General features: G+C 38.2%; 51 protein-coding genes, 1 other RNA gene and 1 pseudogene. 25 read left to right on the forward strand and 28 right to left on the reverse strand.

Annotation, left to right across the window (positions count from 1 at the left end; translation table 11 throughout):
- The 5 genes and pseudogenes from PN497_RS07515 to PN497_RS07535 all read right to left on the reverse strand — a co-directional run.
- Nucleotides 1-178: pseudogene (locus PN497_RS07515) on the reverse strand (IS701 family transposase); the annotation flags it as partial.
- A 531-nt stretch (nucleotides 179-709) separates the two neighbouring features.
- A complete protein-coding gene (locus tag PN497_RS07520; RefSeq protein ID WP_096565151.1) occupies nucleotides 710-1111 on the reverse strand; it encodes a salt stress protein, Slr1339 family in 402 nt (133 codons plus the stop codon).
- Between the two features lie 40 nt (nucleotides 1112-1151).
- Nucleotides 1152-1757 carry a vWA domain-containing protein gene (locus PN497_RS07525; RefSeq protein ID WP_096572533.1) on the reverse strand — a complete coding sequence of 202 codons (606 nt, stop codon included), beginning with the start codon at nucleotides 1755-1757 and terminating at the stop codon, nucleotides 1152-1154.
- A gap of 55 nt (nucleotides 1758-1812) precedes the next feature.
- On the reverse strand, nucleotides 1813-2424 hold the full coding sequence (locus PN497_RS07530) for a vWA domain-containing protein (RefSeq protein ID WP_096565153.1): 612 nt from the start codon (nucleotides 2422-2424) through the stop codon (nucleotides 1813-1815).
- A 247-nt stretch (nucleotides 2425-2671) separates the two neighbouring features.
- Nucleotides 2672-3277 (reverse strand): vWA domain-containing protein, encoded by a 606-nt coding sequence (locus PN497_RS07535; RefSeq protein ID WP_096565155.1) that lies wholly within the window; start codon nucleotides 3275-3277, stop codon nucleotides 2672-2674.
- A gap of 205 nt (nucleotides 3278-3482) precedes the next feature.
- Between PN497_RS07535 and trxA the strand changes: the two genes are divergently transcribed.
- The 8 genes from trxA to PN497_RS07575 all read left to right on the forward strand — a co-directional run bounded on the left by trxA (nucleotide 3483) and on the right by PN497_RS07575 (nucleotide 11594).
- Nucleotides 3483-3809, forward strand: a complete 327-nt coding sequence (gene trxA / locus PN497_RS07540; protein WP_096565157.1) for a thioredoxin — start codon at nucleotides 3483-3485, stop codon at nucleotides 3807-3809.
- Nucleotides 3810-4243: 434 nt separating this feature from the next.
- Complete coding sequence (gene tmk / locus PN497_RS07545; RefSeq protein WP_096565161.1) at nucleotides 4244-4882, forward strand: dTMP kinase; 639 nt, start codon at nucleotides 4244-4246, stop codon at nucleotides 4880-4882.
- 345 nt (nucleotides 4883-5227) lie between these two features.
- The gene (gene holB, locus PN497_RS07550) at nucleotides 5228-6172 is read left to right on the forward strand and encodes a DNA polymerase III subunit delta' (protein ID WP_096565163.1); all 945 of its coding nucleotides are present in this window, start codon (nucleotides 5228-5230) and stop codon (nucleotides 6170-6172) included.
- 708 nt (nucleotides 6173-6880) lie between these two features.
- The gene (locus PN497_RS07555; RefSeq protein WP_096565165.1) at nucleotides 6881-7381 is read left to right on the forward strand and encodes a DUF2231 domain-containing protein; all 501 of its coding nucleotides are present in this window, start codon (nucleotides 6881-6883) and stop codon (nucleotides 7379-7381) included.
- A complete protein-coding gene (locus tag PN497_RS07560) occupies nucleotides 7378-7986 on the forward strand; it encodes a DUF2231 domain-containing protein (protein ID WP_096565167.1) in 609 nt (202 codons plus the stop codon). The genes PN497_RS07555 and PN497_RS07560 overlap by 4 nt, the downstream gene beginning before the upstream one ends.
- 118 nt (nucleotides 7987-8104) lie before the next feature.
- Nucleotides 8105-9031 carry a cytochrome c oxidase subunit II gene (locus tag PN497_RS07565; RefSeq protein ID WP_096572534.1) on the forward strand — a complete coding sequence of 309 codons (927 nt, stop codon included), beginning with the start codon at nucleotides 8105-8107 and terminating at the stop codon, nucleotides 9029-9031.
- Nucleotides 9032-9188: 157 nt separating this feature from the next.
- A complete protein-coding gene (gene ctaD, locus PN497_RS07570) occupies nucleotides 9189-10862 on the forward strand; it encodes a cytochrome c oxidase subunit I (RefSeq protein WP_096565169.1) in 1674 nt (557 codons plus the stop codon).
- Nucleotides 10863-10991: 129 nt separating this feature from the next.
- Entirely contained in the window at nucleotides 10992-11594 is a 603-nt protein-coding gene (locus PN497_RS07575) for a cytochrome c oxidase subunit 3 (RefSeq protein WP_096565171.1), read from the forward strand.
- A 91-nt stretch (nucleotides 11595-11685) separates the two neighbouring features.
- Here the strand turns inward: PN497_RS07575 and PN497_RS07580 are convergent, their stop codons facing one another.
- Both PN497_RS07580 and PN497_RS07585 read right to left on the reverse strand, forming a co-directional pair.
- Nucleotides 11686-11958 carry a type II toxin-antitoxin system RelE family toxin gene (locus tag PN497_RS07580; protein WP_096565173.1) on the reverse strand — a complete coding sequence of 91 codons (273 nt, stop codon included), beginning with the start codon at nucleotides 11956-11958 and terminating at the stop codon, nucleotides 11686-11688.
- A complete protein-coding gene (locus PN497_RS07585) occupies nucleotides 11955-12158 on the reverse strand; it encodes a hypothetical protein (RefSeq protein WP_096565175.1) in 204 nt (67 codons plus the stop codon). The genes PN497_RS07580 and PN497_RS07585 overlap by 4 nt, the downstream gene beginning before the upstream one ends.
- Before the next feature lie 623 nt (nucleotides 12159-12781).
- Here PN497_RS07585 and PN497_RS07590 point away from each other — a divergent pair.
- Nucleotides 12782-14842 carry an NAD(P)/FAD-dependent oxidoreductase gene (locus PN497_RS07590; protein ID WP_096565177.1) on the forward strand — a complete coding sequence of 687 codons (2061 nt, stop codon included), beginning with the start codon at nucleotides 12782-12784 and terminating at the stop codon, nucleotides 14840-14842.
- A gap of 23 nt (nucleotides 14843-14865) precedes the next feature.
- On the opposite strand, the gene PN497_RS07595 is transcribed toward PN497_RS07590, so the two are convergent.
- The 5 genes from PN497_RS07595 to PN497_RS07615 form a co-directional block, all read right to left on the reverse strand.
- Nucleotides 14866-16500 carry a hypothetical protein gene (locus PN497_RS07595; RefSeq protein ID WP_096565179.1) on the reverse strand — a complete coding sequence of 545 codons (1635 nt, stop codon included), beginning with the start codon at nucleotides 16498-16500 and terminating at the stop codon, nucleotides 14866-14868.
- A gap of 446 nt (nucleotides 16501-16946) precedes the next feature.
- Nucleotides 16947-18446 carry an Ig-like domain-containing domain gene (locus PN497_RS07600; RefSeq protein WP_096565181.1) on the reverse strand — a complete coding sequence of 500 codons (1500 nt, stop codon included), beginning with the start codon at nucleotides 18444-18446 and terminating at the stop codon, nucleotides 16947-16949.
- Nucleotides 18447-18663: 217 nt separating this feature from the next.
- Complete coding sequence (locus tag PN497_RS07605) at nucleotides 18664-19440, reverse strand: TIGR03943 family putative permease subunit (protein ID WP_096565184.1); 777 nt, start codon at nucleotides 19438-19440, stop codon at nucleotides 18664-18666.
- Between the two features lie 73 nt (nucleotides 19441-19513).
- Nucleotides 19514-20572: a permease gene (locus PN497_RS07610; protein ID WP_096572535.1), complete on the reverse strand. Its 1059-nt coding sequence runs from the start codon at nucleotides 20570-20572 to the stop codon at nucleotides 19514-19516.
- 215 nt (nucleotides 20573-20787) lie between these two features.
- Nucleotides 20788-22293, reverse strand: a complete 1506-nt coding sequence (locus PN497_RS07615; RefSeq protein WP_096565186.1) for a glycosyl hydrolase family 57 — start codon at nucleotides 22291-22293, stop codon at nucleotides 20788-20790.
- 54 nt (nucleotides 22294-22347) lie between these two features.
- On the opposite strand from PN497_RS07615, the gene PN497_RS07620 reads away from it, so the two are divergent.
- Nucleotides 22348-22926, forward strand: a complete 579-nt coding sequence (locus PN497_RS07620; RefSeq protein ID WP_096565188.1) for a hypothetical protein — start codon at nucleotides 22348-22350, stop codon at nucleotides 22924-22926.
- A 368-nt stretch (nucleotides 22927-23294) separates the two neighbouring features.
- On the opposite strand, the gene PN497_RS07625 is transcribed toward PN497_RS07620, so the two are convergent.
- The gene (locus PN497_RS07625; RefSeq protein WP_096565190.1) at nucleotides 23295-24167 is read right to left on the reverse strand and encodes an SDR family NAD(P)-dependent oxidoreductase; all 873 of its coding nucleotides are present in this window, start codon (nucleotides 24165-24167) and stop codon (nucleotides 23295-23297) included.
- Between the two features lie 62 nt (nucleotides 24168-24229).
- Between PN497_RS07625 and PN497_RS07630 the strand changes: the two genes are divergently transcribed.
- Nucleotides 24230-24430, forward strand: a complete 201-nt coding sequence (locus PN497_RS07630) for a hypothetical protein (protein ID WP_137667044.1) — start codon at nucleotides 24230-24232, stop codon at nucleotides 24428-24430.
- Nucleotides 24431-24745: 315 nt separating this feature from the next.
- On the opposite strand, the gene PN497_RS07635 is transcribed toward PN497_RS07630, so the two are convergent.
- The 3 genes from PN497_RS07635 to PN497_RS07645 form a co-directional block, all read right to left on the reverse strand.
- Nucleotides 24746-25153, reverse strand: a complete 408-nt coding sequence (locus PN497_RS07635; protein ID WP_096565192.1) for a hypothetical protein — start codon at nucleotides 25151-25153, stop codon at nucleotides 24746-24748.
- Nucleotides 25154-25176: 23 nt separating this feature from the next.
- The gene (locus tag PN497_RS07640; protein ID WP_096565194.1) at nucleotides 25177-26064 is read right to left on the reverse strand and encodes a hypothetical protein; all 888 of its coding nucleotides are present in this window, start codon (nucleotides 26062-26064) and stop codon (nucleotides 25177-25179) included.
- A gap of 63 nt (nucleotides 26065-26127) precedes the next feature.
- Nucleotides 26128-26625 (reverse strand): deaminase domain-containing protein, encoded by a 498-nt coding sequence (locus PN497_RS07645; protein WP_096565196.1) that lies wholly within the window; start codon nucleotides 26623-26625, stop codon nucleotides 26128-26130.
- Between the two features lie 95 nt (nucleotides 26626-26720).
- Here PN497_RS07645 and PN497_RS07650 point away from each other — a divergent pair, with 95 nt between their 5' ends.
- On the forward strand, nucleotides 26721-28628 hold the full coding sequence (locus PN497_RS07650) for a GTPase family protein (RefSeq protein ID WP_096565198.1): 1908 nt from the start codon (nucleotides 26721-26723) through the stop codon (nucleotides 28626-28628).
- Nucleotides 28629-28849: 221 nt separating this feature from the next.
- On the opposite strand, the gene PN497_RS07655 is transcribed toward PN497_RS07650, so the two are convergent.
- Nucleotides 28850-29269 carry a DUF29 family protein gene (locus tag PN497_RS07655; protein WP_096565200.1) on the reverse strand — a complete coding sequence of 140 codons (420 nt, stop codon included), beginning with the start codon at nucleotides 29267-29269 and terminating at the stop codon, nucleotides 28850-28852.
- A 211-nt stretch (nucleotides 29270-29480) separates the two neighbouring features.
- Complete coding sequence (locus PN497_RS07660; RefSeq protein WP_187039902.1) at nucleotides 29481-29804, reverse strand: slr1957 family protein; 324 nt, start codon at nucleotides 29802-29804, stop codon at nucleotides 29481-29483.
- 435 nt (nucleotides 29805-30239) lie between these two features.
- Here PN497_RS07660 and PN497_RS07665 point away from each other — a divergent pair, with 435 nt between their 5' ends.
- From PN497_RS07665 to ssrS, 3 genes are all read left to right on the forward strand, one after another.
- Nucleotides 30240-30731, forward strand: a complete 492-nt coding sequence (locus tag PN497_RS07665) for a pentapeptide repeat-containing protein (protein WP_096565202.1) — start codon at nucleotides 30240-30242, stop codon at nucleotides 30729-30731.
- Complete coding sequence (locus PN497_RS07670) at nucleotides 30722-31882, forward strand: 5-(carboxyamino)imidazole ribonucleotide synthase (RefSeq protein WP_272109875.1); 1161 nt, start codon at nucleotides 30722-30724, stop codon at nucleotides 31880-31882. The genes PN497_RS07665 and PN497_RS07670 overlap by 10 nt, the downstream gene beginning before the upstream one ends.
- Nucleotides 31883-32037: 155 nt before the next feature.
- Nucleotides 32038-32221: non-coding RNA, 6S RNA (ssrS, locus tag PN497_RS07675), on the forward strand.
- 130 nt (nucleotides 32222-32351) lie between these two features.
- On the opposite strand, the gene rsmH is transcribed toward ssrS, so the two are convergent.
- The 4 genes from rsmH to PN497_RS07695 all read right to left on the reverse strand — a co-directional run bounded on the left by rsmH (nucleotide 32352) and on the right by PN497_RS07695 (nucleotide 35348).
- The gene (gene rsmH / locus PN497_RS07680; RefSeq protein WP_096565204.1) at nucleotides 32352-33263 is read right to left on the reverse strand and encodes a 16S rRNA (cytosine(1402)-N(4))-methyltransferase RsmH; all 912 of its coding nucleotides are present in this window, start codon (nucleotides 33261-33263) and stop codon (nucleotides 32352-32354) included.
- A 71-nt stretch (nucleotides 33264-33334) separates the two neighbouring features.
- Nucleotides 33335-33565, reverse strand: a complete 231-nt coding sequence (locus PN497_RS07685) for a hypothetical protein (protein ID WP_096565206.1) — start codon at nucleotides 33563-33565, stop codon at nucleotides 33335-33337.
- 246 nt (nucleotides 33566-33811) lie between these two features.
- Nucleotides 33812-34555, reverse strand: coding sequence for an Rpn family recombination-promoting nuclease/putative transposase (locus tag PN497_RS07690; RefSeq protein WP_096565208.1), 744 nt, complete (start codon nucleotides 34553-34555; stop codon nucleotides 33812-33814).
- On the reverse strand, nucleotides 34548-35348 hold the full coding sequence (locus tag PN497_RS07695) for a hypothetical protein (RefSeq protein WP_272109876.1): 801 nt from the start codon (nucleotides 35346-35348) through the stop codon (nucleotides 34548-34550). Before PN497_RS07695 ends, PN497_RS07690 begins: the two co-directional genes overlap by 8 nt.
- Before the next feature lie 380 nt (nucleotides 35349-35728).
- On the opposite strand from PN497_RS07695, the gene PN497_RS07700 reads away from it, so the two are divergent.
- From PN497_RS07700 to PN497_RS07710, 3 genes are all read left to right on the forward strand, one after another.
- Nucleotides 35729-36913, forward strand: coding sequence for an NAD(P)H-quinone oxidoreductase subunit H (locus PN497_RS07700; protein ID WP_096565210.1), 1185 nt, complete (start codon nucleotides 35729-35731; stop codon nucleotides 36911-36913).
- A 357-nt stretch (nucleotides 36914-37270) separates the two neighbouring features.
- Nucleotides 37271-37825: a GAF domain-containing protein gene (locus PN497_RS07705; protein WP_096565212.1), complete on the forward strand. Its 555-nt coding sequence runs from the start codon at nucleotides 37271-37273 to the stop codon at nucleotides 37823-37825.
- A gap of 24 nt (nucleotides 37826-37849) precedes the next feature.
- A complete protein-coding gene (locus PN497_RS07710; protein WP_096565214.1) occupies nucleotides 37850-39103 on the forward strand; it encodes a class I SAM-dependent methyltransferase in 1254 nt (417 codons plus the stop codon).
- Between the two features lie 265 nt (nucleotides 39104-39368).
- Here the strand turns inward: PN497_RS07710 and PN497_RS07715 are convergent, their stop codons facing one another.
- Nucleotides 39369-39533 (reverse strand): hypothetical protein, encoded by a 165-nt coding sequence (locus PN497_RS07715; RefSeq protein WP_272109877.1) that lies wholly within the window; start codon nucleotides 39531-39533, stop codon nucleotides 39369-39371.
- A gap of 102 nt (nucleotides 39534-39635) precedes the next feature.
- Here PN497_RS07715 and PN497_RS07720 point away from each other — a divergent pair, with 102 nt between their 5' ends.
- Nucleotides 39636-40514 carry an NAD(P)-dependent oxidoreductase gene (locus PN497_RS07720; protein ID WP_096565215.1) on the forward strand — a complete coding sequence of 293 codons (879 nt, stop codon included), beginning with the start codon at nucleotides 39636-39638 and terminating at the stop codon, nucleotides 40512-40514.
- Between the two features lie 95 nt (nucleotides 40515-40609).
- Here the strand turns inward: PN497_RS07720 and PN497_RS07725 are convergent, their stop codons facing one another.
- Nucleotides 40610-41122: a single-stranded DNA-binding protein gene (locus PN497_RS07725; RefSeq protein ID WP_096565217.1), complete on the reverse strand. Its 513-nt coding sequence runs from the start codon at nucleotides 41120-41122 to the stop codon at nucleotides 40610-40612.
- 128 nt (nucleotides 41123-41250) lie between these two features.
- Here PN497_RS07725 and PN497_RS07730 point away from each other — a divergent pair, with 128 nt between their 5' ends.
- A complete protein-coding gene (locus PN497_RS07730) occupies nucleotides 41251-41415 on the forward strand; it encodes a pentapeptide repeat-containing protein (protein ID WP_096565219.1) in 165 nt (54 codons plus the stop codon).
- A gap of 151 nt (nucleotides 41416-41566) precedes the next feature.
- Here PN497_RS07730 and PN497_RS07735 read toward each other — a convergent pair whose 3' ends face one another.
- Both PN497_RS07735 and PN497_RS07740 read right to left on the reverse strand, forming a co-directional pair.
- A complete protein-coding gene (locus PN497_RS07735) occupies nucleotides 41567-42907 on the reverse strand; it encodes a TldD/PmbA family protein (RefSeq protein WP_096565221.1) in 1341 nt (446 codons plus the stop codon).
- A gap of 108 nt (nucleotides 42908-43015) precedes the next feature.
- On the reverse strand, nucleotides 43016-44488 hold the full coding sequence (locus PN497_RS07740) for a TldD/PmbA family protein (RefSeq protein WP_096565223.1): 1473 nt from the start codon (nucleotides 44486-44488) through the stop codon (nucleotides 43016-43018).
- Nucleotides 44489-45023: 535 nt separating this feature from the next.
- On the opposite strand from PN497_RS07740, the gene PN497_RS07745 reads away from it, so the two are divergent.
- Nucleotides 45024-45533, forward strand: coding sequence for a DUF29 family protein (locus tag PN497_RS07745; protein ID WP_096565224.1), 510 nt, complete (start codon nucleotides 45024-45026; stop codon nucleotides 45531-45533).
- Nucleotides 45534-45933: 400 nt separating this feature from the next.
- On the opposite strand, the gene cimA is transcribed toward PN497_RS07745, so the two are convergent.
- The gene (gene cimA / locus PN497_RS07750; RefSeq protein WP_096572538.1) at nucleotides 45934-47592 is read right to left on the reverse strand and encodes a citramalate synthase; all 1659 of its coding nucleotides are present in this window, start codon (nucleotides 47590-47592) and stop codon (nucleotides 45934-45936) included.
- A gap of 134 nt (nucleotides 47593-47726) precedes the next feature.
- Here cimA and PN497_RS07755 point away from each other — a divergent pair, with 134 nt between their 5' ends.
- From PN497_RS07755 to PN497_RS07770, 4 genes are all read left to right on the forward strand, one after another.
- Entirely contained in the window at nucleotides 47727-48065 is a 339-nt protein-coding gene (locus PN497_RS07755) for a 2Fe-2S iron-sulfur cluster-binding protein (RefSeq protein ID WP_096565226.1), read from the forward strand.
- 17 nt (nucleotides 48066-48082) lie between these two features.
- The gene (locus tag PN497_RS07760) at nucleotides 48083-48502 is read left to right on the forward strand and encodes a hypothetical protein (protein ID WP_096565228.1); all 420 of its coding nucleotides are present in this window, start codon (nucleotides 48083-48085) and stop codon (nucleotides 48500-48502) included.
- A gap of 162 nt (nucleotides 48503-48664) precedes the next feature.
- Nucleotides 48665-50665, forward strand: a complete 2001-nt coding sequence (gene thiO, locus PN497_RS07765; RefSeq protein WP_096565230.1) for a glycine oxidase ThiO — start codon at nucleotides 48665-48667, stop codon at nucleotides 50663-50665.
- Between the two features lie 388 nt (nucleotides 50666-51053).
- The gene (locus PN497_RS07770; RefSeq protein ID WP_096565232.1) at nucleotides 51054-53015 is read left to right on the forward strand and encodes a bifunctional aldolase/short-chain dehydrogenase; all 1962 of its coding nucleotides are present in this window, start codon (nucleotides 51054-51056) and stop codon (nucleotides 53013-53015) included.
- 271 nt (nucleotides 53016-53286) lie between these two features.
- Here PN497_RS07770 and PN497_RS07775 read toward each other — a convergent pair whose 3' ends face one another.
- Nucleotides 53287-54645 (reverse strand): NAD(P)/FAD-dependent oxidoreductase, encoded by a 1359-nt coding sequence (locus tag PN497_RS07775; RefSeq protein WP_096565234.1) that lies wholly within the window; start codon nucleotides 54643-54645, stop codon nucleotides 53287-53289.
- Nucleotides 54646-54808 lie beyond the last annotated feature (163 nt).

Here is a 54808-nt window from a genome sequence, read left to right on the forward strand (position 1 = left end):
TAACCCGGAATAGCTTCACTTTTTTCTCAGAGGGGAATGCTTTTATCTTGATAATTTTACCACATTCTAACTCATCTTCACTCCATGACAATGATTCAATATTTTTATATTTTTCTTTGCCAAAACTATCATCAACCAAACGATTAATCTTTAAAGGACAATAATAAACTTTATCTAGACTATTACAGGACTTACGCAAAAGGGAACGAAAGTAGGGGTAATTCATGAATTACCCCTACGCAAGAATAAGGTTTTCAGTCACATCTTGCGTAAGTCCTAAAAATATTTCGCATAGCATCATCAAGATTTCGTCTTCATAAAGATACTTATGAAAAAGTAATATTGACGATTTGTGGATTAGTGAGGTTACGAATTGATTCTCTAGTTTTATCAAATTTATGATATGTGTTAAAAGTATGCAGATCATGAAATAACCATCGGCATTTTTTCCGGGCTATACTAACAGTAACTATCTCTAGCCCTCATGATTACGTCAAGTCTGGCTGAAATGAGAACATCCTCAAAGCCATACACAGACTGCCTTTTTAATTTTCGGACAGGTCTATTGCAGATCAATCAGGTAAAAATTTTGATCAAAAAGCCTTGCACCAAAAGGGTTTTACTGCTGACCGCTGACCGCTGACCAATGAAAGCTGCTGTAAATAAAATACTCAACTTCTGTGAAAAGTCGAGTATCTGGATATTGCTACTAATTGTTTTGTAAATATTCAATGGCAGCATCTAATTTTGATGGGTATGCTTCCGCAAACCTTTCAAACCAAAGTCCTTCAGATGAGAAGGGATCTAATTTAGATAACCATGCTTGAGCTTGCTTCTGCAAATTCTCAAGTTGTTGAGCTTTAAGTTGTACTTGACGAATTTTTTCCTGTTCTAATTCTTGCTGTTTTCTCAATTCTTCAGCCGCATCTTGTTCAGCAAAATCAGCTTTGACATCTGCTAATAAGTTATCTATTAAAGCATCGGACTTAGAAGCAGAATTCATCAAGGGTTTGGCTGTAGTTACTGTTGGCTTTTGTGGCTGCTGTGGTTGAGGTTTTTCCCCTTTGTATTCAGCCTGAATTTCCGCTAATAACTGATCAATGGAGTCCATTGTAAACACTCCTCATTATGAGTTTAGCTAGTGAGTTTAGCTAGTCAGTGATGGCATTAAGTAGCACTTCTGATAAACTCAGATCTTCCATATCTTCCATTGTTACTGTATCACAAATATCAAATTTTGCCCCAGCACTTTGCAGTTCATCATCTAAAACTTTCAAAAAGCGAGTAGCCTGGGCATCAGTACCAACTTGAATAAAGGAAATTGCTAATTCTTCATCTCGATCAAGTCGGCGCGATGCTTCGATAATAACTTTCATTACCGCCTTACGATCATCAGGTTCACCATCAGTTACAACTAAAATTGTCTCGCCATTTTCTTTCGTTTGCCCGCTAGATTTACGCTGAAAATAATCATCAGTAGCGTGTTTCAATACACCTGCTAAATCAGTTGTCCCGGCTGGATCATTTTCCCGAAAAATTTGTGCTACTTTACTAGAGGTAACATTATCATAACGTTTGAATCTACCGGAAAATAAATAAACAGTTATGCCATCAGGGTCAAATTGTTCGCATTTACTAGCTAATGCAAAAGTAGATTCTTGTGCTGCTACCCATCTGGTTCGTCCACCTTTTTGATCTGGGGTGGCCATGCTACCGCTTTTGTCTATAATTAAAGTGTAATCACGATTGTCTAACATTTTTCCATTCTCCATTTATCATTAGTCAATTCAGCCAGCCTAAGACACTAAATATTTAGTCACCTATGGCATTGATTAAAACATCCGTGAGGCTCATTTCTCCTAAATCTTCCAAGGTGATAGTATCGCAAATATCAAATTTAGCCCCAACAGTTGTTAATTCATCATCTATAGCTTTGAGAAATTTTGTAGCTTGAGAATTTTCACCTACTTGAATCATGGAAATTCCTAATTCTTTCTCTTGTTCCATTTGGTAAGTAGCTTTGATGATGATTTCAAATATTGCTTGTCTATTGCCTGGTATCCCATCAGTTATCACTAAGATTGTTTCCCCATTAGGCTTAGTTTTACCAGTTGCTTTACGTTGAAAGTAGTTATTAAGGGCATCTTGAAGTACACCTACTAAATTAGTTGTATCCGCAGGTTGATTTTCTGCAAAAATTTGGGCTACTTTCTCAGCGGTAACATTATCAAAGCGTTGAAATTTGCGGGCAAATAAATAAATGGTGATACCATCTGAATCAAATTCTTCACACTTGCGAGCAAGAGCAAAAGTTGATTCTTGTAAAGCTAACCATTTGGTTTTGTTGGTGTACCCTAATCCCAATGGCTTTCCCATACTGGCACTATTGTCTATCAGCAGTGTGTAATCACGATTTTCTAACATTGATAATTCTCCAGTGATCCAGCTATTAAAGTAGCTCTTAAAGTTGAGTTGATGGTTTTGAGTCAGGAGTCGGGAGGTAGGAGGCAGCTATGCTGGAGTTTTTTTATTTTGGATTTTGGATTTTGGATTTTGGATTGTTTTTGTCAACTCCAATCTAAAATCTAAAATCTAAAATCTAAAATTTTTCTCCCTATTCCCTATTCCCTATTCCCTAGCTTCACGACAAGACTTTTTCACTAAACCCTAATTAGTCAGTGATGGCATTCATCAACACATCTGCCAAACTCATGTCTTCTAAGTCATCTAAAGTCACGGTGTCACAAATATCAAATTTAGCGCCTACACCTTGCAACTGATCATCTAGTGCTTTGAGAAATTTTGTCGCTTGAGCATCTGAGCCGACTTGAATCATGGAAATTCCTAATTCTTCATCTCGCTCCATTTGCCTAGTGGCGCTAATGATGACTTCAAATACGGCTTTGCGATCATCAGGTTCACCATCAGTTACCACTAAAATTGTTTCTCCATTGGGTTTAGTTTGCCCTGAAGCTTTACGCTGAAAATAATTATTGAGGGCATCTTGTAATACACCTGCTAAGTTGGTTGTACCCGCAGGGTCATTTTCTTGAAATATTTGAGCAACTTTGGCGGAAGTGACATTTTCATAACGTTTAAATCGCCCAGAAAAGACATAAACTGTAATCCCATCGGGATCAAATTGTTCTGCTTTTCTAGCTAAAGCGAGGGTAGACTCTTGGGCAATCTCCCATCTACTTCTACCACCAACTTGGTCAGGAGTTGACATACTGCCACTTTTATCAATGATTAGGGTATAGTCGCGATCGCTCATCATAAATACCTCTAATGATTTTTCGGTTTCTATTTTAACTCTTAGGTCAGACGATGATATCTAGATGTAGAGGTATTGTAATAATCATTTAAACTATTCTCATCTATAAACAACCGTTTTCTGCGGTAAAATCCCTAAATAAGTCAATATTGCAGCATAGGTAAATGTCGAGCTTTCAAGTTAATTCGCTCAGATCAGGAGAACAACTATGACTATTACCAATGTCACAGAAGCAACATTCAAACAGGAAGTGTTGGATAGTGAGACTCCGGTTTTAGTGGATTTTTGGGCCCCTTGGTGTGGACCTTGTAGAATGTTGTCTCCTGTTGTTGAAGAAGTAGCCGCTGAATATGAAGGACAGGTGAAAGTGGTGAAAGTGAACACAGATCAAAATCCCACAGTTGCTAGTCATTATGGTATTCGTAGCATCCCCACTATCATGGTATTTAAGGGGGGTAGGCAAGTTGATACAGTGGTCGGTGCGGTTCCCAAAACTACTTTAACTAAAACTCTAGCACAGTATATTACCGTATAGTCATTACCTTTGATCAGTTATAGCAAAAGTCAGGAGAATGGCTAACGCCACGCTTACTTCGACTGCGCTCAGTACAAGTCGCTATCAAGAAGTCAGGAACAGGTAAAAGATGTGATTAGGACTAAAGATGATGCCAAGATTGCGATCGCTGTCTTGGTAAATATAGGTTATGCGTAAGTATTCAGCTATAGGAATCTTGCATACCCAGATCCCCGACTTCTTTAAGAAATTGGGGATCTTTTTGAAAGTAAAGTCATGTTTGATCATTGTTTCTGGACAGACAATACCCAATACCTCCAGATTCGATTTAATCATATCTGTAATAATTACACAATTGAGTGGTACAACTGATAACCACGAGATTAAATATCTAATTGCGGCATAGCGAGCGATAATAAGGTTAAAAAAAATCGGTAATAGGAAATTTTCAAAATATGAGCGGTAAATTAATTGTATTTGAAGGTGTGGAAGGTTCTGGTAAAACTACTCAGATGCAACTGTGTAGTCAGTGGCTAGAAACTCTAAGTGTATTAGTTATTCTGACTCGTGAACCAGGGGGAACAAAGTTAGGGAAACATTTACGACAGCTATTGCTGGAAAAATCAGAGGATAAACCTGTGGGTGAGGTTACGGAATTATTATTATACGCTGCTGATCGGGCGCAACACATCGAGCAGGAAATTAAGCCAAATTTAGCAGCAGGAAAATATATTTTATGCGATCGCTATACTGACTCTACTATTGCCTACCAAGGTTATGGTAGGGGTTTAAGTATGAGTTTAATTAATCAATTAAATTATATTGCTACAGGTGGTTTACAAAGTGATGTAACTATCTGGTTAGATGTGGATGTGGAATTAGGACTTTCTCGTAAACGTGGTCAAAGTAAATTAGATAGAATTGAACAGGAAACAATAGATTTTCATCTTCGTGTACAGCAAGGATATACTGAATTAGCTACTAATTATCCTTCTCGAATTTTTCGAGTTGATGGTAGTTTAAATCAAGAATTGGTGCATGAAAATATCAAGGAAATTTTAATTCGTAATTCTGTGATATCCGAAACTCCCTGAAAATAATTAGTGAAGATTTTTTGTATCGAACCTCAGAGACACACAAGACGCAGAGGAATGAGATTTTTTCTGGGTTTTATGATCATTGCTTTTGATTATTATTAATTAATGATTTTTTATTTCTCTGTTATCCTGACTCTTCTACGGGCGTTCGCGAAGCGTGCTGGAAGCATCAGCATTCGGACAACCAATTATCAATTTTTGTCCCAGGTTATTTTCCTGTAAGGGCGAAGCATTCGGCCGAACAATTATCAATTTTTATCACAGGCTATTTTCCGAATGCTTCGCCCCTACTTCGCCCCTACTTCGCCTCTACGACTCCTGACTCATGACTCCTTATAAATAATGTTTGAAGAACTAATTGGACAACAACAAGCAATAGATTTATTAACATCTTCTGTTAAACAAAACAGAGTCGCACCAGCTTATTTATTTGTTGGTGCTGATGGTGTGGGTCGAAGTTTAGCCGCTAAATGTTTTATTGAATTATTATTTTCTAGTTCTGTAAAACCTGAACAATTATCTATTTTAAAAAATCGTATTCGTCAAGGAAACCACCCCGCTTTATTTTGGGTAGAACCAACTTATCAATATCAAGGACAAAGGTTAACAGCAGCAGAAGCAGCAGAAAAAGGAGTAAAACGCAAAGCACCTCCAGTTATTCGTTTAGAACAAATTAGAGAAATTACCCAATTTTTATCCCGTCCACCTTTGGAAGCGCCCAGAAATGTCGTAGTTTTAGAACAAGCAGAAACAATGGCTGAATCTGCTGCTAATGCTTTACTGAAAACTTTAGAAGAACCAGGACAAGCGACTTTAATTTTAATCGCTCCTTCTCCTGATGCAATTTTACCAACTTTGGTTTCTCGCTGTCAAAAAATCCCTTTTTATAGATTAGATACTGCTGCTGTTGCTCAAGTTTTAACACAAACAGGAAATGGGGGGATTTTACAACATCCAGAAATTTTAAGTATAGCTGCTGGTAGTCCAGGAAGTGCAATTTTAGCTTACCAACAACTACAAACAATTAATAGTGAATTACTCCAAGAAGTAAAAAAAACACCTAAATCTTATCGTCATGCGTTAGAACTAGCGAAGAAAATTGATAAAGAATTAGACACAGAAGCACAATTATGGTTAATAGATTATCTGCAACAATTTTACTGGCAACAAATACATAAACCTGGCATTATTGAACAATTAGAAAAAACTCGCAAGAATTTATTATCCTATGCCCAACCCCGGTTAGTTTGGGAATGTACATTTTTAGCAATATTGCAAATTCGGTAATGGGTAATGGGTAATGAGTAATATCTAATTTAGAATAATTCTTAATTACAGCCAATTAACCATACAGACTGTTTGTTGACATACCATAAATTACATAAAATTCTGTTATTAAAAAAACAAAGTAATAATTATTAAATGTACACTACTAGACATCAAAATCTTTTCTTTGTATTTCATAATATCTACAGAAAGCAAGGATATTCAGATTATCATATTCCCCTTCTTGCTCTCTACCTTTGCTCTCTACTCATTCTAAAAGTTTAACTTTTAGTTTTTTTTGACAATTAATAAAAATTTACGTAACCTAAACCAATAGGTCTAGAGTATCGAACTTGTAGGGGCGAAGCATTCGGGTGATAACCTATCGCTGAAACCAGTTCATATTCCGTCCGAATGCTTCGCCCTTACGATTAATGAATCGGTGTTCTAGTAAATCAAAGCCTGAACAGCAACTTAACAGCAATTGAATTTAGCTACATCAAAAATTGCTGTTACAGACTGTTTTTATGAGTATATGAATTGACTTCACATCCTTTGCTAAAAATTGCTGACAAATTAGCTGTTAATCAATACAAAAATGACACCATATTAACAGAATAATATCACAGAAATATTCTAAAAAATATGAGTAGTCGTGATTAATAGTAGTAACTTTGATGAATTATTGAAGTTTGTCCAAGGAGTATTCTATAAATCTAGGAGAAGTTGATGATTGAGTATTTAACGTCGTTGAACGACCACAATTTACCATATCCAGATCCACTGCATCCCATCGTGGTTCACTTTGTAATTGCCATGATCTTATTTGCAGTTTTCTGTGATTTAATTGGCTTTTTAACTGGCAAAACTCGGTTTTATGAAGTGGGTTGGTGGAATTTATTTGTAGCTACCGTATCCATATTTATAGCCATTATTTTTGGACAATACGAAGCTGGTTTAGCCAAACCTTACAACATCGTCAAATCAGTATTAAATTACCATACCTTAATCGGTTGGTCACTATCAGGAATTTTAGCAGCCATCACAGCTTGGCGTTATGTACTTCGCAGTCGTGATCCCCAAAGATTGCCAATTCATTATTTAGCAGTTTGTTTACTTTTAACCATACTTGTTGGTTTTCAAGTATATCTTGGTGATGAATTAGTGTGGGTTTATGGAATACATACAGTACCCGTTGTGGAAGCCGTAAAGGATGGAATATTACCATGAATTCAGAATTAATTGATCAAGTCAGCGCCCAGATGGGGGCAAATGGACTACCTTACGCAATTCCTATTCATCCTAACCTAGTTCACCTCACATTAGGATTGTTCATTATTGGGGTAATTTTTGATTTAGTTGCTGTACTTTTCCCCATAGAACAATGGTTATTTAAATCATTGGGTTTAGCTGTAGAACGCGTCCAATTATTTGAAGTTGGTTGGTACAACATGGTAGCTGCTTCTGTGATTACATTTTTCACAGTTGCTGCTGGTTTTTATGAAATGTTGTTAGCAACTCCACCAGTACATTTAAAAAGTTCCTGGGGTTTGCAAGCAATGTCCACGATGATGTGGCATGGTGTGGGCGGTGTTTTCCTCCTAGCTTTAATGGTAGGAATGACATTTTGGCGGGGATGGCAACGTTACATTACCTGTAAAGATTCCGATATGCAAGTGCGTTGGAGTTATATTTTTGCCGGAGTTTTCATCATGGCCTTAATGTATCTTCACGGCACATTAGGAGCGCAGTTAGCAGCCGAATTTGGTGTACATAACACTGCGGATAACTTGTTAAGAATGGGACAAGACATTAATCAGGTACTAGGTAATTAATTCGTAATTCGTAATTTGTAATTCGTAATTTTCAGATGCCAATTAATTACCAATTACCAATTACTAATTACCAATTATCAATCACCAATTACCAATTACCAATTACCAACAAATGACCATGAACACTCGGTTGATTTTAAATATTTTCCTAGTGATGGCGGGGGGTTTTGTCATCACAATTGCCAGTATTTTCATCGGTAAACAAGCCTATTCTTGGCTTCCCCCCCAAGCTGCGGCTGAATCACATTTGATTGATGACTTGTTCAGCTTTTTAGTGACAATTGGGGCTTTTATTTTCTTAGGTGTCACTGCCGCTATTTTGTATTCTGTTCTTTTTCATCGTGCCAAAAGTTATGACTTTAGTGATGGTCCACATATTGAAGGAAATATCACTTTAGAAGTTGTCTGGACTGCTATTCCCATCATGTTGGTATTGTGGATAGCAAGTTACAGTTATGAAGTGTATGAAAACATGGGGATTCAAGGACCTTCCCAATTATTACATTTACATAACCCCTTACCTGTGCAAATTGCCCATGCAGAAGTGCAAGAAACACCAGGAGAAACTGTTAGCGAACCCTTAGAAAAAATTGACGTAATTGCTAAACAATGGGCGTGGGTGTTCAGTTATCCTGAACAGGGAATTACAAGTACAGAATTACATTTACCGAGCGATCGCCGTGTACGTTTAGCCCTACAATCAGAAGACGTACTCCACGGTTTTTATATTCCCGCATTTCGCGTTAAACAAGACATCGTTCCCGGTAAAACCATCGACTTTGAATTTACCCCCATTCGCCCCGGTAAATATAGCCTCACCGACTCCCAATATAGCGGTACATACTTTGCCACCATGCAAGCAAACGTGATAGTAGAAAACCCAGAAGAATATCACGATTGGTTGAAAAAAGCCGCCAGTCATAATCCCACAGTTGCACCAAACCAAGCCGCTACCGAATACGCCCAAAATCACAATCAAAATGTACAAAACGGTTGGGAAACTGTTAAACCTGCTGCACCTCCAGTAGTTAATTTTGCAGGTTAATTAATTCTTTCTTCCTTTGCGCCTTTGCTTCTTTCTTCACTTTGCGCGAAACCTTCTTTTTGTCTGAATCAGGATGTCCAGGATTTAAGGATTAACAGGATTGTGATGAAATCCAAAATCCAAAATCTAAAATCTAAAATCTAAAATCCAAAATCCCATGACAAACATATCACTTAATCTTGGTGGTGAATCACATCATCACTCAACGCCAACTCACTGGAAAACCTATTTCACTTTCAGCACAGACCACAAAGTAATCGGTATTCAATACCTCGTTACCTCTTTTATTTTCTTCCTTGTTGGTGGCATTTTTGCGATGATTTTACGGGGCGAACTTGTCACCCCTGAATCTGATTTAATTGATCGTACAGTTTATAACGGAATGTTCACAATGCACGGGACAGTAATGCTGTTTCTGTGGACATTTCCCTCCCTTGTTGGTTTAGCAAACTATCTCGTACCCATCATGATCGGGGCGCGAGATATGGCATTTCCTCGCCTCAATGCTGCCGCTTTTTGGATGGTCCCAGTAGTGGGAATTTTACTCATGTCCAGCTTTTTTGTCCCTGGTGGACCAGCCCAAGCTGGTTGGTGGGCTTATCCTCCCGTGAGTTTACAAAACCCCACAGGACATTTAATAAATGGTCAAGTTCTCTGGTTATTAGCGGTAGCTGTTTCCGGTGTTTCTTCTATTATGGGTGCGGTGAATTTTGTCACCACCATTGTGAAAATGCGTGCGCCAGGAATGGGCTTTTTTAAAATGCCCTTGTTTGTCTGGGCAGTATTTAGCGCCCAAATTATTCAATTATTTGGACTTCCTGCTTTAACTGCTGGTGCGGTAATGTTGCTGTTTGACTTAACAATGGGAACAGCATTTTTTGACCCCAGCAAAGGTGGAAACCCGGTAATGTTTCAACATTATTTCTGGTTTTATTCCCACCCTGCGGTTTATGTAATTATTCTGCCAATCTTCGGAATTTTCTCAGAAATTTTCCCTGTTTATTCCCGTAAACCATTATTTGGTTATAAAGTAGTTGCCATTTCTTCGATGTTAATTGCTGTGGTCAGTGCCATTGTGTGGGTACACCATATGTATGTGAGTGGAACACCTGGTTGGATGCGGTTACTATTCATGGTTACGACCATGTTTGTATCTGTTCCCACAGGAATTAAAGTATTTGCTTGGGTGGCGACAATTTGGGGTGGAAAAATCAAATTAAATACACCAATGTTATTTGCATTAGGTGGTTTAATTATGTTCGTTTTTGCTGGAATTACAGGAATTATGCTTTCCTCTGTACCAGTAGACGTTCACGTTAATAACACCTATTTTGTAGTTGGACATTTCCATTATGTTCTGTACGGAACAGTAACAATGGGAATGTATGCAGCCCTCTATCATTGGTTTCCCAAAATGACCGGCAGAATGTATAACGAAGGTTGGGGAAAAATACATTTTTGGTTAGCATTTATCGGTACAAACTTAAACTTTTTACCCATGCACCCATTAGGTTTGCAAGGGATGTTACGCCGAGTTGCTTCCTACGCACCAGAATATACATTTTGGAATGTTCTCGCTAGTTTAGGCGCGTTCCTATTAGGAATGTCCACCTTACCCTTCATTTTCAACATCTTAGTTTCTTGGTTACAAGGTGAAAAAGCACCTGATAACCCTTGGCGGGCAATTGGTTTAGAATGGCTCATTTCTTCACCTCCATCTGTAGAGAACTTTGAAGAAATTCCCATCATTATTAGTGAACCCTACGGTTACGGAAAATCAGAACCATTAACAGCCAACCTAGAACCCCAAACCATAAAAACAGCAGAATAAAAACAATACAGTTCAGTTAAGTATTAAACAATTTTTTCTCTTACTTCTGCGTTCTCTGCGCCTCTGCGTGAGATAAAAAAATCAAACTTAACTGAACAGTATTGCCAAAACAAAAGGAGAACATTACCAATGGATAGTTCAATCAAAACGCCACAAATACATCATGCAGCCCATGAACATGGACACGACGAAGAAGGCAGTAAAATGTTTGGTTTTATTGTCTTTCTTCTATCAGAAAGTGTCATCTTTTTAAGTTTCTTTGCTGGTTATATCATCTACAAAACCACCAGTTCTAATTGGCTTCCTGCTGGTGTTGAAGGATTAGAAATAGTCGCCCCAACAATTAACACTATTATCCTAGTTTCTAGCAGCTTTGTAATTTACTTTGCTGAGAGATGTTTACAACAACATAACCTAGCAGGATTTCGCATCTATTTGTTAGCTACAATGGCAATGGGTAGCTACTTTTTATATGGTCAATATGTGGAATGGAGTCAATTAGAATTTGGCTTTACTTCCGGTACTTATGGCGGGATGTTTTACCTATTAACTGGGTTTCACGGTTTGCACGTTTTCACCGGGATTTTGTTACAGTCTATGATTTTGATTCGTTCTTTTATTCCCGGTAACTACGATAATGGTCACTTTGGTGTTAATTCAACTTCGTTGTTTTGGCACTTTGTTGATGTTATCTGGATTATTTTGTTTATCCTTATTTACGTTTGGCAGTAGGGATTTTAAGACGCATAAAGCAATAAATTTTGTAGGGGTTTAGCAATACTAAACCCCTACCCATATATTTGTATTATGATTCCGAAATCATCTATTTGGGAAAATAGCAATAAATATCTTTCCGATGTAAAACTCTTTCAAAAATTAATATTTCACCATCAAAAATAACACCCAGACGATAATCACCTATACGAATCCGATAAGCATTATCATATCCCTGAAGTTTTTTAATATTTGTGATTTCTTCAAAACTCGATATTTCCATTATTTCTTCAAAAGCAAACTTCTTGATAGACTCATAGTAAGGTGTACTTTTTAGTGCTTTTAAATCTTTAATAAAACTGGGTAGATACTGGATATTCACTCTTGTTCCAATTCCGCTAAAGCTTCATCTAAATTTAATGGTGTCTCATTTTCTACTTCTTTCATAGCTAGAATCAGTCCTTCATCTTCGAGTGCTTCTAGCAACCGTAGATATTCCTGAAAATCCATGACTACTTTTCTGATATTACCTTGAATATCAGTAATCAATTCTTGGGCAAATGGATATTTATCAGCTTGCATTTTAGTGATATAGGATTACTATCTACATTTAATTTAGCATATTTATATCAGGCTATGCTTAATGTCTTCTTACTTTTGTTCTTAAAAAGTATGAGTATAACCTTTTTAAAAGACTAAGTTTAAATATCTTTTTGTGAGCAATTTTATTTTCTCCCCTGCCTCTTTCTTTAAACAGATTAATACAAAGTTAACCACGCTTGATCAACTAACATACTCAACTAGCGTCGTTGTTGTCCATCCAACAGCGGATCATCTTCTAAAACCTCCGCAGTTAAATCTTCCAAAGATTGACCTTGATCGCGTCCAAGCTTGACTACTCCGGCAATAACCGCAGCTACCAGTTCTTCATCAACTGGTTGTTGTCTGAGTCCCTGCTATCCAGGACGTTTAAGTTTTTCCTCATAGCATCAAAATTTAACCTCAAGGGTTTTCAGCCTTTTTTATTATAAATTTAGATAAGTTTTACATAAGTTCCAAAATGAATCATAAATTTAACAAACTATTAAAATTTCTTCATTAAATATTCAAACAATTGATAGGGCGGAGTTTAACGTACTTAATGTACTTATTGCCTGAGTCAAATCTTTCTGAGTGAGTAGATAGACAGGAGATATCAGCAGAAAATGAAAGAAATTCTTTACTTGGAAGTTCCTACTACCGATAGTGGTGCTGTCCGTGACTGGCTACAAACCGACTTTGTGCCGGGAGATGGAGAAAAATTACTGACTCCAGATGGTCTGCGTCTGCGAAACCCGGTTGCATCTGTCAAAGGACATTTAGCAACCGAACTTTCTATATTTGTGTGGTCTGTACAACGCACCACTTACCTCAAAGTGTTTCGTTGGGGAGACAAACCCTTCACTAACGAAGGTTCAATATTGCAACGTCTGACTACAGGTATTAGAAGCCGTTTTCCCCATCAATACCCCGAACCACCAAAAATTGACCCTCAAAAGTCGATTTTTTCAGAGCTAGAACCCTATTATCCTCTAACTGTCAGGTATTTCCAGAAAATGCCTCATGGGGAATATGATCTTAAACGTGCTTACTGGTGGGAGCAACGTTGGCGAGAAGGTGTCAAAAATCCTCAGCAACCCCGTCAGGTGGTGTTTTATGCAGAAAACCAGCAACAAACAGCAGAAAACACTTATGACCTCATTTATATTGGTGGCGCTTTGGGTGCGATTCATGCCGCAGTCATGGCAAAATTAGGCTATAAAGTCCTATTGGTGGAAAGATTACCCTTTGGACGCATGAACCGAGAATGGAATATTTCTCGTGATGAAATTCAAACTTTGGTCAATCTCGGTTTATTAACAAATGCAGAATTAGAAACCATTATTGCCAGGGAGTATAAAGACGGCTTTAATAAATTCTTTGATGCTAATAATCCGCCTCACTTAAAAGCACCAGTTCTACACACGCCAACTGTTTTAAATATCGCTTTAGATTCAGATAAATTATTGCAATTATGTGGTGAAAAACTTAAAGCCGCTGGTGGTGATATTTGGGAGCAAACAGAATTTATCCGGGCAGATATCAGAAAAACACAAGTTACTGTTACTGTCAAGGGTGTAAATACGGTAATTGAACAGCAGGTAAATGGTAGATTATTAGTAGATGCAATGGGTACAGCTTCCCCTATTGCTTGGCAATTAAACGGGGGTAGAGCCTTTGATAGTGTATGTCCCACCGTGGGAGCAGTGATTGATAAAGGATTTGCCCCTGGTGTCTGGGATTATCAGTATGGTGATGTTCTTTACAGTCACGGAGATATTTCTAGAGGCAGGCAATTGATTTGGGAATTATTTCCTGCTGCGGGGGAAGAACTGACAATTTATTTATTTCATTATCATGAAGTGAATAGAAAAAATCCTGGTTCGTTGTTAGAGATGTATGAGGACTTTTTCACTATTTTGCCAGAATATCGCCGTTGTGACATGGATAAGCTAGTGTGGAAAAAACCTACATTTGGCTATATTCCAGGGCATTTTAGTGTTAGTGATAGCGATCGCACCATAGCCTTTGATAGATTAATCGCCATTGGTGATGCTGCTTCCCTGCAATCTCCCCTAGTATTTACTGGTTTTGGTTCTCTCGTTCGTAACCTAGAACGTTTAACCACACTCTTAAACACCGCCCTCAAACACGACTTATTAAGTTTCCGTCACCTCAATAAAATTCGTGCTTACCAAAGTAACGTTTCCGTCACCTGGCTATTTTCCAAAGGAATGATGGTTCCCACAGGGAAATTTATCCCACCTCAACGGGTTAATGCCATGCTCAATACCTTCTTTGGTTTATTAGCAGACGAACCCCCAGAAGTAGCAGATAATTTCATTAAAGACCGCTGCGACTGGTTCACATTTAACCGTTTAGCATTAAAAGCAGCTACAAAAAATCCCGCCTTATTAATATGGATTTGGGAACTAGCAGGGTTGAGAGACTTAGTTCGGTGGTTAGGTAATTACCTCAACTTTGGTGTTTATGCCTTCATCAGTGCTTTACTAAGTACATGGTTTCCCAAATTCCTGAAGTGGAGTCAAGGCTGGCTAGAAACCCGCTTTCCAGGATTGTGGTTAAACCTATTAGTGACCAACTACGCCATTTCTACAGGTAAACCACGATTACGGGATCAAGTAGTTACCGTTAAGTCAAAAGCAGTAACCCAAACAAGTCATTAATTAAGTAGTCATTAGTCCTTGGATTATTGACCTTTCGACTTGGGGCGGAAATTTGGTAGTTCCACCGATGCTAAAGATTTCCGTCCCTTGGGTGGACGCTGGGGATAAATCAAAGGTGAAGGTGATTTATGATCAAGGTGATATTCACCTAAAGGTTCTGATCTGAAATGCTCTTTTGGCAATTCTGACCAATAATCATTATTTTCGGGAATATTGGCAATATTTTGCTCTTTTTCGGGAGTAGAGGCATTTATTAGTGATTCATTGCTGGATGAAAGTGTAAACTCTGGAAAATGACTTTCCGTTACTAAAGACTGTTCTATGATTGTTTCCAGTGGCTCATTTTTTTCCAGATTTGATGCTAAGGTATCCCAAATTAGCCCATCATCTGGATGACTCTCTGTATCATTGACTGTTGGTGAAGTTGAGGGTGCAGACTGAGAAGCAAAAAACATTTCGATCAGACTTTCCAACTGGCGATCTAAATTTGATCCCCCAGGAGAAGAAACATCTGCAACTTCAGCAGTAGATTCACTATCCTCTAATTGGGGACTTGACTGTATTGGGATTTCTATATCATCCACATCTGAAGATTTTTCAGCAGGTTCAGAAATGGAGGTAGAGTAATTTTGTTGATCTTGTTGATCAGCGCATGGAGTTGAAGGTTCTAGCCAGGAATTATCTAAATGTTGACGTAGAGTGCTACAAGTATCATGGGTAGCATCGGTTTCCGCAGACCAAGGTTTAATAGGTTGTGCATTGGGAAACAAAGACCTGGCTTTTCTAGAAAATCTGCTATGTCCACCAGTGAGATCATGGGGATGATAGACAGTATCCTCTAGGGTGTCATAGTTGGTGTCATAGTTGGTGTCATAGTTGGTGTCATAGTTGGTGTCATAGTTGGGGACAGGGGTATCTAGACATTTTTCCAGTGCTGCTTTAAATTGCAAAGTTTGACGTTGTTGGCGTATTAGTCGAGTACGTAATTCCCGACAAGTATTTTCTGAGTGCAATAGTTGGTGAGATTGTTCACTATAGTTAGTTTGTAGCAGTGTACATTCCCTTTCCAGTTGGGCTACTCGTTGCTGACTCAGTTGTAACTGTGCCTTATGGGTTTCAATGAACATTTCCTGACTTTGAACAGTTTGGACAGCCGTTTCTAATTGCTGGAAAAGAGACTGAATTTGCTCTTGAGCCGTTGCTAGTTCCTGAGTTTGTTGATTCAACATTGAGTCAGTGACACTAGAGCGTTTTTTTTGCCACTGCAAAATCTTTTCTGCCTCAGCTAATTCTTGTTTTAGCTGCTTTACTTGAGCATACAAATCACCGTTAGCTGTTTGTAACTCTTCATTCAGCGTCAGCAACTTCTGAAACTCTGAATCTACCAGGGCTTGTTTTTCACTGTCAGGTTCTGCAATCCAATCTTTTTGGGTATTATGATCTTGTAAATTGTCTGTAACTGTAGATTCAGACTGCTGTATATTTAGCCCGTGGTCAACATCATCTGCTGGGTTCAGGAGTGGTAAATTAGTCACGGCTGTATTTTCATCATGCAGAACTGAGTAAAAGGGACAACTCGCCTGCTCTGATTTCGGCGAATTTGCAAAATTTCGGGGTTCAATCACAGTGCCATTGTTTGAGGTGTCACCTATATTCATCACTCTTGACCCACCTGCTTAAAAATATTCAGCAACGTTCATAGCAGCATTGCTGATCAAATATGTTCGATTCCGAGGTAATCAGGATTGCCTCTAGAAGCCAAGTTTAACTGCTATATAAATCCTAGACAAGTCTAGATTGCTATGGTGTACTATTTTGGCTTCCCAGGGGTAGAGGGTGTGAACCTACTTGACGTTTATTAAAAGTTATATAAAGTTGCTAAAAAATATTATCAAGCCGTCCCTATGCACTCAGCTACTGTAATTTGGTAGAGATTATCAGAGTTTAAAGTATTTTATTTGACAATTTTGATTAAGCACTGGGGACTGGGGACTGGGGACTGGGGACTGGGGACTGGGGACTGGGGACTGGTGACTGGTGACTGGGTAATCAATTTTATTTTTTCAAATTACCAATTACCAATTACCAATTACCAATTACCAATTTACGGTAGCCAGAGGGGATGAAAACCAACTAAGGGCAGTTGTTCTGGCTTAATTTCGGGGTTTCCTTGGTCAGTGATAGGTAAAAGAGGCATTAACCACAGACTGCTCGTAGCTATCGGTTCTCCATCATCTGTTTTTAAGGTATTGACTGGTAGGGTGGTGGCCGTATCTCCTACTGGAACTATCTGGTCAAACAAAATAGCCAACCCATCGGGTGCTAAACTCATTTGCACATTTCTTTGGGCGGGGGGTAGCATCAACAGTGGTTTTTGTTCTTGGGTTTTGAGGTTAATCGCCACTAAATAAGGTTGTTCTATGTATTGTTCCTGTGATACTAGCTGTGTTAACAAACAGTAAAGGGTGGGTGAGGCAGGATCAAAATTGCAACCGAGAATTGAACCTGTGGTTTTTAATAGTTGTTTCTGTACACCTTGGTTAGTGACTAAGAATAAATCCCGCGTGTAATCAGTATTAAATTTGATCATTGCTGCCTGGGAACCATCTTTAGAGAAAGCTTGAACCAAGCCAAATTGCGGGAGAAAATCTAGGGGTTTAGTTGTATCTCCTTCTAGGGATAAAATTGCTGTTCCTTGTCCTTGGGCAACTGCTACGGCTTTGCTATCTGGTGTAATCAGGAAGTCTCCTCCGGGTTGGCTTTCTAAGCGTTGTGGGGTGGGTTTTTCTCCTGAACTGTCCCTGGGTGCTGACAACTGCCACAGTCCAAAGTCTCCGGGATTATCTCTTTTTCCCCTTTGGACTACTATTGTTTGTCCATCAGGAGAGAGGTCAAATTTGAGGTTTTGATACTCTTTGTTATCTAAAAGTAGGTCAAGTTTACCTGGTGCTTCAGGTTGTTCACCTGGTTCACTAGTAATACCTGTGGTGACTGTATAAATTTGGGCTGAGAGCAATTCTGGATTTTTGGAGGAGCGAGCCGAGAAAAGTATTTTATCTCCGTTGGGAAATGGCTCAAAGTCCATAACAATTAGGTCTTTGGGGGTCAGTACCTTTTTTTGTTCTTGGGTGAGGTTATACAGTACCAATTTTCCCTGTTCTTCTTGATTAGCTCCTATGTAAATTAAGGCTCGATTCCGAGTAGAAAAGCTACCTGTAAAGGCTTGCATGAGCCTGTTTTTGCCTTGTGTTTGGGAAAATTTATCTCTAGCTCCTTCTAGAGAAACTTTATAGTTAGTCCCGTAAGGTGCTGGAGTGACGAGTGTGTAAACCATTCGTCGTCCTGCCCAACTGATTTTACCTGCCAGTGGGGGATCGATTTTTAAATTATCCTCGACGCTTTTGGTGTCCATTGGACGACTAAAGGTGAGGGTGAAAGCTGTGTCTTCAGCGCCGATTTTTTGATTCTGCCAAGTAAAATTGCGAACGACTGGTCTAACTGCATCACCTTGCCAGATCACAAATCCAATCAGCAGACTTAATAACAGCATGAGGGCGATCGCTACCCGATCTAGTGCTTGGATAGATTTATAGGATTTTGTCATTAGTCATTGGTAATTGGTAATTGGTAATTGGTAATTGGTGATGGGTGATTAGTGATTGGTGATTGGTAATAGGTGAATGCAATGAAAGGATTTTGGATTTTGTATTTTGGATTATTTTTGTCATCTCCAATCTAAAATCTAAAATCTAAAATCTAAAATCTAAAATCTAAAATTTTCTTTCCCAGTCCCCAATCACCAATCACCAATCACCTATTCCCTAATAACTATATGGATTTTTGGGTTGGGGAATTTCCTTGAGGGAAGTAGCTTTAATAGTTAATCGGCGTTTATTGGCTATGTTTTCTGTGATCATCTGTCCTTCAATTTCTAGCCAAGTATCTGGTGGGTATTTATCGCGGTTTTCTGGAAGTTGAACTGGTAATCCTGCGGGATAGGCATCGGCTGCACAACAAGTAATCACAAATCTGGCTAATATCAAATGATTTTGATCTAATTCTGGGGGATGAATCACAAATCCCTGGACTTTGACTTTTTGCCCTGTATAAGCGTCCGGTTCTGGATAAACGTTAAGTGTGCGTACCCAGTCGATCAGGGTTCGCTCTTCTGGACGGATGGAGGCACGAAAAGCTTGGGGTTGGGCGCGTGTTGCTCCCAATAGTTCAGTTATACCGCGCTCTAGTGCTGTTTGAGAGCTAAATACTTGGGGGGTAATGATAAATCCTAAAACTGCTGTGGTTAACAGCAACCCACTACTCCAACCAGGGGGAAATAGATTTATATGCTGCTGGTTATTGGGTACTTCATACCGCCGACGTTGTTTCCAAAGTTGTAGTCCCTTGAAAAAACCAATGATTAGTAACCCCATAGCACCCAAAATGACTAACCAAAAGAAATCTGGGTGAATCAATAAATTTAGTTCGCCTGTGAACCAGTATTTGAGCATTAAAATTCCCCAAGCTGTAATCGCTAACACATCTAGCCAAGGGAGTAACTGATTTTGGATTTTGGATTTTGGATTTGGGATTGTAGTCATTATTTATTGAGTCATTATGTTAGTTGTAATTTGTCATAGATAACGGAGAATTTACAAAAATTACATGACTGGCTTACATGACGTGCAAATTCAAAATTAAGGTAAATAAAAGTGTTAATTGTCCGGATAAAGCAAATAGATAAAATAGAGCTTTAGGTTTGAAAATTGATAACATCAATCCAACACCTTTGATATCAATCATTGGTCCAAATACTAGAAAAGCTAACAAAGAACCAGTGGTAAAGGTTGAGGCGAAAGATAGGGCGAAGAAAGAATCGACAGTGGAACAAATTGATACTACTGCTGCTAGTACCAACATAGCCAGAATTGAGGTAATTGAACCTGCACCTAGACTGAGGATGAGTTCACGGGGGGCTAATACTTGAATTGCGGCTGCTATTGCACTTCCTACTACCATCACTCCGCCTAATTCCCGTAATTCTTGAACTATATTATCCAATACTAGACGGAGTTTATCTGCAAAAAGTTTATTTGGGGTAGAAGTTGTGATATTTGCCTGGTTTAAATTTCCACCCAGCTTTGTAGATATACCTGCTTTGCCACCAAGAATATAAGTTCCTGATTGTAACAGGGGACTAACCGATGGTTCTTCTTGTAACTGATAACGTTTTCTCTTGGTTTTAGGTTCGGCTTGAGTGGGGGGATTAAATTTCAGATAACGTGCGATCGCCGGTTGCAAGAAAGGACTTAAATCTTTTTGGAAGCTGAAAACAAAACCGATAATTGTAGCGATCGCTAAGGACAATACGACTCTTAACACTACTATTTCTGGTTGATCTCTAAATGCTGTCCAAGTTGCCCAAATCACAATTGGGTTAATTGTCGGTGCTGCTAGTAAAAAGCCTATGGCTACTGGTGTGGGTACTCCTTGCATTAATAATCGCCGTGCCACTGGCACGTTACCGCACTCACACACTGGAAATAAAAAGCCGATCATACTGCCAAACAAAGCTCCCAGCAGGGGATTTGTGGGCATTATATTTACCAATTTGCGCTCATCAATAAAAAATAACAGCAAACTGGAAAATAACACCCCTAGCAGCAAAAAAGGCATGGCCTCGACTAGCAGACTCAGAAATAGGGTGAAACCATTGTTCAGTTGATTGATCATCATGTCGCAGTCAACAGCGGTTGGGAATTTTGGAGTTATGCCTAGTCATTTTATCTAAATCAGGAAGAAACGGGGATCAATCGGGGATCAAATGCAACGTTGTCAGCATTTAGCCGTCTGTCTTGAGCAGTCAGCTTTTTAAACGATAACCTAACTTTACATTTTACACTGCTACCTCAGATCACCATAAAACGAGTGAATTTAATTTTGTCTGATTACTTATTAGGGGGATATTCAAGTAAATTTTGACCACGTTGGTAAATTTCCTTTGCATAATCTGTCCACGCTCCTTGTCCCCAATAACGAAAACAGCTTGTTTGTAACAAGAGGTTATGTAATAAAACTTGGCGGTAGTGGGTTTCTCTAGTTACAGGTTTATCTGATGTATTTGACAACAGGTGATCAAATTTTTGATGAAATAAATTACTTAATTCATACATGGGAGATAACACATTTTCGTATCCTTGCACCCAACTAATATGATTCGTCCATGATGCGCCGTCAACATGGAAATTAGGGTTAGTTTTCTTGATTGCTTGAATAGCATTTTCCACAGCATCCGGTTGATAATTATCTATAGCTATTCGCTGCCAAATTTGATGTTGTCCGATGGGTTGACATTGGGGAAAATCTTCTGGTTGACAACCAGCAACTTCTAGTAATTCTAAATATTCTGTACCACAAACACCGACAACGCCACTTTTACCTCCCCCATTTTCTAACATATCCCACCAAGCTTGTTTAAAACCGCCAGGAAATTCATTCATCATTACACCACCGTTTTCACCATCACCGATTTGAGTAACGATTGGCGGTATTAAAACATCTCCTAATTGTTGTTTATTTAAAGTTTTCGCTTCATAGTATGGCTGCATTTGGGCAACTAATTTAGTATCTGAACCTTGGGTTTTAATTAATGCGGTAATACTTATTGTTTCTCCTTGGGAATTACGGGCAATTAATTGATGTGGTAAATGTTTATAATTCAAAGGTTCACCGTTAATTGTTTCTACTGTATGTTCTTGCACCAATAACCAACGATAACCACATTCTTTGAGGGCTTTGATAAATGCAAATAGGGTATCTGGATGGTTTGGGAGGTGCATTTCTGGGGGTGAAAATCCTTTAATTCTTGCTAGTGCTTCCCATCCGAAAATTGCTGCAAAATGATGTTGCCAAGCAATAATGTGTAGTTTAAGATCAGCTATGGGTGTGGAAGGAATGACTGCATGACTCCACATTGTTCCCAACCATTCTACATAAGGCTGATAGGTAGGATCGCAAGTGATACGTTTGAGATTTTCTAAAATATCACTTCTTCCCATTTGTTGCAGTCCCCATAATAGATTACCAGAATAATCCAACATGACACGGGGATTACAACCTTGATGGACTAATTCAGGAATAAATTCTCCCATGCGACTATAACAATAAGCGAATGGTCCTGCGTTGTGGTTGTCTCCTTCGTTTTGGTGTTCAAACATATATTGCAAGTTGCTGATCAGTGAACCATTATATCCTGCTGGTATAGTGGGTTGGTGCATATGGAGAGCGATCGCAAATACCGCTTTTACATCTGCTAATTTGATATTTGTTGTTGGTAAAAATACAGGTTGATTATGGTTGACTACAGATATAACTTCTTTTTCCCAACCTGATATATTTGGTAAATTATCAATGATTTCGGGTAAATTTGATAGATTAGATGGTAATTTCAACATTTTCGTTTTTTCCAAAATCAGGTATAACTGTCAATTTTGCACTGATATTTAACAATGAATACCCCAAGCCATGCAATTATAAATCTGGTGATTTTTCATCAACAATTACGCACTCAGGCAAGTCCAGCTATTATCATCGGTGCAATCCTTCCTGATATTCCCATATTTGTGTTCTATTTTTTGATGAAGTTTGTTTACCGTTTACCAGAACGGCAGATTTGGTCTGAGGTTTATTATCAACCTTTTTGGCAATTTATTGTGAGTACGTTTCATTCCATTCCTCTAGCTTTGCTGGGTGTTTTAATTGCCCATTTTGGAAATTGGCAAATAATTGAGGTTGGTTTTATTAGTATGGTGTTGCACTCTTTGTTAGATTTTCCTGTTCATAATAATGATGCACATCGTCACTTTTTTCCTTTTAGTAATTATCGTTTTATTAGTCCGGTGTCTTATTGGGATGTTAAGCATTATGGGCGCATTGCTGCTTTTGTAGAAATTTTGTTGGTTTTGGGGGCAACAATTTATTTATTTCCTGGTGTTCACACTTATTGGGGTGCGGGTTTGTTGGTTGCGGTTAATGTATTTTATTGGTTTGGCTATTTTCGGTTTTACCTGAAAAGGAAAATTAATTGAATATCCCCCCAACCCCCCTGAAAAAGGGGGGCTTTTTTCTATTTCTGAAGCTCTCTTGCCTTTGTGTGCTTTGTGTCCTTTGTGGTTCTTTGTTTCATAATTTTGCGTAATTACTAAATTACTAATTTATGAAATAAACCGCAAAGTTCGCAAAGTTCGCAAAGTAGAAATTTTTTAAGTAATTACAGCTATTTTCAGGTAAATGAACCACATCTTGATTCAGGTTTCGCGCAAAGGCACAAAGGAGCAAGGGTGCAAAGTCAGAAAGAAATTAATTTAGAGTGTGGTTTAAATACATGAAAACTGCTGTAAAGTTAAGGCGTTGTGTTTCAGAGAGGTGGTATTAAGGGGGATGGAGTTATTGACAATTACTTGCGGGCAGTTCCAAAAGCTAGACGATTTCTAGAAAACAACGAATTGCTAAAGTGTTGAATTTTTGTGATGAAATTCTTGATGATGTTGGTTTGAGGTTGTTTGTTTGGTGCTGTTAGTTGTAATACTATTTCTAGTAACCAAGGGGCTAGGTTTTGACACCAAACTGCTAAATGAGATTGCCATCCAACTAATATTTCTGATCTGTCTTTTTGCAGTCCGATGATCAGGGTTTGGGCTACTTGTTGGGGTGTCATGGGGGTAACACCGCGAAATAGTTTTAAGTCGCGCACCATGTCTGTGTCTGTGAGGGTGGGAAGTAAGGCCACAACGCGGATGTTGTGTTCTGCTAGTTCCCGTCTCAACGCTTGGGTAAATCCTAAAATGGCAAATTTGGTGGCGGAATAGGTGGCCATTGTTGGTGCTGCTACTTTACCCATGAGACTGGAAACGTTAACAATTGTTCCCTCTTTTTGGCTGGCCATGCGTCGCGCTATCAAACTTGTGAGGGTGTACATTCCCAATAGGTTGACGGAAAGTTCTTCTTGCACTTGGGGAAGTTTTGTTTGCAGAAATGAGTTTTGGTATGCGATCCCGGCACAGTTAACTAACAGGTGTATCGGTCCGTGATTTTTCCAAATTTGGGCGATCGCAATATTCACGCTGACTGGTTGGGTTAAGTCTAAAGGAATGATTGTGGTTTCGGTTCCCAATTTCTCGATTTCTTGGGCGACTTCGGCTAATTTTTGGCGATCGCGTGCTACCAAGATTAACCGCTTTACTCCTTGCTGGGCTAATTCTAATGCGATCGCTCTTCCAATGCCACGAGAGGCCCCCGTAATTAGAGCAACTTTACCTTGAATATTCATCGGTTTTTACCTCCAAATTTTCCGCCTTCCCTTTCTTTTCCTATCTCTGGGTAAGACGATGAATGGTAATTCTATTCACACGAGATTTTTCTGTTACTCATCTGCAATACCCCTCTTTTGCTGACAAGGTAGAAATTTCTCGTTTTGACGATGGTTTTCTCAAAACTGAAGTTCATTGGCAGAGTGGATACAGCGCATCGGTTTTACCTCTCTTTGATCCGAGCTTTTACCAGTATGTTGCCACTACACACACTAGCAACTAAATCAAGGGATTGCAATATTTTTTAATAAGAATTTCTTAACAATTCTTTACAAGGTTATATTATATATGCGGTATTTTAGAGAGATAAGGTTTTATTAATACCATGTGATCCCTGTGTTGATTCTTTGATATTTGGAGGGAGTAGGATTTTGATAGTGATTAAACGCAGATAAATGCGTCTAGATGAAGATAATAAAATATAGAAATTTGATTATTTAATTCTTTGATGTTATTTTTAATCATGTAAATACTAAATATACATCCTACGATTATCAATAGGATGTATATAACCGTAATTAAACTTTAGTTGCTATTTTTAGTAAGATTCAAACCTTCTACTATCATAGTAAAAAGTTAGAAATACATTATCATCCACCAATATTCCTAAAATGATATCTAGGTTTTCTCGAAAATAGGGACTACCGGATTCATCATCATCTGATAAAATTGGTTCTTCTAAAATTTCTACAACAACAGCTGGCTGATTTTTATAAGGTATTTTCCTATTTTTGAGATATTCTTTCCATTTAACTAATTGTCCAACTTCAAAAGTCTCTTTTTTGAGGAAATTTTTACACGCTGTTTGTAATTGAGTTATATATTCTTCTCCATAGCTTTCTTTCTCTGTCGCAATTTCTTCTTCATCTTCGTCAAAGTTACCAGTTTGGAGAGATTGAACCAATGCACCTATTAAGTCTTGGTTGTTGTCTTTTTTTTCACTCATACGAATTATTATTTAACTCCCTATCAAGAATAAGCTAATTGAGGATTTTTTGATTGATATTGTATTTTACCACTATTTTTTAATGCAGCACGATTTATTTTTCCAGGAGTAGGAAAGATGTAATTATTGTGTTGTTTGAATTCTAAGATTAACTCTGGTAAATAGGATCTAATTCTCTTGCTGATTTTTGCTAATAACCGACTTTGACGCGATCTAATTTCTTCTTTATTTCTTACTCCCTCTACTACATAAAATGATTTAGGAGGTAATAAATTATAACTAGCGGGTACGACATCTAATAACCACCAGTTAAATAACTCACGTCTCCCTTGAGAACCTGGAAAAATGGCATAACCTTCTAGGCAATCTTCTAAAATATTTAAAATTGCTTCTACAGACTGATCATAATTAAGAACTCGAACTGCATTATCAAAAACATCTAGTGCTTCATCAAGTATTTGAAAGTTTGCTATTTCTTTCTCAATATAAAAATTACGATTTTTTGAGATAGCTTTCAATAATTCTTCGGTACTAAGCTCACTGATATGATTTTTGGTATTATTAATTGAACTAATAATTATAGCGATAATTCTACTTGCTAACAAATTAATAATACGTTTTGGTAGCAAATTTTTTGGCTGATAGTATTTTAAAGTAGGCTCTACAACTAGAGTTAAGATTAGCGTCATCCAGAGATAGCGTAGATGAGTTAATGTCTCGTTACTATCCCGCATTGATGTTAAAACTTCATTGATAGTATCATCAAGTGAAGTTCTTCCACTGGATTCTGGCTCATATAGTTCTGCATAATGTTCTAATTTTATTTTGTTAAATAAAACTTGGAGATGGAGAGGAATCTCATCTGATGAAGAATTTTGAAAATTTATGGATTTTACTTTTGCCAAGATCATAAATTTTTGCTCCTTTTATATTATCATATTAAGCATTATTATTCATATTAATACTGTATGTTCTTATGCCTGAATAGGCGGATAGGGATAATCCCAAAATACTTGTTCTAATGGTAGGTTTATATTTGGAAATTTTTCGTTAAATTGGCTAATAACTCCTTGACAACTTTGGCAGGGCTGTCTTTCAGTGTAAAGATAGATAGTTCCTTCTACATGAATATCATATAACTTTTCCAGAGTATCTGCAATTTCCGAGAATACTTTGTATTCTGAATCTGTATCCATTAAGTATCCACTATAAGGGTCAATTGTTGGCTCAAATTGGCCTCCTTCTGACTTTGGCTTGGGTTTTTGAGGAATGGGACTTTTGTTGCCTCCTTTAGCTGTTGCACCTACGCAAAAAACAACATCACCCTTGAGATTTATTTCAGCAACTGCAACATTGCTGTGAGGATATTCTCTTTTCAAGTATTTTGCTCTAATTTGAGCAGCAGATTTTCGCAACCTTTCCTTAATTGGATTTTCCTCTCCATCTTTAAAATTTTCTTCCGTATTTTTCATGTCACGATACTAACACCAGTATGAGGTGTTATTTCCCTGATAACATAAATAATAACTCACTAATTCAGCATCCACAATCAAACAGGTATCAAAATATGGTACGTTTAAAACTCTGGCAATTGATCATCCTCATCTCACCAATAGCAATCATTATTACCTTCCTCCTCATATCCGCAGGAATGCAAATTCACGCTTGGGGAATAAATTGGATTTGGGGTATATTTACCATTGTATTTGTAGGCTGGAGATGGTTATTAGTAAAATGGACAAAACCTGTTGTGAATCAAATTGAAAATGTCTTTGCTGAAGTCAGAAAAGAATTAGAATCTAGCAGCGATAATAATATAGATGTATCCACTGGAAAAGACAAAACCCAACAAATAGAAATTGCATTGCAAAAAGTCCTCAATGATGCTCAAAATGATCGTCCAATTTGGGAAGATTTGCAAACTTTCTGGCAAAGATGTCAAAATTTAGTAATTGCGATCGCTCAAATTTATAACCCAGAAGTTAAATATCCACTTTTAAATATTTACATTCCCCAAGTCTATGGACTTATTCGTGGTACTGTGGATGACATGGATAAATGGATGCAAAAATTATCCCCTGTTCTTAATCAAGTTACCGTCGGACAAACTTATCAAGCTTATGAAGTTTACCGTAAATTAGAACCATCTGCACGCAAATTTTTAAAAGCTTGGAATTTCGCTAAATGGTTTTTAAATCCTGTGGCTGCGGTAGCCAAAAAAGCCAGTGAAGGTATTGGTAATCGCGCTTCTCAAGAATTATTAATTAACCTAAATCAAGTATTAAGAGAAGCAGCTTTGCGGAACTTATGCAAACAAGCAATATCCCTTTATGCAGGAACTAAAATTGAATTACCTACCCCCACCCTACCCCAACCTAAAACCCAAACCCTGCGCGATATTCTCACCCAAGCAGAACCACCAGAAAAAGTAGAACAAAAGCCAGTTAACATTCTTATTGTCGGTAGAAATGGTGCAGGTAAAAGCAGTTTAATCAATACACTTTTTCAAAGTGAACTAGCAGCAGTTGACGTTTTACCCAGCACCGATGAAATTAAAACCTATCATTGGCAAACAGAAACCGGAGAAATTCTCAATCTTTGTGATACTCCTGGTTATGAACAAGTAAAACGCGATGATTTGCGGGATGTAGTCATTGATTATGCCACAAAAGCCGATTTATTATTATTAGTAACTCCGGCACTTGATCCCGCTTTACAAATGGATGTAGACTTTCTCCAAGACATTAAAAAAGAAGTCGCAGATGTACCCATCATTACCATTGTCACCCAAGTAGATAAATTACGTCCTATCCGTGAATGGCAACCTCCATATAATTGGCAAACGGGAAATAAACCAAAAGAGATTTCCATCAGAGAAGCGACAGAATATAGAAATGAACTGTTAGGAAGATTCTCTAATTTGGTTTTCCCAATTGTTACCATTGATGTAAAAACAGGGCGCAATGCTTGGAATATAGACGAATTATCGTTAGGATTATTATCAGAAATAGATCCTGCTAAACAATTACGCCTCACCCGCTTTTTACGCAACTTAGAAACCCGCATTACCGAATCTGCGAAGATCATTGATAATTACACCTTTCAAATGGCAACAACCCAAGGACTTACCGCACTGCTAAAAAGTCCAGTTTTGCAATTTATTTCTACCTTATCAACAGGTTCACCAACCCTTGCTTATCTGTTAGCAGAAAAAATACCCGTTGAACAATTACCGATAGTTATTGGTAAATTGCAAATCGCCTATGAACTGTTTCCCCTATTAAATACAGATAGGGAAAAATCACGCAACTTTGATTTATTATCTCTTTGGCCTTTGTTATTAGAAAATTCTGGTACACCAGATAGTAATGCTTGGGCATTTGGTCATGCTTTAATAGAATATTGGACTCAGAATTTAACCATTGAACAAATGCAAGAAAGATTTAATTATTACATCAGGAGTCAAGAGTCGTAGGGGCGAAGCATTCGGAAAATAGCCTTTTCATAAAATTGATAATTGGTCGCCCGAATGCTTCGCCCGTACAGGTGTCAGAATTAAGTTTTATCTCGTTATCTCGTTCCCAGTCTCTGACTGGGAATGCCATCCTAGAGTCTCTGACTCTAATTTAACAAAAGGCAGAGCCTTCTAAAATTCATTCCCAGACAGAGTATGATAACGAGAAAACGAGAAAAGAATTAAAATATAAAATCTAAAGCTTGCTTGATAATCAATTCTTGATCTATCATATTTTGTAAAGTTAATCCATCATAAATTCCCCCAAAAGCTTCTAAAGCAGCATTATCTAAAGCTCGATCATAAGCTTGTAACAAAATCTCCTCTAGTTCTTCTTTATGCAAATAATAACCTCCAGCTTTGCGACGTTTGTTAACTCTAATAATTGCATCCGTCGCATTACGAATAGAAACATCCCAGGAATTAGTTGTGCGTTTTTCTGAATGTTGTTTAATTAAGTGAACTAACAAAATGACACAATAACTATAAATCTTATTAATTTTATCTTCTTTGCTCATTTCCTCTAATTCATCTATTAAATTTAGGGCAGCTTCTAAGTTGCCTGTAATAACTAATTCTCTGAGTTCTAATAATTCTTCCATAAATCACTGTGACATTACTAATAAATTGCTAATAAAATTAATAACTGCTCTATTATATCTCGTTATCTCGTTCCCAGTCAGAGACTGGGAATGCCATCCTAGAGTCTCTGACTCTAATTTAACAAAAGGCAGAGCCTTCTAAAATTCATTCCCATACAGAGTATGGTAACGAGAAGAAACGAGAATAATACTTACAAAAAAAATTAATAATCTAATCATATTCCGGCTCAAGCTGTGCCACCGTCACTGCATTAAAAGCAAAAGCAAAAACCAAAGGCATGGGACACTTAAAAACAAAGGTATAAATCACAGATAAAATGGTAATAACTACAGCCGTTATTGACCAAAATAACTCATCATTTGTTAAACCATTTTCTTCTTTAATTAATCTTAAAACATGAACCGGAATTGGTTCTGGCATGACTCCCCCAGGAGGAAACGCCCAATAATTACCACGACGTTCCATAAATAAATCTGTCCAGCCGTTTTCCATACACCAAGCTTCGATCCATTCGATAGAATAATGATTGATCATGAACATACAAATTCCATTTTTCAGTTTGAGTCGTCAATGAATATAGATTGAACAGAGATTCCTAACCAGCTAACAGATAGCTATAGAATTAACCTTAATGCCATAATAGTTAAATTAATCGAAAATTTGAGTGCAGCAATTAATGTTGCTGCTCTTAGTCAAAAGACTAGCAGGGAATAGAGATGGTTGGCAACAAAAGATAATAAACTTTACTTGAATTAATGAATATCAATAAATGTAAATTAAAAGATGAGTATTAGCTAACTTCTTCAGGAAGAATTGATTTATCAAACTTTCGAGAGAATTTAAAGACTCTTTCCCAGAAGACAAGAAAATCACATTAAAAAATATTAAGCAAAACCTATATCCTTCTCAAGATAATGAGGTAAACTGAAACACATGAAACATTACAATTAGTTAAGAAGTTAAGAAATGATGTATTTGCGAAAAGGTTTACCATTGCTTTTAGCGGTTATGATCTGGTGTGTAGCATTTCCAGCCATAGCGGTGGACTGGACTCATCCCCTATCATTTAGTAATGCAGAGTTGGGAAGACATGACTTTTCAGGACAAAATTTACAAGCTGCGGAGTTTTCTAACGCTAACTTAGAAATGGCTAATTTTACTGGTGCTGACTTGCGGGGAGCGGTTTTGAGTGCTTCCGTGATGACACAAGCAAATTTACATGGAGCAGATTTAACCAATGCGATGGTTAATGAAGTAAAATTAAATGGGGCTGATTTAAGTGATGCCGTTTTGTTAGAAGCTATTTTGCTGCGTTCCGTTTTTACTGATGTTAACATCGAAGGTGCAGACTTTAGTGATGCAATTTTAGATAGAGCGCAAATTAAAGAGCTATGTCAAAAAGCTAGTGGTGTCAATTCTCAAACTGGTGTTAAAACTCGTGAGTCGTTAGGATGTCGATAAAGCGTATTGGTATAATTGGTGGTGGACAACTGGCCTGGATGATGGGGGATAGTTCCAAAAAACTAGGATTAGAATTAATAGTACAAACTCCTAGCAAAAATGATCCCGCTGTATCTATTGCGAAGGATACCATTTTGGCCGCAGTTGATGATGCAGCAGCCACGGAAATTTTAGCTACAAAATGCGATGTCATCACCTTTGAAAATGAATTTGTTAACTTAGATGCTTTATCTTTGTTAGCGAAGAAAGGTGTTTGTTTCCGTCCCAGGTTAGCTGCTTTATCTCCTTTATTAGATAAATATCATCAACGTTGCTATTTTCAGGATTTAAAATTACCAGTTCCCCATTTTTTCGCTGTCGAAAAATCAGAAATTTCTGAAAATATAGCTTCAAATATAGCTTCAAAAATAGAATATTTAGGGTTTCCTGTTGTTCTCAAAGCCAGACGACATGGTTATGATGGACAGGGAACTTTTATTATCCATGATTTGGCTACTTTGTCAAAAGTAGTTAATGCCAGTAATACACAATTCTTAGTAGAAGCTTTTGTCCCTTTTACCAAAGAATTAGCTATAATTGCAGCGCGTTCTGTGACTGGGGAAATAGTCACTTATCCAGTGGTGGAAACCCAACAAGAACAACAAGTTTGTCGTCGAGTTATCGCACCAGCGGATATTACTTTTGAGCAAGCAGCAGAAGTTAATGCGATCGCTCATACAATATTAAATAGTTTAGATGTAGTCGGCGTGTTTGGCATTGAGTTATTTATCACCGCTGATGGTAAAATACTCATTAACGAAATTGCACCCAGAACTCATAACTCTGGTCATTTTTCCATAGATGCTTGTACAACTTCCCAGTTTGAACAACACCTGAGAGCAGTTGCTGGGTTATCTTTGAATGATACAAGTTTACATTGTGCTGGTGCTGTGATGGTTAACCTGCTAGGGTATGAAAAATCATACAGCGATTATGTACAGCAAAGACAAGAATTAGCAAATATTCCCCATGCTTACCTGCACTGGTACAGTAAAACCGAATCTCGTCCCGGTCGTAAACTTGGACATATCACAGTATTATTAGAACAGCAAAACCGAGATGCTATAGAGTCCATCATTCAGAAGATAGAATCTATTTGGTATCCTGTTTAAATTGGTGACTAGGGACTGGGGACACTTCGACAAGCTCAGTGCATGGCTGGGGACTGGGGACTGGGAATAGAGTAAAATAACCACCCATAACTGACAACTAAAAAATTTTTTCATTACCCTCTACACAAATCGGTTTTCACAGTTATAATGAATTAGTTACACTACGACGTTGGTGACTGCCCTCAAGTTTTTTGATCTATGTCTTTAACGAAAAGGGAACCAATTCGTTCTTGTGGCAGTAAACCGAGCTTGCACTCGGAAACTTTAAACAAGCAACACCCGTTCCCACCTGGTTTACCCAGGTCATAAACTTAGGTAAAACGGCGTTGTGGTGAACTTAAACAGTTTTTAAAAACTAAAAACATTTCCGATCCCCAACTTATTCAAGAAGTCGGGGATCTTATTATTTATTATTATCATAACGGGCAAGATGCCCGTACCACAAGATTTTTACCACAAGATTTTTATTTTACTCACCTGCTGGGTTTTTTCTTTCTGCTATTCTCAACTTAGCAGAACGAGAACGCGGGTTATTTTTTATTTCCTCTTCTGTTGCAATAATCGGTTTTTTAGTTAAAACTCTTAATAACTCCGAGTTTCTTAAACCGTGTTTAACTATTCTATCCTCTAAACTGTGAAAACTGATAATGGCAATTTTACCACCAGTAACCAGCGCGTGAGGTGCTTTTTCTATCAAAGTTTCCAATACTTTTAACTCATCATTAACCGCAATTCTTAAAGATTGAAAAACGCGAGTTGCAGGATGTATTCTTCCATGTCGATATTTAGGAGGAACAGAATAAAAAATTGCATCTGCTAATTCTGTAGTAGTTTGAAAAGGACGCTTTTCGATAATTCTCTTCGCTATTTTCCTAGAAAGTCTTTCTTCACCATATTTAAAAAATATATCCGCTAATTCTTGTTCATCCCATTCATTAATTATATCAGCAGCAGTTAAAGACTGTTGTTGATTCATTCGCATATCTAAATTAGCAGTATTTCTAAAACTAAAACCCCTTTCTGGGTTATCCAAATGATAGGAACTCACGCCCAAATCTGCTAAAATGCCATCATAAGTGTTTGCAGGAAATTGAAAATTAGCAAAATTGCTATGAATAAAATTCACCCTATTTCCAAACTCTGCTAAATTCTCCTGTGCAGCTTTTAAAGCATCCAAATCTTGATCAACTGCGGTAATTTTTGTGTTTTCAGCACTTTCTAATATTAACCGACTGTGGCCACCACCACCGACAGTTAAATCTAAATAATTTCCACCTGGTTGAATATTTAAACCTGTAATTACTTCCTGACTTAAAACAGGAATATGGGAAAAAGTAAATTCATCTAAATCTATGGGGGTTTGTAAATCTGATGTATTCATTAATTTATTAAAGTGATGATTATTATTTGACGTAAAATCATTAATAATTAAACGCAGATAATTTAATTCTCCTAAGAAGCCAGTTTAGTGTTAATAAAACTAAAAATCCTTTCTAATTCTAATAAACCAGCTAGTTCTGCTTTTTCATCAGAATTTAGTAAATTTTCTTTATTCTTTTCTAAAAGTTCTTCTAAACGAACTTGTAAATCTTCTGTAAAAGAAAAAGGACGAAATTGATCTGCAAGATTCAGGTTTATTCCATTGGGTAGCCAAGATGAAGGATTTTTCATTAATTCTTGCATAAATTATGTCCCACCTTGATGTTTTTATTTCGCGTAGGCAGATTTGTTTTGATTGACAATCTCATTCTAACGTAAAACTACCGTATTTATCAATAATTTTATCAACATCTTCCATAATCTTAATAGTCTCCGACATGATAGTTAGTAGGGTGCGTTAGTGATAACGTAACGCACCAACTTGAGTTATAAAAATTTTCTGAATAAACCCATCAAATTGTATCACCACCTGATTTATTCATCCAATGTCTATTTATTATTTTGCTTTGTAATTGCTTGTTTTACCGCCTCGATATCTAACTCAAGTATACGCGCAATTTGTTCTAGATTTAGCCCCTCATTTAACAGTTTAGGAATAGTTTTTAACTTAGTTTCCAACTCTGTTTCTTCTTTTACTTCTTGATAAAATCGGGTTTGTTGCCATTCTGTTAATCCAAACATTGCTTCTAACTCCTGACGGCTATAGGATGAGAATTTGTAAACTAACATTCTTTCTACTAATTCTAAAAGATTTCGACCCTTGGCCGCATCTGCTTTATTCACCAAATTGATTAAACTTTTTGCTTGTTGGATAGCTTCCTCTTCAGGAGCAACTACTAATTTAATAATTTCTAAACCTATTGAAGATGATGTATCAACTATTTCATCTAAATAAATGACATGGATTAGTCCAGCAGTGAGTAAACTTTGATATGCTAAAGGTATTCCCGGATCAAGATCCCGATTTGCCCATAATACAACTGCTTGCCATGTTCTTTGAGGTTTATATTGGTTTAAGTAAAGAAACGTTTCGGTAATTAATCGCCAGTATAAATTATCATCACTTTGGAATTGTACTTCTACAAAATAAATCGGATCTTGTGGATATTCTGATTTGGGTAAAAATAAGCCATCTATTCGTCGCGCTAATTCTTTGATTTCCACAGAGGAAAATTCGTAGTGTAAAGCTAGTGTAGGTGACTGTTCTAGTAGTTCAAATAAAACACTAGGCATATTTTGCAGTAATGTGTAAAATATCGTGTGCAATTTGTCCAAAAATACTTCTTAAAAAAGGATTAGTTTTTGGTAACTTAAAAGCTGCCGTTTCCCGTGAAAAAGTCTGCACATTACCAGTATTACATCTTGCTGCAAACAAACCATAACAAATAGTTTGAGCATACATATCCGCAAACTGTTCACCAGTTAAACCCTTAATTAACACCCGTTCAAAAGATTCTAACTGTTGACGTAACATACCCCCCTGATCATCATCATTTAACGCCGTCTTAATTGCATCCCTAATTAATTGAGCTAAACCAGCCATCCGTTTAGCTAAATCCTTCGGTGTAGTAATTTGGGGAACTTTAGTTAATAGAAACTGCCGGAAAAGTTGCTCAACTTCATTAATACCATGATCATCAATTTTAATTGTTTTTCTTTTATAAATACTTCCCAAAGAAGCAGATAACCTTAACTCACCTTGGACATACCAACGAAATTCTAAATAATCAGTTAAAATCAAATTACCTAAAGCATCAAAATAACGTGCCATTTGGGAAGTTTTCACAACCTTATTCAGAGAAACGCCAATATCCTTAGCCTCAATATGACCAACTTCCAAAACACCGTTTTTTACCACAAAATCAGGCGCACCGCAAGCAATACGTTTAGGTTCATTAATAGCTTGAATCCCCGAATCCAAAGACTCAATTAACTTCTTCAAAGCAGGACGATAACTATGCTCAGTAGCATTTTGAGATTGATAAACCTGACTAACTTCTTGAATATAAACCTGTAAATAATTCATAATAAAAACTCTTGCTTCTCTCTCTGCGACTCTGCGCCTCTGCGTGAGCCATAAAAATTAATTAGCCCAACGATAAAATAAATATATCTCAAACCCAGCAAAACCACCCAAACCTTAATAAAACTTAGACACAAACAACACCACCCGTCAAAAATTCCCCCCACCCCACAACCAAAGAGAAAATAAAAAAACCAGACTCACAATCCCTTGAATCGCCAGATCCCTATAATAATTGAAGAAGCAAGACAAAATAAAACATCAAGTACAACTCCAAACCTGCTATCCTGACAAGCTGAAAATTAGCAGATGCAGTAAATTGTATCTGGTTAGCATCTTGGTGGTTCAATACAAACTGTTGACAACGGGAGAACACCACATCTATGAGTAGAATAGAAACCCGCACTGAACCAATGGTGCTAAACATGGGTCCTCACCACCCTTCAATGCACGGGGTTCTGAGATTAATTATGACCTTAGACGGTGAAGATGTCGTTGACTGTGAACCAGTCATTGGTTATCTACACCGGGGGATGGAAAAAATAGCTGAAAACCGTTCCACCGTTATGTATGTTCCCTATGTTAGCCGTTGGGACTACGCAGCGGGGATGTTTAACGAAGCGGTGACAGTCAATGCACCAGAAAAATTAGCAGGTATTACAGTTCCCAAACGCGCTAGTTACATCCGTGTAATTATGCTGGAACTAAACCGCATCGCTAACCACTTATTATGGTTTGGTCCCTTCCTTGCAGACGTAGGCGCTCAAACTCCCTTCTTCTACCAATTCCGGGAACGGGAAATGATTTATGATCTGTGGGAAGCGGCTACAGGTTATCGCATGGTAAATAACAACTATTTCCGTGTGGGTGGTGTAGCTGTTGATTTACCTTATGGTTGGGTAGATAAGTGTGAAGAGTTCTGTGATTACTTCCTCCCCAAAGTTGACGAATATGAACGCTTAGTTACCAATAACCCTATTTTCCGCCGTCGTATCGAAGGTATTGGGACTATTACCCGTGAAGAAGCGATTAACTGGGGTCTTTCTGGTCCAATGTTACGCGGTTCTGGGGTGAAGTGGGATTTGCGGAAAGTTGACCATTATGAATGTTACGATGATTTCGACTGGGATGTACAGTGGGAAACCGTAGGTGATTGTCTCGCTCGTTACATGGTGCGGATGCGGGAAATGCGGGAATCTGTAAAAATCATCAAACAAGCTATCAAAGGTTTACCCGGTGGTCCCTATGAAAACCTGGAAGCTAAACGAATGATGGCTGGTCCAAAGTCAGAATGGGATGCGTTTGATTATCAGTATGTTGCTAAAAAAGTTGCTCCCACCTTCAAAATTCCCTCTGGTGAAATTTACTCCCGTGTAGAAAGCGGTAAAGGTGAACTGGGAATTTATTTGGTAGGTGATAATAATGTCTTCCCCTGGCGGTGGAAAATTCGCCCCGCAGACTTCAATAACCTGCAAATTCTCCCCTCTTTGTTACGTGGTGTGAAGGTAGCAGATGTTGTGGTTATTCTCGGTAGTATTGACGTAATTATGGGTTCTGTGGATAGATAAGCTTTCCCATTACGTCATAGATAGTTTGATATTTATTTTATATATAGAGGTGTGTTTTATTGCATCTCTATATTTTTTTATCTATATTTTTTTATCTCTAAATATTAAGAAATTTAAAGTTTTACAAAAAATAATAACTTAACATTTCAAATAATGAAAAAATGTTTTGTTTCTTAATAAATTTTCATTTTTCAACAAAAATATTTGTTGATTTTAATGTTTTGCAAAAAATATCTAAGTAGGAGAATTTATGATTATAAAAATTCTTGAATTTGTAAATTAATTATTTTCTCTCAACTTGCTGATAAGCTACTATATAAATCAACACAATTTTTATGTAGTTTTTACCTGAAACCTGTGCAAATTCATTCTCAAGCTCAATTTGAAAGTATTCAAAATCAACATCAGCACCAACAACATATTGAAAAAGGTTTACAAACTCTACTGGATCGTCTGATAAAAAAGATTAATCGAGATAATTTAATCCGCAAAACCATACATCAAATTAGAGAAGCTTTACAGGTTGACCGCGTAGTTATTTATTACTTCTACGAGCAATGGCACGGTCAAGTAACATTTGAATCTTTAATTTCAAAAAAATTATCAATTTTAGGTTCAAAGGGAGCAGATAATTGCTTTAATAATGAATATGCGACCTTGTATTTAGATGGAAGAATCAGAGCGATCGCTGATATTGAATTAGAACCTATTCATCCTTGTCATCAAGATTTTCTGCGTAGTATCCAAGTACGTGCTAACTTAGTTGTACCAATTGTTATCCCTAGAGGTTTATGGGGTTTGCTGGTAGCTCATCAATGCCATAATTCTCGTGTATGGTCAAAAGCAGATATTGAAATTATGCAAAAAGGGGCGCAAACTTTAGCAACAAACTCTAAGATTTTAGAGAGTTAAAGAAAGTTAAATTTTTGATTTTTTATGGATTCTAACCCCGCATTGTATCAAACTATAGCCAGTCACATTCTCACCAGTCCCCAAAAACGCATTACCTTTGCTGAGTACATGGACATGGTGTTATATCACCCAGACCAAGGCTATTATTCCAGTAATGCAGTTAACATAGGTTTTCAAGGTGGTGATTTTTTTACCTCATCGAGTTTATGTGATGATTTTGGTGAATTACTGGCTGTTCAATTTTACCAAATGTGGGAAAATTTAGATAGACCAAAATCTTTTGATCTGGTAGAAATGGGAGCAGGAATAGGTGTTTTAGCTTCCCAAATTCTCAATTATCTAAAAATTAATTATTCAGACTTTTTTGATGTCATAGAATATATTATTATTGAGAAATCACCCAGTTTAAGACAGGAACAACAACAAAAATTACAGGAATTTTCTGTGCGCTGGTTAAACTTAGAAGAAATCACACCTAACTCAATCATAGGTTGCTTTTTTTCTAATGAATTAATTGATGCTTTTCCTGTGCATCAGTTCACCATAGCAGAGGGAAAACTGCAAGAAATTTATGTAACTACATCCCAAGACCTAACCCCCCAACCGCCTTCCCTACAAGAGAAGGGGGATAACAATAATTTCCCTCATCTTGTAGGAGAGGGGTTAGGGAAAAAGTCAAATATTGAATTTATCGAAGTTGTTGGGGAAGCATCCACACCGCAGTTAGCAGAATATTTGCAGTTAGTGGGGATTGACATCAGCCAAAATGCTTATGAAGAAGGTTATCGCAGTGAAATTAATTTAGCCGCTTTGGACTGGTTGAGTATAGTGGCTGACTGCTTGCAACGCGGGTATGTGCTAACAATTGATTATGGCTACCCTGCAAGTCGTTATTTTCATCCCAGGCGATCGCAAGGAACTCTACAGTGCTACTACCAACACCGACATCATAATAACCCATACATCAACATTGGAAAACAAGATATTACCGCCCATGTTGACTTTACAGCTTTAGAAAGATGGGGAAAAAGATGCGGTTTAAATCAAGTGGGTTGGACACAACAAGGTTTATTTTTGATGGCTTTAGGTTTAGGAGAAAGAATAGCCGCCCTTTCCTATCAACAACAGTCTATTTCACAACTACTCAAACGCCGGGAAGCACTACACCAACTCATCTCCCCAGAAGGACTAGGTAACTTTGGGGTTCTCGTGCAAAGCAAAGGATTGACAGAAACAGAAACTAGGCGATCGCTCCAAGGACTAACTATACCAGAGTAGAGGGGATTGGTGATTCAATTTTGGATTTTGGATTTTGGATTTTGGATTGTTTTTCTTAACTCCAATCTAAAATCTAAAATCTAAAATTATCCTGACTCCTGACATTAAAACTATATTTGGTGAATCCTGATATCCGTCTTTCTTGGACTAGGATAACAGTGATTACTTCAAGTTAAAAACCTTGGCAAAGAAACAACTATGAATACTCATGATCTGATTGTCTTAGTAACCCTACTTAGCCCCGGCATCCTACTATCAGTTGTAATTATGGCAACTTTCGCCGCCGGAGGCTAATTTCTGGGGACTGGTGACTGGTGACTGGGGACTGGGGACTGGGGATTGGTGACTGGGGACTGGGGACTGGTGACTGGTGACTGGTGACTGGTGACTGGTGACTGGTGACTGGGAAGATAAATAACCCAATTACCAATTACCAATTACCAATTACCAATTACCAATTACCAATTACCAATCACCAATTACCAATCACCAATTCCCTTTTTACTTACGATTTACCAAAGGAACGTGAAACATGAAGGTGGCATTTCTGGGAACTGGATTGATGGGACTACCGATGGCTCAAAGGTTATTAGCTGCCAATATAGAGCTAATTGCCTACAACCGCACCCCAGAAAAATTAGCACCATTACAAGCAGCAGGGGCAGCAATTGCCACAAAACCCCGTGAAGCAATTCGTTCTGCTGAGTGTATAATTCTTATGCTATCTAACGCCGCAGCTATTTATCATGTCTTGCTCACAGATACTTCTTGGCATACTTTATCAGGACGCAGCATCATTCAAATGGGGACAACTACTCCCCAAGAAAGCCAAGAAATCAGAAATGCGGTAGTTGCGGCTGGTGGTGAATACATAGAAGCGCCTGTACTCGGTAGTATCCCAGAAGCGGAAACTGGCAAATTAATTGTCATGGTGGGTGGTGAAGAAGAACAATATCAACGCCATGTCAAATTACTATCAAATTTTGGACCCGATCCTGTATACATTGGACCTGTAGGATCAGCAGCATCCCTGACTTTAGCACTCAATCAACTCATTGCTTCCCTCACTACTAGCTTTGCCCTGAGTCTGGCTTTTGTCCAGTTGCAAGGCATTGATGTAGAATTATTTATGCGAGTCCTGCGGGACAGTAAACTTTATGCGCCTATCTTTGATCAAAATCTAAACCGGATGTTAGATGGCAATTATTCCAAAGCCAACTTACCCACCAAACAATTGATCAAAGAAATAGATTTATTTATCTCTGAAGCTAAATCCCTTGGTTTGAATCTCAGCAGTATTGAGGGTGTAAAACACATCTTACAGTCAGCAATGAAAATGTCCTATCCAGAAGATGATTATTCTTCTGTTTTCCCCGCTATTCGAGAATGGGGTGAAGCCAGCGGAGAGTAGGGGACAGGTGACAGGTGACAGGTGACAGGGTTAAGATGAATAACCCAATTACCAATTACCAATTACCAATTACCAATTACCAATCACCAATCACCTTAAAATGGAATGTCGTCTGGATCGGGTTCTGCTTCTGTCGTGGGTTGATAGGATGGAGGTTGAGAACTTACAGGTTGATAGGTAGGCTCTGGGGTGGTTGGTTGGGGTGCGGGATTTGTAAATGTTGTAGTTGGAGTTTGTGCAGGTCTGCTTGATTGATGATTGACAATCTCTAGGGGACGTTGTGCTGCTGGTTGATCCGTTGGTACACCTTTGCTTAAAGCATGAATCCGTTGTACTGTCAACTCAGCACGTTTTTCTTTAAATCCTTCGGGACGCTCAAAAGTATTCATCCCTAAGCGTCCTTCGATGATCACGCGATCGCCTGGATGATAATTTTGATGAATGTCTTTGGCTAAGTTACCCCAACTTACCACTTTTAACGGATGTGAGGGATCATCTGGCCGCAACCCCGCTACATGAACTATCATTTCTGTGATTTCCAAACCGTCGGGTGTGTGTCGCAGTTGGGGAGCATCATAAATTTCTGCCATTAAAATACAACTGTTCATAGTATTTCCTCCTATTAACTCAAACTTTACAATATTCGGGAAATTAATGATCTCAATTTAGCTTAACAGCCAAATTACACATAGCAGAAGTCAGGAGTCAGGAAAAACCCTCTTTTAATGGGAGTTTCATGAATGCCTTATGCCAGACTGGGCTAACGATTGAGGCCAGAACAGACTTGAGAGGTGCTAATTTAAGTAAGGCAAATTTGTTCAAAGCAGAAATGAGTAGCACAAATATCATGGGTGCAAATTTGCGTGAAGCTGTAATGCCTGATGGCACAGTTCAATATTAGGTGACTGGTGACTGGTGACTGGTGACTGGTGACTGGTGACTGGGGAAGAAAATTTTAGATTTTAGATTTTAGATTTTAGATTGGAGATCACAAAAACAATCCAAAATCCAAAATCCAAAATAAAAAACTCCTGCCTCCTGCCTCCTGAATATTATTCCCCTGTAATAGAGAGTTCACTTACCCAAATTCTCGGACAAACTCCCCCTGGTGTTAATTCCGCTTCCTTCTCTACATAAACAATAGATTTTAACAACTCCAGAAAATCACCTGCTACCGTTGCTGATTCAACACTAATTTTCTCACCTTTATTCACTAACCAACCATCAAAAGGCAAAGAAAACGAACCTTGTAAAGCTTTAACACCTGCATGGAGAGCTTGTAAATCATCAATTAAAATCACATTTTCCGCAGTTTCTAAACTTAATTCTTTTTCTGGTGTACCAGCGCCAAAAACATGATAAAAATTGGGACTAACGCTCACCTTTGCACCAATACTAGCATTACCTGTAGGTTGAGCATTTAACCGTTTTGCAGTTCCCGCACTATGTAAAAAGCTGGTTAACACACCTTTTTCTATTAACTTTACTTGACGGGTTGGTGTACCTTCACCATCAAAACTTTCCGCACCCACATTGGCAGGATGTAAAGCATCATCATAAACTGAAAGTAAAGGTGAAGCAATTTCTTTACCGATATCTTCAGCTTTGGATAAACTTTGATTATCCAGAATATTTTGGGCATTAAATAAATTAGAAAATGCACCCAATAAACTCAAGAAAGCTTCCGCAGAAAAAACCACTTGATATTTACCAGTTTTGATTTTTTCATAATGCAAATGACTGATAGTTTTATCTGCTGTTTCTTTGATACAACCAGCAATATCTAAATCAGCTAAATTTTCCTTAACTCGATATGCTCCTGCACTGCGGGGTTTTTTCCCTTCTTCCTCGGTTTTACTATACAGATAAACTGAAGCCAAAGAATGAGATTCCGTTCTTAAAGCACCATCACTATTAAGATAAAAACGGTCAATATCTCTTTGTGCTAAACCATTATAAGGTACTCCTGTAATGGCAGGATGAGCAGCTAAAAGTTCTTTTTCTGCTACTAATAGTTTTTCAATTAGTTCAGAAACAGGTGCTTGGGGTGCTTTTTCTTTAGGATTGTATTCAATGGGAATTGTTGCTTGTGGACTAAAATCAGGAACGTTTTCTTTCACTCCAAAAAAACTTGCTTCGTAGGCAGTTTGTAAAGCTAATTCTAATCCTTTGGGATCTACATCTGTGGTACTGGTGACACCCATTGTATTTTCTTCATTCCAAACTCGAACTGTGACACCAGAACGGTTGGAAGCTTTCACTTGTTTGGGTTCTCCTTGGTCAACTTGCACGCTGGTATCGTCTACAGTTGAACCGTAAATGTCAAATTTTTTAATGCCTAGTTTTTGGGCGTTTTCTTGGGCGTATTTAGCGATTTCTTGAATGTTAGACATGATGCAATTTTGGATTTTAGATTTTATATTTTTGAACGCAGATGAACGCAGATAAACGCAGATGATATGGTTTATCTGTTTTCATCGAAATGACTTTTATTTGTTGTTTTATCTGCCGCCGACGGTGATGGAATCAACTTTAATATGTGGTTGTCCTACTGTGGTGTAAATGCTGCCACTAACAGAACCACAAAAACCAGGTGCTAGTTCTAAATCTTTGGAACATAAGGAAATTTTGTTCATGATTTCTTTTGCTTCGCCGATGAGGGTAGCACCTTTTAATGGTTTGGTAATTTTGCCGTTTTCTATTAAATAAGCTTCGTCAACGCTAAAGTTAAATTGACCGGTTGCGCCTACACTTCCACCACCCATTTTTTTACAGTAAATACCTTTATCAATGGAAGCAAATAAATCTTCGTTGCTGTATTCGCCGGTATCAATATATGTGTTTCTCATCCGACTTGCAGCAGCAAAGGTGTAATTTTGACGGCGACCACTGCCTGTTCTGGGGTGTCCAGTTCTTACTGAACCAGTTCTGTCAGCTAGGAAGTTTTTGAGAACGCCTTTTTCTATTAATAATGTTCTTTGGGCGGGCATTCCTTCGTCATCCATATCAATTGTGCCGAAGGCGTTGTCAGAACGTCCTTCATCCCAAGCTGTTAAACTTTCATGGGCGATTTTTTCGCCTTTTTTATCTGCAAATGGTGTGGTTTTGCGTTCTATTTGGGTGGTTTCTAATAGGTGTCCGCAAGCTTCATGGAATATTACTCCCCCAAAATGATTGGCCATGATAATGGGGTAATTTCCTGATTCTACGTAATCTGCATATAGCATTTTACCCGCAGATTCGGCAATTTGTTCGGAAGCTTGTTGATAATCCCAGGTTTTCAGGAAGTTGGGGTCACTGGTGTTTCCTGAACGTTCACCGATGGAAGCACGGTTGGCACCATCAGCACACAGAATATTAAAGCCGACGGACTGGGTGAGGCGAATATCACGGGCAAATGTGCCATCACTGGCAGCAATTAATACTTCTTGCCAGTCACGGAAGTAAGTAGCGCGGCGAGACTGAACGTGGGTAGCTTTTTTGTTGAGTTGGGTAGTACCATCAAGAAGGATTTCTCCCATTTCGCGGATGGAACTGCATAAGGGGAGCCAGCCATCTTTACCGCGTTTGGTGGCGTAGTCTCTCAATAATTCTAGGTTGATTTCGGGGATGAAAGCAGTTGGTCCTGGCAGTTGTAATCCCAGGATGGAAAGACCTTTTTCTAAGGCTGCTTTTAGTCCAGCAAATGTCAGGTTATTGGTGCTAACGTAACAGTCGGCTTTGCCTCGAAATACTCTCACTCCTGCACCACTGGCTAAACTGGGTGAGATGCTGGTGATGGTGTCGTCTTCTGCTAAACAACTAATGTAGTTACGACGTTCTAAGAAAAATTCTACAAAATCTGCACCAGCAGTGCGTCCTAGTCCCAAAAGGGTGGCCAGGGGCGCTTCCCAGGTGTCGTCGAAGCGTTCTGTTGTTGATGAATACTGTAAACTGGGGAGTTGATTGGAAAGAAGTAGGGTATTTGTAAGCATGAATGGCCTCGTCTGCTGGCTTTTTGACTGAAAATATCCTGGTGTGTTTAGTCTAACAAATCCATCAAAGTCACTGTGGGCATTTAGGCTGTAGAGGTTTCCTCACTTTATTATCTTGGTTTTTTTTCTCACGCAGAGGCGCAGAGTCGCAGAGAGGTATAAGTAAGAGGTATAAGTAAGAGGTACAAGTAATTTGTATGGGATTTGGGAAAAAAAAGATTTCTATCAATAAGGGTGGGTGTTTTCTCAAGATTATTGAGAATGATGTCAATAATTTAACGAGTTTTGGTAATTTCAGCTAGGGGGTTGACAGTTGTTCTGAGTTTTGCTATATTTTTATTATATCTAGAAATCTGTCCGCGCCATATATAACAGGTTTTAGATAACAGGTTTTGAAGTGTTGAAGTTAAGATTCGCAGGATTTAAGAATTTGCATACTGGAATTTTCTGTAATTTTCTATAGTTTGATGAGAATTTGGTAAGATGAGAGAATAAATTAGGATTTTGGTTTTTTGATGGTTTGAGGTTAGAAGCGATGACTCAGGAATTGATAGACCTCAGAAATAATATTTTACAAGGACGTTACGCAGAAGCTTTAGAAATTGTAGATGAATTGGCAGGAATGAGTAAACAAGCTATTCTGCGAAATATCCAATCTTATTTAAAAATTTTATTGATTCATTTGATTAAAAATCAAGTGGAACAGAGATTAACTGCATCTTGGGTTGCTTCTATTCGTAATGCTATTAGAGAAATTAAAAAGATAAATTTGAAGGATAATAAAAAATCCTATTATGTGAATGAAGATGAATGGACTAATTTAATTGAGGAAGAAGTAATTGAGGATGCGATAGTTGACGCTAGTTTTGAGGTAACGAACGGTAAATACAGTCGTTCGCAGCTTGCAGGAGTTATAGATAAAGATGAAATTTTAGCTACTGCAAATAAATTGTTGTCTTTAACTTATGTTTATTCTGCTAAGGAGTTACCAGCAATTATGGATGATTATATCGCTCAGTTGGTTGGTGGAGATGATTGGCAGTAAAATTGATTAATGATTCTTATTATTATAAGAAATAAAAAAAATGGGATTTTGTCTGAATCAGGATGTCCAAGATTTGAGGATGTACAAGATGAGATTTTATGTATTGTTTTTGGGGATTCTTGAATGTGGGTGGAAATTAAGATGTTGAAGATTGAAAAATTTACTATATATGCGCCCACATATTTCCACTTCTAACATAAGTCTACTGTAAATTTTTGGCATTGTCAAGTCTTAAAACAAAAAAAATCACAAAAATCCTGAAAATGGGGATTTTGAGATTTCATGCAGTGGGAAAAAGAGCGATCGCCAAATTATAAATCATCAAAATTACTGTAAATTCTGTGAATCCTGTAATCCTGGATATCCTGATTTTGACAATTTGATCACATTTATATCACTGCTAAATTTTCAATGCTTTTTCTGCTTGGAAATGCAGCAACAACCCATATTCCAAACCTTCTACTACAGCTTGATAAGAAGCTTCTAAAATATTAGCAGAAACTCCGATAGTTGTCCAGCGTTGTTGACCATTTCCCGACTCAACCAAAGCGCGTGTTTTTGCAGATGTTCCTCTATTTCCGTTGAGTATTCTTACCTTATAATCAGTCAATTCAAAATCGGCAATTTGTGGATAAAAATTCATCAAAGCTTTGCGTAAAGCAGCATCCAAAGCTGCAACAGGACCATTACCTTCTGCTGCTTCCAGAATATTTTGACCATTCACAGCTACTTTAATTGTAGCTAAAGAATTGGTGCTTTTTTTCCCTTCCACCAAATCACAATTAACATGAAAACCTTGAACTTCAAAAAACTCCTGTCTTAGTCCTAAAGCTGTATACATTAATAGAGCAAAACTAGCTTCCGCAGCTTCAAATTGATAACCTTCACTTTCCAAGTCTTTCATGCGTTGAAGAATGTGTTTAGTTTGGGGATCGTTTTTATCTAATTCTATTCCCAAAGTTCGAGCTTTAGCTAAAACATTGCTTAAACCAGACTGTTCAGAAATGACAATGCGACGACGATTTCCTACCTGTTCAGGTGTAATATGTTCATAAGTTAAAGGATTACGTTCCACCGCAGAAACATGAATCCCTCCTTTGTGAGCAAAAGCTGAACGTCCTACATAGGGTGCATGATCATCAGGTGCGAGATTGACAACTTCACTAACAAAACGACTGGTTTCTGTAAGTTGATGTAGCTGGTGTTCACTGATACAGCTATAACCAAGTTTTAGCTGTAAATTAGGAATCAGAGAACACAGGTTAGCATTACCGCAGCGTTCACCATAACCATTTATAGTCCCTTGTACCATTTTTGCACCTGCCATCACTGCTGCTATAGCATTAGCAACTGCCATTTCCGAATCATTATGAGTATGTATTCCTATGTGGGGGATTGGTGATTGGTGATTGGTGATTGGTGATTGGGTAAGAGTTTTTTCTGTATTTCCTATTTCCCTGACGACAACTGAGACAATTTGAGAAACTTCATGGGGTAAAGTTCCGCCATTGGTATCACATAAAACTAACCATTCCGCCCCTGCTTTTGCTGCTGTTTTGATTGTTTGTAAAGCATAATGAGGATTTTGCTTATAACCATCAAACCAATGTTCAGCATCATAAATTACACGCCGTCCTTGAGAGATTAAATACTCAATCGTGTCGCGGATCATGGCTAAATTTTCATCCAGACTGGTCTTGAGTCCTTCTATAACGTGCAAATCCCAAGATTTTCCAAAAATTGTCACCCAGCGTGTACCAGCCGCCAAAATCGCTTGTAACATGGGTTCATCACTGGCTTGGGTATGAGGACGACGGGTGGAACAGAAGGGAACTATTTCCGCTTGTTTGAGGGGGTTTTCTTGGAGTTGCCAGAAAAACTGGACATCTTTAGGATTCGCTCCTGGCCAACCACCTTCAATAAATGGTATACCTAGTTGATCTAGTCTGTGGGCAATGCGTAATTTATCTTCTATAGACACTGATAAACCTTCCCGTTGAGTACCATCACGGAGAGTAGTGTCATATAACCAAATTTGAGGAGAGGTGGTTTTGCTCATAAGTTGTGATTGATGATTGGTAGGTAATTGGTGATTGGTAATTGGTAATTGGTAATTGGTGATTGGTAATTGGTAAATTTATTTCTGTCACCTGTCACCTGTTACCTGTTTTAATTTAGTTTGGTAATTTAAATATGCCGAAAGTTGTAGCTCAAGGTAAATTAATTGAGTGTGAAAACAAAGCCAATTTAAGAAAAGTGCTGCTAAAAAATGGTGTTGACCTCCATAACGGTGGTTCTCAGGTAATAAACTGTCGGGGTATTGGCAGTTGTGGTACTTGTGCGGTTAAGGTAGAAGGCGAAGTGTCCGCAGCAAATTGGCGTGATCGAACGCGGCGATCGCTTCCTCCCCATTCTCCTACATCTGATTTGCGTTTAGCTTGTCAAACTCAGGTTTTAGGAGATGTGAAAGTTACAAAATTTGATGGTTTTTGGGGTCAAGGTTCTCAGATAGTTTGGACACCAGAAGGTTAAAAAGGAGACAAAACAAGATGGGTAGATGGACTCCCTTAATTTTAATGGCTGGAGGCGTGGCAATTTTACTAGGTACGTTACTTGGTATTAATTTTCCGATGGGTGGACAACAAACTGCTAATGTTCCTCCTGGAAGGAGAGAGTCTAGTGTCTTGCCAGCCAATATTAATGTTAATAGCACTGCCAGTAGGGATGATTCAACCGCTGCTAACAGAAATAACACTGAAACCTCCAACACTAACAGAAATGATTTTTCTGATGATACTCGCCGCACCAGTGTAGCTCAAAGTAATGCCAATACTACGCCTACAGGTTCTGGTGATAGTACACAAGGCTCAAATAATACTGATACTGATACTTCTACTTCTGCAACAGATACTAGCTCAAATTCAGGTACTATCGATCAAGATAAACAACCTATTCGCGCTTTATGGTAATGGGGATTGGTGATTGGTGACTGGGGACTGGGGACTGGGGACTGGGGACTGGGGACTGGGGACTGGGTAAAAACAACTATCAACTATCAACTATCACCAATCACCAATTAATAATCCTGATAGGTTATTAGTTATGTACTAATGACTAATAACTATTGACTGATGACTAGCGACGTTTTAATTATTGGTGGTGGCATTATCGGGTTGGCTTGCGCTGTTGAGTTAAAGTTGCGGGGTGCAAATGTTACTGTCGTTTGCCGTGATTTTACTGCCGCAGCCAGCCATGCAGCCGCAGGAATGTTAGCCCCTGATGCGGAAAATATCGCCGATGCTGCTATGCTTGATTTGTGTCGGCGATCGCTCTCTTTATATCCTGACTGGATTAGTAAATTAGAAGAGTTAACAGCCAAAAAAGATTTAAACAATACAGGTTATTGGCCTTGTGGCATCCTCGCCCCAGTATATCAGGAGGCAGGGGAGAAAAAGGAATTTATTCCCAATCACCAATCACCAGCTTATTGGTTAGATAAAGCAGCTATTCATGAATATCAACCGGGGTTAGGCGCTGATGTGGTTGGTGGTTGGTGGTATCCTGAAAATGGTCAGGTTGATAATCAAACTTTGGTGAAAGTGTTGCGGACTGCGGCTGAGTCTTTGGGTGTATCATTCAAAGATAGTGTGACAGTTGAGGCGATCGCCCAGCAACAAGGGCAAGTTATCGGTATCCAAACTAACATAGGTTTTCTTAGGGCTGACCATTATCTTTTAGCTGCTGGTGCTTGGTCTAATCAATTATTACCGTTAACAGTGCATCCCCGCAAAGGTCAAATGTTGCGGTTGCGAGTACCGGAATTTCTGACAGAATTACCTTTAACAAGGGTTTTATTTGGTGAAAATATTTACATTGTTCCCCGTCGTAACCGTTCTATTGTTTTAGGTGCTACCAGTGAAAATGTCGGTTTTACTCCCGATAACACACCAGCAGGTATTCAAAGCTTACTGGAAGCTGCAACCCGTCTTTTTCCCCAATTAGCAGATTATCCCATCCAAGAAATGTGGTGGGGTTTTCGTCCTGCTACTTCCGATGAATTACCGATTTTAGGCGAAAGTCATTGTAGCAATTTAACTTTGGCTACTGGTCATTATCGCAATGGAATTTTACTTGCACCAGTCACAGCAAATTTAATTGCAGATGTGATTTTGTCACAAACAACCGATCCGCTTTTAACTCATTTCCATTATTCCCGCTTTCAAAATACACCCGTTCCCACTCAGTCATCTACTACAACATCCATGCTTACCCATCCTGCTAATTTCACTAACGGACATAGTAAAAATTTATCTATTCAACCTGCGGAATTTAACTTACAAGATTCAGGTTTAGTTATTGCTGGCAAAATCTTTCAATCTCGCTTGATGACAGGAACAGGAAAGTATCGCAGTATTGAAGAAATGCAGAAAAGTGTTGCTGCTAGTGGTTGTCAAATTGTTACCGTTGCTGTCAGAAGGGTACAAACTAACGCCCCTGGACATGAAGGTTTGGCAGAAGCTTTAGATTGGGGTAAAATTTGGATGTTGCCTAATACTGCTGGTTGTCAAACTGCGGAAGAAGCGATCCGGGTGGCACGGTTAGGACGGGAAATGGCGAAGTTATTAGGACAGGAAGATAATAATTTTGTCAAGTTAGAAGTTATACCTGATGCTAAATATTTGTTGCCTGATCCCATTGGTACTTTGCACGCGGCGGAACAGTTGGTAAAAGAAGGTTTTGCGGTATTGCCTTATATTAATGCTGATCCCATGTTAGCAAAGCGATTAGAAGAAGTTGGTTGTGCCACTGTGATGCCTTTAGCTGCGCCTATTGGTTCAGGACAAGGGTTGAAAACTACCGCCAATATTCAGATTATTATTGAAAATGCCAAAGTGCCGGTGGTGGTAGATGCGGGTATTGGTGCGCCTTCAGAAGCTGCACAAGCGATGGAATTGGGTGCGGATGCGTTGTTAATTAATAGTGCAATCGCCCTAGCTGAGAATGCACCTGCAATGGCTTATGCAATGGCTTTAGCAACTGTAGCCGGTCGCATAGCTTATTTAGCGGGAAGAATGCCAATTAAAAACTATGCTAGTGCGAGTTCACCTTTAACGGGAACTATTACTGCTTAATTTGGTATTAGATATTTAGAAATGTAAAGACGTTGCATAAAACGTCTTTACAAAGTTTTAATATTTTATACCGTTTCTTTATGAGACTGCGCTAAATTTGCAAACCTCTTTCTTTGTGTTCTTTGCGTCCTTTGCGGTTAGTCATATAATTTAGCGCATCTTCATAGAAAATTAGTATTAGCCATTAGTTTAGTAGGGGCCAAGCATTCGGGTGATAACTCATCGCTGAAACCATTGATATTTTGTCAGAATGCTTCGCCCTGATGATTAATGCAATAAATCGATCTTCTAGAATAATTTTTTCCATACAACCTCATCTAAAAATAGTATAATATTAAGTGATTTATTGATATCAAACCCCTGAAAAAATAGCCAACAAAAATCAATTATGAAAAATCTCTGGAATGATCAAGAAGCAGCCCAATATCAAGGAGAATTAGAACTGCGAGTATATACATCTCGTCTCTTAGGAAAAAATCCTGCTTTAGTTTTACATGGAGGAGGAAATACTTCTGTCAAAATCAAAGAAAAAAACCTAGTAGGAGAAATAGAAGAAATCCTTTATGTAAAAGGTAGTGGTTGGGACTTAGCAACCATAGAAAAAGAAGGTTTTGCTCCCGTGAGAATGTCTCATTTATTAAAATTAGCTAAACTACCAGCTTTATCTGATCCTCAGATGGTAAATGAGCTAAAAACTCAAATGACCATTGCTACAGCCCCTTCGCCTTCAGTGGAAACAATTCTCCACGCTATCTTACCCTACAAATATGTAGATCATACCCATGCAGATGCCATTGTCACTATTACCAACACTCCCAAAGGTTGCCAAAAAATTAAAGAAATTTATGGGGATAAAGTTGTCATAATTCCCTATATTATGCCAGGGTTTGATTTAGCCAGAATTTGTGGTGAAAAATTCCCACTAGAAGCAGGAGAAAACACCATCGGCATGGTTTTGATGAATCATGGTATTTTCTCTTTTGGAAACACTGCTCAAGAGTCTTATGAAAGAATGATTTCACTGGTGAGTGAAGCCGAAGAATATTTACAGAAAAATCAAGCCTATTCTCCTACTCCCAGTGGTGTGATTGCAGAAAAATCTTTAGCTCCTACTTTAGCAAAATTACGTCATAGACTATCAAAAAAAGCAGGTTTTCCGGTGATTTTATCCAGTCATCGAGAATCTAAATATATTGCTTTTGCTAGACGAGAAGATATTGCTGTAATTTCTCAACAAGGTCCGGCTACACCAGATCATGTAATTCGTACTAAACGCCTGCCTTTAATTGGTCAAGATATCGAAGCTTATAGTCAAGCTTATCAAGACTATTTTAAAACCTATTCCAGTCCTGAACATACCATATTAGATACCATTCCCAGAGTAATCCTTGATCCAGAATTAGGACTATGTACAATTGGCAAGGATATTAAAGCAGCAAATATTGTTGCCGACATCTATGATCATACCATTGATATCATCGAAACTGCCACCAATTTAGACCAATATCAAGCTTTATCAGCCAAAGATATTTTTCAAGTAGAATATTGGGATTTAGAGCAAGCAAAATTAAAAAAATCAGGAAAAGAACCCCCTTTTACTGGAGAAATTGCCTTAGTTACAGGAGCAGCTTCTGGAATTGGTAAAGCCTGTGTAGAATCTCTTCTAAAAAGAGGGGCTGCGGTTGTGGGTTTAGATATTAATTCTCAGATTGAAACCCTTTATAAACGTCCTAATTTTTTAGGAATCACCTGTGATGTAACCGATGAAAATGCAATTACTCAAGCTCTAGAAACAGCTATTGGTAAATTTGGCGGTTTAGACATCTTAATTCTGAATGCTGGCATCTTTCCTCGTGGTTGTCATATTAAAGATTTATCAACCCAGGAATGGCGTAAGGTAATGGATATCAATTTGGATGCTAACTTAATTTTAATGAGAGAAAGTCATTCCTATTTAAAATTAGCACCTAAAGGCGGTAGAGTAGTCATAATTGGCTCGAAAAATGTCTATGCACCTGGAGTTGGTGCAGCAGCATATTCGGCTTCTAAAGCTGCGTTAAATCAATTAACAAGAGTTGCTGCTTTAGAATGGAGTCAAGATAAAATTCGCATTAATTCTGTACATCCAAATGCAGTTTTTGATACGGGAATTTGGACAGAAGAAGTATTAAATTCTCGTGCTGCTGCTTATGGTTTAACGGTAGAAGAATATAAAACTAATAATCTGCTGCAAGTTGAAATCACTAGCCATGACGTAGCCGAATTAGCTGCGGAAATGTGTGGTAGTTTATTCATGAAAACAACTGCTGCTAATATTCCCATTGATGGAGGGAATGAAAGAGTGATTTAGTGATTTAGTGATTGAGGATTGATATCGGATTACCATAGTAGGAGGAGGAGACAGGAGGTAAAAATGTGGGCTGTATTTGATTTTTGCAGAAAATTAGATATTCTAGTTTGTCTCAAAACTTCCACCCTGTCTTCCATGCCCAAATTTGAAAGTCTAATTATTAGCAAAAGATACGGGCGTATGACAATAAGCCCGCATTCTTTTTTCAGCCAATGGGAGTTTGCATCTATGTTTAAATCAAAATGATGGGTTATTAACCCACTCTACAAAACTACACATTCAATGGTTGTCTAGTATTCACAGGCTGATAATGTCCATTACTTTCCACTGGTACAGGTTTGACCATCTCTTTCCCTGTAATTAATCTTGCGCCACGATTGCGGGTAAAATAATTCCAAACCCATTGAATCATGACTACTAATTTGTTATCAAATTCAATCAGGAAGTAGATGTGAATAAATAACCAGAAAAACCAAGCTAGGAAACCTTTAAGTTTTATAAACCCTAAGTCCACAACGGCGGCGTGTTGCCCAATCATTGCTAAACTGCCTCTATCCACATAGTTAAATTGGGGTAGGGTTTCACCTTTGATGCGTTTTTGTACGAGCTTGGCTACATATTCCCCTTCTTGCATGGCTACTGGCGCAACTCCAGGTAGGGGTTTTCCGTTTTGATGGGCAAAATTCGCTAAGTCTCCCACTACAAAAATATTAGAGTGTCCTTTAATACTGAGGTCTGGTTCAACTATCACACGACCAGCGCGATCGCATTCTGCCCCAGTCTTATCCATTAACACTTTACCCATTGCGGAAGCTTTGACACCAGCCGCCCACAATACGGTTTTGGAAGCAATAGTTTTTACTTCGTCACCTTGCTTAATCGTAACAATATCATTTTCAATATTAGTTACCAGGGTTTTGGTTTGCACATCTACACCCAAAGCTTCTAAAGATGCTTGCGCTTCTTGGGATAATTCTGGTGCGAAGGGAGGGAGAACTCTGTCTAAACCTTCTAGCAATAAAACTTTAGTTTCTGAGGTGTCAATGTTGCGGAAGTCTTCTTTGAGGGTTTGGGTGGCTAATTCGGCGATCGCCCCCGCTAATTCTACCCCAGTTGGACCACCACCCACAATTACAAAAGTTAACAAAGCCCGACGTTTAGCAGGATCGCTTTCTTTTTCCGCTGCTTCAAACGCCATAAAAATCCGCCGACGCATTTCAATGGCATCTTCTACGGTTTTTAAACCCGGTGCAAACTCTTCCCAGTTATCCTTGCCAAAATAAGAGTGCTTCGCACCTGTAGCGACAATCAAAGTATCATAGGGTACGGTTTCACCACCCACCATCACCTTTTGTTCTGTGGTGTCAATATCATTCACCTCACCCAGCAAAACAGTGGTATTTTTGCTCTTGCTGAGAACAGAACGCAAGGGAGAAGAAATATCTGCTGGAGACAAAGCACCAGTAGCTACTTGGTACAACAGAGGTTGAAACAGGTGAAAATTCCGTTTATCTATCAGCGTCACGTTGACATTAGCTTTAGCTAGTGCTTTAGCCGCATATAGTCCACCAAAGCCACCACCAACGATAACTACCTGATGAGGTGGTTTTCTATCATGTAAATCAACCATAAGAATTGTTTCCTTGTATTACTGATGCTGTAACTATTCTTAACATTTTTGTATCAAAGTTGTCACAAATTTTTCTGTCTATTTGGAACTTCTGACAAAAAAGGGAAAGTAGTGGAGGTGACTGGTGACTGGTGACTGGTGACTGGGGACTGGGGACTGGGGA

The organism is Sphaerospermopsis kisseleviana CS-549 (genome assembly GCF_028329225.1).
GTDB lineage: Bacteria > Cyanobacteriota > Cyanobacteriia > Cyanobacteriales > Nostocaceae > Sphaerospermopsis > Sphaerospermopsis kisseleviana.

Excerpts from the sequence above, each read along its gene's own strand:
- PN497_RS07520 (WP_096565151.1), bottom strand. The coding sequence starts at position 1,111 with ATGGACTCCATTGATCAGTTATTAGCGGAAATTCAGGCTGAATACAAA.
- PN497_RS07525 (WP_096572533.1), bottom strand. The coding sequence starts at position 1,757 with ATGTTAGACAATCGTGATTACACTTTAATTATAGACAAAAGCGGTAGC.
- PN497_RS07530 (WP_096565153.1), bottom strand. The coding sequence starts at position 2,424 with ATGTTAGAAAATCGTGATTACACACTGCTGATAGACAATAGTGCCAGT.
- PN497_RS07535 (WP_096565155.1), bottom strand. The coding sequence starts at position 3,277 with ATGATGAGCGATCGCGACTATACCCTAATCATTGATAAAAGTGGCAGT.
- trxA (WP_096565157.1), top strand. The coding sequence starts at position 3,483 with ATGACTATTACCAATGTCACAGAAGCAACATTCAAACAGGAAGTGTTG.
- tmk (WP_096565161.1), top strand. The coding sequence starts at position 4,244 with ATGAGCGGTAAATTAATTGTATTTGAAGGTGTGGAAGGTTCTGGTAAA.
- holB (WP_096565163.1), top strand. The coding sequence starts at position 5,228 with ATGTTTGAAGAACTAATTGGACAACAACAAGCAATAGATTTATTAACA.
- PN497_RS07555 (WP_096565165.1), top strand. The coding sequence starts at position 6,881 with ATGATTGAGTATTTAACGTCGTTGAACGACCACAATTTACCATATCCA.
- PN497_RS07560 (WP_096565167.1), top strand. The coding sequence starts at position 7,378 with ATGAATTCAGAATTAATTGATCAAGTCAGCGCCCAGATGGGGGCAAAT.
- PN497_RS07565 (WP_096572534.1), top strand. The coding sequence starts at position 8,105 with ATGAACACTCGGTTGATTTTAAATATTTTCCTAGTGATGGCGGGGGGT.
- ctaD (WP_096565169.1), top strand. The coding sequence starts at position 9,189 with ATGACAAACATATCACTTAATCTTGGTGGTGAATCACATCATCACTCA.
- PN497_RS07575 (WP_096565171.1), top strand. The coding sequence starts at position 10,992 with ATGGATAGTTCAATCAAAACGCCACAAATACATCATGCAGCCCATGAA.
- PN497_RS07585 (WP_096565175.1), bottom strand. The coding sequence starts at position 12,158 with ATGCAAGCTGATAAATATCCATTTGCCCAAGAATTGATTACTGATATT.
- PN497_RS07590 (WP_096565177.1), top strand. The coding sequence starts at position 12,782 with ATGAAAGAAATTCTTTACTTGGAAGTTCCTACTACCGATAGTGGTGCT.
- PN497_RS07595 (WP_096565179.1), bottom strand. The coding sequence starts at position 16,500 with ATGAATATAGGTGACACCTCAAACAATGGCACTGTGATTGAACCCCGA.
- PN497_RS07600 (WP_096565181.1), bottom strand. The coding sequence starts at position 18,446 with ATGACAAAATCCTATAAATCTATCCAAGCACTAGATCGGGTAGCGATC.
- PN497_RS07605 (WP_096565184.1), bottom strand. The coding sequence starts at position 19,440 with ATGACTACAATCCCAAATCCAAAATCCAAAATCCAAAATCAGTTACTC.
- PN497_RS07610 (WP_096572535.1), bottom strand. The coding sequence starts at position 20,572 with ATGATCAATCAACTGAACAATGGTTTCACCCTATTTCTGAGTCTGCTA.
- PN497_RS07615 (WP_096565186.1), bottom strand. The coding sequence starts at position 22,293 with ATGTTGAAATTACCATCTAATCTATCAAATTTACCCGAAATCATTGAT.
- PN497_RS07620 (WP_096565188.1), top strand. The coding sequence starts at position 22,348 with ATGAATACCCCAAGCCATGCAATTATAAATCTGGTGATTTTTCATCAA.
- PN497_RS07625 (WP_096565190.1), bottom strand. The coding sequence starts at position 24,167 with ATGAATATTCAAGGTAAAGTTGCTCTAATTACGGGGGCCTCTCGTGGC.
- PN497_RS07630 (WP_137667044.1), top strand. The coding sequence starts at position 24,230 with ATGGTAATTCTATTCACACGAGATTTTTCTGTTACTCATCTGCAATAC.
- PN497_RS07635 (WP_096565192.1), bottom strand. The coding sequence starts at position 25,153 with ATGAGTGAAAAAAAAGACAACAACCAAGACTTAATAGGTGCATTGGTT.
- PN497_RS07640 (WP_096565194.1), bottom strand. The coding sequence starts at position 26,064 with ATGATCTTGGCAAAAGTAAAATCCATAAATTTTCAAAATTCTTCATCA.
- PN497_RS07645 (WP_096565196.1), bottom strand. The coding sequence starts at position 26,625 with ATGAAAAATACGGAAGAAAATTTTAAAGATGGAGAGGAAAATCCAATT.
- PN497_RS07650 (WP_096565198.1), top strand. The coding sequence starts at position 26,721 with ATGGTACGTTTAAAACTCTGGCAATTGATCATCCTCATCTCACCAATA.
- PN497_RS07655 (WP_096565200.1), bottom strand. The coding sequence starts at position 29,269 with ATGGAAGAATTATTAGAACTCAGAGAATTAGTTATTACAGGCAACTTA.
- PN497_RS07660 (WP_187039902.1), bottom strand. The coding sequence starts at position 29,804 with ATGATCAATCATTATTCTATCGAATGGATCGAAGCTTGGTGTATGGAA.
- PN497_RS07665 (WP_096565202.1), top strand. The coding sequence starts at position 30,240 with ATGTATTTGCGAAAAGGTTTACCATTGCTTTTAGCGGTTATGATCTGG.
- PN497_RS07670 (WP_272109875.1), top strand. The coding sequence starts at position 30,722 with ATGTCGATAAAGCGTATTGGTATAATTGGTGGTGGACAACTGGCCTGG.
- rsmH (WP_096565204.1), bottom strand. The coding sequence starts at position 33,263 with ATGAATACATCAGATTTACAAACCCCCATAGATTTAGATGAATTTACT.
- PN497_RS07685 (WP_096565206.1), bottom strand. The coding sequence starts at position 33,565 with ATGCAAGAATTAATGAAAAATCCTTCATCTTGGCTACCCAATGGAATA.
- PN497_RS07690 (WP_096565208.1), bottom strand. The coding sequence starts at position 34,555 with ATGCCTAGTGTTTTATTTGAACTACTAGAACAGTCACCTACACTAGCT.
- PN497_RS07695 (WP_272109876.1), bottom strand. The coding sequence starts at position 35,348 with ATGAATTATTTACAGGTTTATATTCAAGAAGTTAGTCAGGTTTATCAA.
- PN497_RS07700 (WP_096565210.1), top strand. The coding sequence starts at position 35,729 with ATGAGTAGAATAGAAACCCGCACTGAACCAATGGTGCTAAACATGGGT.
- PN497_RS07710 (WP_096565214.1), top strand. The coding sequence starts at position 37,850 with ATGGATTCTAACCCCGCATTGTATCAAACTATAGCCAGTCACATTCTC.
- PN497_RS07720 (WP_096565215.1), top strand. The coding sequence starts at position 39,636 with ATGAAGGTGGCATTTCTGGGAACTGGATTGATGGGACTACCGATGGCT.
- PN497_RS07725 (WP_096565217.1), bottom strand. The coding sequence starts at position 41,122 with ATGAACAGTTGTATTTTAATGGCAGAAATTTATGATGCTCCCCAACTG.
- PN497_RS07730 (WP_096565219.1), top strand. The coding sequence starts at position 41,251 with ATGAATGCCTTATGCCAGACTGGGCTAACGATTGAGGCCAGAACAGAC.
- PN497_RS07735 (WP_096565221.1), bottom strand. The coding sequence starts at position 42,907 with ATGTCTAACATTCAAGAAATCGCTAAATACGCCCAAGAAAACGCCCAA.
- PN497_RS07740 (WP_096565223.1), bottom strand. The coding sequence starts at position 44,488 with ATGCTTACAAATACCCTACTTCTTTCCAATCAACTCCCCAGTTTACAG.
- PN497_RS07745 (WP_096565224.1), top strand. The coding sequence starts at position 45,024 with ATGACTCAGGAATTGATAGACCTCAGAAATAATATTTTACAAGGACGT.
- cimA (WP_096572538.1), bottom strand. The coding sequence starts at position 47,592 with ATGAGCAAAACCACCTCTCCTCAAATTTGGTTATATGACACTACTCTC.
- PN497_RS07755 (WP_096565226.1), top strand. The coding sequence starts at position 47,727 with ATGCCGAAAGTTGTAGCTCAAGGTAAATTAATTGAGTGTGAAAACAAA.
- PN497_RS07760 (WP_096565228.1), top strand. The coding sequence starts at position 48,083 with ATGGGTAGATGGACTCCCTTAATTTTAATGGCTGGAGGCGTGGCAATT.
- thiO (WP_096565230.1), top strand. The coding sequence starts at position 48,665 with ATGACTAGCGACGTTTTAATTATTGGTGGTGGCATTATCGGGTTGGCT.
- PN497_RS07770 (WP_096565232.1), top strand. The coding sequence starts at position 51,054 with ATGAAAAATCTCTGGAATGATCAAGAAGCAGCCCAATATCAAGGAGAA.
- PN497_RS07775 (WP_096565234.1), bottom strand. The coding sequence starts at position 54,645 with ATGGTTGATTTACATGATAGAAAACCACCTCATCAGGTAGTTATCGTT.